This is a genomic window from Arthrobacter sp. D3-18 (assembly GCF_054408525.1).
Genome location: NZ_CP096440.1, coordinates 1591185 through 1648855 on the forward strand (window position 1 = coordinate 1591185; position 57671 = coordinate 1648855).

Below are 57671 nucleotides of genomic sequence, written 5' to 3' on the forward strand. Positions count from 1 at the left end.
GGTGCCCACGCGCAGGGTGCCGTCGGTGATGAGGCCCAGCTTGGACTTGTCGATCTTGTCCAGCGCCGTAACGTCAGCGGTGGTAAGCGTGTCCAACGACTTCTGGTCGCTACCGGCCAGGGCGTCGGTGGGGGAGCCGCTGGGCTCGGAGGTTCCTCCGCCGCACGCTGCCAGGGAAATCACCAGGGCTGCAGCCACGGGGGCAACAGACAGCCACTTAGGGGCTTTGAATTTCATGAAGAAATCACTTTCATCGGGTCACAGAGACGTTTCGCGGTGGGCGGGGAATGCGGCAGCAATACGAAGGTTGGCTGCTCTAGCAGACTTCAACCCGCCAAACTTAATTATGTCACCAGCCCGCCAGCGCACCGTGAATCGAAGAAATGGTTGCCAACACTCGATTAAGCCGAACAAAGTTCCCGTAAGCAGACCTCCTGCTCCGGACTATTCCGGCGGCCCAGCCTTGCGCGGAATCCGCGGGAGGCCAACCTTGAAAATGAGGTTCCCGAAATTGCTGTGACTTGCGTCGCAAAAGGAAACGGTCGCCTGCTCTCCGGGGTTAAAAGCCGCCCCGGCTAGCATCTTCAGGCGGAAGGACCGGCCACTCGCCCTCGATGACCGCAGTGGGCTTACTGCGCCGCAAGTACTGCTGGAAATCAGCGGCCTGGGATGCCGCCCAGTCTACTTGCAGCTGATGCAACGCCGGCGCCGGCATCTGCAACTTGGGGAATTTGCCGGCCATGGCATCCAATACACGGAGCGTAGCGAGAGCGTCTGCAGCGGAAGTATGCGCGTTTGTCAGGTCCACACCGTATTCCTCGCACAAAGCGGTAAGCGTGCGCTTTCCCTTGCGGTAACGGTCCACCTGCTTGTTCATCACATAAGGATCCAGCACGGGGAAGCGACTGAGTTGGGGGACGCCGTAGCGTGCGGACTCGGCCGCCAACACAGTGAAATCGTAGCTGGCGTTGAAAGCAATGACGGGAGTGCCGTCGTCGAATAGTCCTTGGAGTACCCCGGCCACCTCTCGCGTGACGTCGGCCGCCGGGCGGCCCTCTGCACGGGCTTTCTCTGTAGTGACGCCGTGCACCTCGCTGGCTTCGAGCGGGATTTCAACACCGGGATCTGCCAGCCACTCGTGCTCTGCGATGAGCTCCCCGTGGGCATCCACGACAGTGATGGAAGCGGTGACGATCCGCGCCGACCGTGAGTTCTTCCCGGTGGTCTCGAGGTCGAATGCGGCGCGGGAGAGGGTGTTCCAGGAGCTCATGTCTTCAAGCTACCGGCTGGGTCCGACACTCTTCGGGCACGACACTCCTGCCGTTACGCTGAACACATGCGGATGGAGTATGTGACGGCGGTTCTGGCCGTTGTGGACCTTGTTCCATCGGGTTCGGCGGTCTCCTACGGTGACGTCGCAGAGCTTTTGGGAGCCGGTGGACCGCGGCAGGTCGGCGCAGTGATGAGTCACTATGGCAGCTCCGTTGCCTGGTGGCGTGTCTTGCGCGCCAGCGGCGAAGCGCCCCCGGGTCACGAAGCCGACGCCCTGCGGCATTACTTGGAGGAAGCCACCCCGCTGCATGGCGCATACGAGGCCTTCCTGAGGACGGGTGAAGGCCGTTGGCGCGTCGATCTGACAGCGGCCCGATGGACGCCTACCGACTCTGATTTCGACCAACTGGATGTGATCTCGGACCAGTTGGAGCGTCAACTCCATAAATTGTCGGTGCCCGATGATGAAATGAATGTGTGACCGCGACTCCTGCCAAAACCCGCCAAGCACCGGCAGCCCTCCGCCTGCTCCCGCCGCGTGAAACCCACTACGCGGCTCCTGTCCTGTCTCCGGACCAAAGAGCAGTCGTTTCCCTCCCGCAAGGGAGCGGCCCTGTCCTCGTCCCCGGGGGTCCGGGAACGGGTAAATCAACAGTGCTGGTGGAATCCGCAGTCCGCCGCGTCCGTGAGGATGGCTTGGACCCGGAACAGGTTCTCGTTCTTGCTCCCGGGCGCCACGCCGCGGCAGCATTGCGCGACACCTTCACAGGACGGCTGGACCGCAGTCTGAGTACGACGCCGGCACGCACTTGGGCGTCCTACGCCTTCGACGTTATCCGGCGGGCAAAGGCGGAAGGCATACTGCCGCTGACGCGGCCACCTAAGCTTCTCTCGGGCCCCGAACAAGACCTCATCATCAAGGAATTGCTGGAAGGCCACTCCCGTCCGGGATTCCAGCTTCCTTGGCCGGAGGACCTCGCAGCAGCACTTCCCACCCGCGGCTTCCGTCACGAAATCCGACAGTTGTTCGACCGAATCATCGAATCGGGGCGAACCGCCGAGGACCTGGTCGGGCTGGCTTACGAATGCGGACGGCCTGATTGGATGGCGGCTGCCGAACTGTACAGCGAGTACCGGGATGTCCTGGACCTCCGCATGCCTGAGGCCTTTGACCCTGCTGGAATCATCACCACGGCGCGGCAGATTTTCCAGGACTCGCCGGCCTTCCTGGCTGCTGAGAGGGAACGACTCAAACTCATCCTCGTGGACGACGCCCAGGAATCGAATCCTGCTGTGTTCGAGCTCCTTGCCGACATCGGCGAAGGCAAAGACGTCGTGGTGACCTACTCACCGGATACGGTCGTGCAAGGCTTCCGCGGCGCACGCCCGGACCTGGTGTCAGAGCTGCCAACACTGCTGGGAGGCGCACAGCAAAACGTTCTCGAACGCCCACTGTCTGTTACCCACAGGCATGCGCCTGAAGTAGCGGAGGCGTGGACCCGGGTCGCGAGCCACATCTCGCAGCGCTCGGGTGGCCAGTTGGCCCGGCAAATGGAACAACCACAACATCCGGACGGCATGCATCCTGCATCTGCCCGGGATGGTCGGGTGGAGGGTCATGTGCTGCCGTCAGCTGTCCACGAGTTGAGATACGTTGCCCAGCGCATCCTCGAAGCTCAGCTGCGGGAATCGCGGGAGTTCAGCGACATCGCGGTGATCGTCCGGAACGGCGGGCAAATTTCCCAGTTGCAGCGTTACCTGAGCGGCCAGGGGATCCCGGTGCGTGTTCCAGTGGCAGACTCGGCCGTCCGAGACGAAGTCGCGGTGCGTCCCCTGTTGGAGGCCTTTGCCATTGTTCTGGACCCGGCAAAGCTGACGCCGGAAACGGCAGTTTCCCTCCTCACTTCCCGCATCGGCGGAGCCACGGCCATCGAACTGCGCAGGCTACGCCAGTCCCTGCGCCGCGAGGAGCTCCTGGGCGGTGGCGGTCGGTCCAGCGACGCTTTGCTGGTAGAGGCACTGCTTCAGCCCGGTGCCCTGGCGTCGCTGGGTATTGAAGGCAGTTCTGCCCGTCGGCTCGCCCGCATGATCGCAGCCGGGTCCGCCGCCGCCGCGGAACCCGGGGCCAACGCGGAATCTGTTCTGTGGGCTTTGTGGCACGCCACCGGCTTGTCTTCCCGCTGGGCAGAAATGGCACTTGAAGGAGGCAACGCAGGTGCACGTGCCGATAGGGATCTTGACGCCATGATGGCGTTGTTCCATACAGCCGAACGGTTCGTGGACCAACTGCCCGGTTCAGGTCCCGAACAGTTCCTGGACTACTTGCTGAACCAGGAACTTCCCATGGACACCCTTGCCGCGCGGGCACAGCTGGAGGCCTGCGTGGAGATCATGACCCCCGCAAGCGCCGCCGGTCGGGAATGGCCGGTGGTGATCGTAGCGGGCCTCCAGGAAGGCGTATGGCCCAACACCCGATTGCGTGGAGAGCTGCTGGGCAGCACTGTCTATGCCGACGCAGTGGAGCATGGAGTGGACTACGCCCTTCGGCGCGGGCCCCTGAGCAGGCTCCGGGATATTCGTTACGACGAACTCAGGAGTTTTTCGACCGCCGTATCCCGGGCCCGTGAAGTATTGATCTGCACCGCGGTGTCGTCTGAGGATGAGCAACCCTCGGCTTTCCTGGACTACGCGGCGCCTTTGGGTACGGGTGAGTACAAGCGCGACTACACCCCAGTTGACCGGCCCATGACGTTGAGGGCACTGGTTGCGGAACTACGGCAGCACGTTCAGGCGGAAGACGCCGCTGGCGGTGAAGCGCCTACCTCGCACGAGGCCGCCCGGATATTGGCCAGGCTCGCCAGCACGGAACCACCCGTTCCGGGTGCACACCCGGACACGTGGTGGGGTTTGGCGGCCCTGAGCTCCCAGGAAGCCGTGGTGCCGCCCGGCGGTACCGTTTCCGTCTCACCTTCCAAAGTGGAGGCCGTACATAAGTCGCCGTTGGACTGGTTCGTCCAAGCAGCCGGAGGGGAAGCTGCCACCGACTTCGCACGGAGCCTGGGCACCTTGGTCCACAGCATTGCCCAGGAGCTTCCCGATGCTTCAGGAGCCGAGTACGTGGCCGAGCTCGTACGCCGTTGGCCTGCTTTGGGCATGAAGGACAACTGGGAAGGAAAGCTGGATTTCCAGCGGGCGGAACTGATGGTTCGGAAGTTGGCCCAGTACGTGCTCATCATGCGCGGCGACGGAAGAAGCTTGCTGGCCGTGGAGCACGACTTTGAAGTTCAACTACCTGATGTCACCTTGGACGCCGGCGGTGTCAGTCGTCCTCATGCTCTTGAAGAGGAGGCCACGCGCCATGCGGTACTACGCGGTCAGGTGGACCGGCTGGAGATAGATCCGGAGGGCAGGCTCGTGATCGTGGACCTCAAGACCGGCAAACGGCAACCCGGCAAAGCGGAGGTTGCCAAGCACCCGCAACTTGGTGCCTACCAGGCCGCCGTCCTCAAAGGTGCTTTCCGGGACGCCGGAACCGGGGACGGAACGCCCGACGTCGATTCCCTTGCGGCGTCCGCGAACGGCTTTGCCCCCGGCGGCGCCGTGCTGGCCCAACTTGGGACCAAGACCAAGAGTCCCGCAGTACAGCAACAGGATGCGTTGGATCCCGCGGACAACTGGGCCGAGGGGCTGGTGAATGAGGCAGCCGCCCTGATGGCCGGTGCAACGTTCGAAGCACGGCACGACCCCGGCAAGGGTGGGCATGGCGGCCATGGATGCCGTCTACCTGACGTTTGCCCGTTGTGCGCCAGAGGAAAGCAGGTCACCGAATGACAACCGAACTCCTGGACGGCTTTGCCACCAGCAATCCGGGCGTGGAGGAAGTCCCCGAGCCAAGGTTCTCTCCTTCCGAACTGGCCAACATCCTGGGCGAAAAGAACCACCCTACGCCTGAGCAGGCGGCCATCATTGCCTCCCCTCTTTCACCGCGCCTGGTAATTGCCGGGGCAGGTTCTGGTAAGACAGCCACCATGGCGGACCGTGTTGTATGGCTGGTGGCAAACGGCTGGGTGCGCCCTGAAGAAGTCCTCGGCGTGACATTTACCCGCAAGGCTGCCGGAGAGCTGGCGAGCCGGATACGGTCCAAGCTGGCCACGCTCCAGCGGATAGCGGCGGCGGACGATGGCAGCATAGGGTTCCCGGAGGGACTTCTCGGCGCAGACGACCTCGAACCCAAAGTGTCCACGTACCACTCCTATGCAAGTGGCATCGTTTCGGACTACGGCCTGCGATTGGGCATCGAGCGGGATGTCGTCTTGCTGGGAGGCGCACAGTCCTGGCAATTGGCCAGCGAAGTTGTGGAAGCATATGACGGCGACTACGAGCACTTCACTGCCGCCAAATCCACGCTCGTCAATGCAGTCATCCAGCTGGCGGGGGAGTGCGCAGAGCACCTTCAGAATCCCGGGGAAGTACGGGACTGGGTCCTGGAGCGCGTTCAGACCTTTGAGCAGCTTCCCTACATAACCGGTGCCAAGAAGAATCCAACGCAGGCAGCAGGAGAACTTGCGGCCATGCTGAGGACTCGCGCCAGCGTTGCCGACATGGTGGTCCGTTACCAAGAAGCGAAGCGGCAGCGCGGTGTCCTGGATTTCGGTGACCTCGTAGCGCTCGCAGCCCGAATTGCGAGCGATATTCCGCTCGCTGCCACCACTGAACGTGCCCGCTACAAGGTAGTGCTCCTGGATGAGTTCCAGGACACCTCCCACGCCCAGCTTGTTCTCTTCTCCCGTCTTTTCGGTCAGGGCCACGCAGTTACCGCTGTGGGCGACCCCAACCAATCGATATACGGCTTCCGAGGCGCTTCCGCGGGCCAGCTCTTCCACTTTGTGCAGGAGTTTCCCGTCCGGCAGGAGGACCACCCCGGCGGCTCTGAATCCTATTCCGTTGCCCCCACTTCGTATCTGACCACCGCCTGGCGGAACGGCAGGAACATCCTCCGGGCCGCCAACACCATCGCAGCGCCCTTAAACAGGTCGGCGGCACTGGATGGTCCGGCTGGCGAGAGGGAAACATCGAGTAATGTCTCAGTGCCCGCGTTGGTTCCAAGCCCGGCTGCGGTTGATGGAAGTGTGGTGATCGGTCGCTTCGGCACGGATGAAGACGAAGCCGCAGTGATAGCCCGCGATGTCCATCGCTACCAACGGACTGTTTTCGAAGAAGAGGAGGACGGCACTCCGGTCAAACCCACCATGGCGGTCCTCTGTCGCCGACGGGCGCAGATGGAATGCCTCCGCCGCGAGTTCGAGCTCCAGGGGATTCCCTACGAGATCGTTGGACTTGGCGGTTTGCTGGACACACCGGAGATCGTGGATCTGGTGGCGACCTTGCGGGTCCTTGCCGATCCAGGACGTTCCGACGCCCTGATGAGGTTGTTGGCCGGGGCGCGGTGGAGGATTGGTCCTGCAGACTTGATGGCCTTCAGTGACTGGTCCCGCTTCCTGGCTCGGCGGCGATCGGCTCCGGAAGCCGAGCCTGAATCCTTTGATGACAACGAGGAACCGTCAGGGACCGTCATTGAAAGCGACATCACGGATGCCGCAAGCCTCGTGGAGGCCCTTGACTTCCTTCCTCGGCCAGGCTGGACGTCCGGTCACGGGAGGAGCCTGAGCGCTGCTGCCCTGGATCGGCTGACCCGTCTTGCTTCGGAACTGCGCTCCCTGAGAAGCTACATCGGCGACGACCTCACCACACTTCTTGGCGAAGTGGAACGTGCGATGCTCCTGGACATCGAAGTGGCGGCTAAGCCGGGAATCAGCATCCACCAGGCGCGCCGCAACCTGGATGCTTTCCAGGATGCTGCAGCCGGGTTCCTGCAGACGTCGCAGCGCATTGACCTGCTGGCGTTCTTGTCGTGGCTGGAGGCTGCAGCCTCCGAGGAAGGTGGCTTGGATGTAGCCCCCGTTGAGGCGAATCGGGAAGCAGTGCAATTGCTGACCGTCCACGCTTCGAAAGGCTTGGAATGGGACGTTGTTTTTGTCCCGGGCCTCAACGCTGGTTCATTCCCCAGCAACAGGGATTCGCGGTGGAGCACCGGCGCCGCGGCCTTGCCGTGGCCCTTGAGGGGCGATCGCGCCGACCTTCCCCAGTGGGATCTTGATCAGCCTGACCAAAAGGGATGGTTGGACGCAGAGAAGGACTTCAAGTCCGAGGTCCAGCATCACGGTGAGGCCGAAGAGAGGAGACTCGCCTACGTTGCTTACACCCGGGCGAAGTTCGTACTGTGGGCTTCCAGCGCTGCCTGGAATGGCTCTCGGTCGGGAATGGCTGGCATGTCTGCCTTCCTTTCCGAACTGGCGCCGCTTGCGGGAGTTGCTGGAGAGGCTAATGAAGCCGACAGGACGCAGTCGGTCGGCAGTACGCCGTCAGCCGGCAGTGCGGTGGTCCATGCCGAATCGGTGGCCGAAGAGGCCTTGCCTGAGGAGAGCCCCTTGACGGCAGCGCTCGAGGTTGCCCACTTCCCCTACGACCCCTTGGAAGGACCGTCAGACCCACGGACCGGAGCCCGGCTGAGGCTGACTCCGGGCAGGCGGCTGGCAATGGATCGAGCCGCCGCCATGGTCCGTGGATACATCGCGGAACCCCGCCCGGCCCCTACAGACGAATTGACTGGTGCCGCCCGGAAATGGTCCCAGGAGGCCGAGCTACTGCTGGATCGCCAACGGCAGCTCAAGACCGTTCAGGATGTCCACCTGCCCAGCCACATTTCTGCCTCACTTTTCGTTGACCTCGGTGCTGACCCTGCCGCCGTCCTATCCCAGCTGCGCAGGCCCGTTCCCCGCGAACCGGGCATATCGGCGCGCAAAGGTACCGCCTTCCATGCATGGGTCGAGGAGTACTTTGGCACAACCGGCATGCTGGACCTTGATGAAGCGCCGGGTTCGGACTCCCACATCGACGAGGCCTATGGCTTGGATGACATGGTGTCGGCGTTCAAGCAGTCCGAGTGGGCCCAGCGCGCTCCGGCTTTCGTCGAGGTACCTGTGGAAACGCGGATCGGCGACGTCGTAGTCCGTGGGCGCATCGATGCCGTGTTCCGTGATGCTGACGGCCGCTGGCAACTCATCGACTGGAAAACCGGGCGACGCCCCGCAGGTCAGCAACTCGCCACCCGGGCGGTGCAGCTGGCCGTCTACCGGCTCGCATGGGCACGACTCAGAGACGTACCCCTCGAGGAGGTCAGCGCGGCGTTCTACTATGTGGCTGACGACGCCGTTGTGCATCCGCACGATCTTGGCAGCGCCGAGGAACTGGAGCTGATCGTGGCGAAGGCTTTGAACAACAGCGCTGACCAGTAGGAAAGCCCTGGAACCCGGGAAAGCACTGGAACCCGGGAAAGCACTGGGTTCCGGGTTCTGGGTTGTTCCAGGTCCCGGGTTCTAGGAACGTTCCGCCGCGTGAAGCGGCGTTACGCTGACAACACTGATAGCGGCAGTGGAGGTCTCGTCGTGGTGTGACGCCGTGCCGGAGCCGCTTTCTTCGGAGCCTTTTGATTCATCAGCGTCGGGAATTGCCGCCACACTGACTGCAGGCTTGTCGGCCCGTGCATCCGCTGCTCTCGACTGCGCGGCCTCGTGCTCAGCAGCTTCATTCTCGGCGGCCTCGTCCTCAGCGGCCTGTGCAGCTTCTTCGTCGCGACGCACCTGCTCGTCGATGTCATTGGCGAGTGCCTGAAGCATGGACTCTGCTTCTGCCGTCATGCTCTGGTGCCCTGCCGCCATTGCCTTGACCAGATACTGGGCAAGGGCGAACTCGGCCAGCAGGGCGGCCCTGCGGAGAAGGTGCGCATCCGGGGTCTCACGGCGTGCTTGGGTGTAGTGGCTCAAAACAGCCTCAACAAACGAGGCCTCGTTGGATGCCACCAACCAGGCGAAGTCGTCTGCAGGATCCCCGATCCTGAGATCGGTCCACCCCGTCAGGGCTGTCACCGTGTCATCCTGGACCATCAGGTTGTCTTCATGAAGGTCGCCGTGAACCACCGAGGGATTGAAGCGCCAAAGGGCAACGTCTTCGAGGGCGTGCTCCCAGCGACGCAGCAAGGTAGCCGGTATCTTGCCGGTGGTTGCCGCTTGGTCAAGTTCGTTGAGTTTGCGTTGCCGGAACTCATTGGCCGAGTAACTGGGAAGGTCTGCATTGGTGACCAAGGTCAGTGGCAAGTCATGAATGGCTGCCAGTGCTGTGCCGACCTCCCGGGCCAAGGCGGGACTTCCGGCTGACAGTTCTTCTATGGAGAGCATGGAGCCCTGCAGGTGGGCGTAGACGAACGTCGTCAGTGCACCTTGCCTCACAGTGCCGGCGATGGTGGGCACATGAAAGGGTAGTTCAGCGCGAATGGCAGGTGCGAAGGCTCTCAGCACCATGAACTCGGTTTCCAGCCGCGTGCTGGCTTCCGGGTGGCGCGGTGAACGGACTCGCCAGCGTTTGCCTTCTCCGTCCAACAGCAGCGCCGAGTCGAAGTCGGCGTCGTCGTCGGGGGAATAGGCTGCGGCCGTTGGCGAAAGGCCAGGCACCGCCGCTGTTGCTATGGCGGCCAGTTCGAGCGGTGTTCTTCTCACGTTCTCCACGGTAGATTGAGTGCGGCCTGTGGCCATGATGCAGTGCGGCGAGTCTTCAGATCCGCAGCAAATGCGTAGGAAATGTGGGGCAAAACATTGCTCAAGTGCCCAAGCGGGCAACCGCGCGGGGTGGTGTCCACAACAGTGGACCTCGCCAAATGTTTTTTGTCGGTACGAGTCAGTACGGTAGATACATGAGTCAAACGGAGTCGCCGGCGCTTGCCAATCACCTGATGGAGACTGTTCTTCCCGTCCGTCCTGCGATGGTGGATCGCGGCTCGGGCGTGCGGATGAAGCCGGGCATGGTTGAGGATCTCATCACCTCCGGCACCGCCAAGGCCATGGTCATTTCGCAGCGAAAAGCGTTGGTGACTGCTGATGGCCTGTGGTTCGGAGACGCTGCGCCGCTCTGGAACGCTCTTAATAGGTTGGAAGGCGGCGCTGTTGCTGCCATCTACCTGGGCACCACCTTGACGTCGTCCTCCTTGCCGGAGGGGACGTCCGTTGTGCTGTTCACAGTTGCTGAACCGCCAGCGCCCGGCATCGCCACGGTGCCGTTGGATGCTGAGTGGGCCGGTTTTCGGGACGTCGCGGCACGTCTTGACGCCAAGGACACCGCTTTGTTCATCGAGGCCAGCGCCATCTCCAACTGGCATGCAACCCACACACATTGCCCGCAGTGCGGCACGCCCACGGACATCGAGGCCGGAGGCTGGGTCAGGCGTTGTCCCAAGGATAACTCGGAGCATTACCCGCGGACGGATCCCGCCATCATTGTCACGGTGGTTGGCCCGGACGGCCGGCTCCTGCTCGGCGGCGGAGGGCCCGTCGACGCCAAGAATTACTCCACGCTGGCAGGATTCGTTGAGCCCGGTGAATCGCTGGAGCAGGCTGTCGTCCGGGAAATCGGGGAAGAAGTGGGTGTCCGCGTGACGGCCTGCCAGTATCTCGGTTCGCAATCCTGGCCGTTCCCCGCTTCCCTCATGTTGGGATTCACCGCAAGGACAGACGACGCCGTTGCCATGCCCGACGGCGTAGAGGTTACCCGGGCACGGTGGTTCAGCCGGGAGGAGCTGCAGGAAGCCGTGTTGAGCGGTGAAATCACCATCTCAACGCGCCTGTCCATCGCGCGTTCATTGATTGAGCATTGGTATGGCGGCGTCATCGAAGACCTGCAGCCGTGACCGAAGGGATTTTCGACGGCGGTGGCTCGCTTGAGGAGCGCATCCTCGGTGGGCTGGACGAAGAACAGCGGGAAGTTGCCAGTACCTTGACGGGTCCCATGTGCGTCCTCGCAGGAGCAGGCACGGGAAAGACACGTGCCATCACTCATCGCATTGCTTACGGCGTTCACTCCGGGGTTTACAGTCCGCAGAGACTGCTGGCCGTGACCTTCACTGCCCGGGCCGCAGCTGAGATGCGTAGCAGACTCCGCGATCTTGGTGTCGCCAACGTTCAAGCCCGCACATTCCACGCGGCCGCATTGAGGCAGTTGCAGTTCTTTTGGCCGCAGGCAATTGGCGGCACTTTGCCCAATCTCCTGGATCACAAAGCCAACATGATCGCCGAGGCCTCCCGCCGGCTTCGCCTGAGCACTGACCGTGCATCCATCAGGGACCTGGCAGCCGAGATCGAGTGGGCCAAGGTTTCCATGCTGACTCCCGCTAATTACTTGGAGAATGCACAAGGCCGTGGAACTCCCGGAGGCTTCGACCTCACGGCGGTCTCCCGCGTATTCCAGGCCTATGAGGACATCAAAACCGATCGCAATGTCATCGACTTCGAAGACGTCCTTCTCATAACAGTGGGTATCCTCCAAGAAGACCCGAAGGTAGCGGCAACGGTCCGGGAGCAATACCGTCATTTCGTGGTGGACGAGTACCAGGACGTTTCACCCCTGCAACAGCGGCTTTTGGATTTGTGGCTCGGCGGACGGAACGAGTTGTGCGTGGTGGGCGATGCCAGCCAAACCATTTACTCCTTCACCGGCGCCTCACCCAAGCATCTTCTCGGGTTCAAAGGGCAGTTCCCCGGAGCGACCGTCGTCAAGCTCGTTCGCGACTATAGGTCCACGCCGCAAGTGGTGAAGTTAGCCAATGAGCTCTTGGGTTCCCGTCGAAGCGGTGGCCCGGTGGCAGATGCCGCGTGGGCTTCGCCCCTCAAGCTCGTTGCCCAGCGGCCCTCCGGCCCGGAACCGCGGTTCATGGAGTGCCCTGATGACGAGGCTGAGGCAGCTGTGGTGGCCGGCAGGATTCAGGAACTGCTCACCAGTGGTGTCAAAGCCAGTGAGATCGCCATCCTGTTCCGCACCAACGGCCAGTCCGAAGCGTACGAGCAAGCCCTGGCCTCTGCCGGGATTGGCTACCAGCTCCGGGGAGGGGAGCGGTTCTTCGCGCGCAAGGAAGTCCGCGATGCGATCCTCCAATTGCGCGCGGCAACCCGTGCCGTGGCGGAGGGGCCGCAGGAACCCCTGGGCCAGATCGTGCGGGACATCGTTGCCTCACTTGGTTATACGGAGGCCGCCCCCCACAACGGCGGAGCGCTGCGTGAGCGTTGGGAATCCTTGGCAGCTCTGGTCGCCTTGGCCGATGAGCTTGCTGTCAGCCGCGGGGAGTCCTTCACCTTGGCTGAGTTCGTCAACGAGCTTCAAGAGCGCTCGGTCGCGCAACACGCACCCACTGTTCAAGGTGTCACTCTTGCTTCCCTCCATGCCGCCAAGGGCTTGGAATGGGATGCCGTGTTCCTGGTGGGTCTCAGCGAGGGACTGATGCCCATTTCGTTCGCAGATACCCCCGAGGATGTGGACGAAGAACGAAGGCTGCTTTATGTCGGCATCACCCGGGCAAGGGAGCACCTGAATCTCTCATGGTCCACAGCCCGAACACCGGGTGGCCGGGCCAACCGCAAGCCGTCCCGGTTCCTCGACGGACTTCGCCCCAATTCCGTGGCTTCCGCCAACGCGCGCAGCAAGACAGGTCCCACGCGACGGAAAGCTGCCGCCCCGGCGTCGTGCAAGGTATGCGGAAGCATGCTCGCAAGTGGAGCCGAACGGAAGGTGGGACGTTGCAACCAGTGCCCGCCTAGCTACGAGGAGCAGACCTTCGATGCGTTAAGGCAGTGGCGCAGGGATGAGGCCCAGTCGGCCGATGTTCCGGCGTATGTTGTCTTCACGGACGCTACGCTGACGGCCATCGCGGAGGCGAAACCGGCATCGCTCGAGGAACTTGCCGGCCTCGCGGGGATCGGCCCCTCCAAGCTCGAACGCTACGGCGAAGCTGTCCTGGCAGTGCTCGCTGAGAGCAGTGAACTCTGATGACCCGCCGATCTTCCTCCGACACCGGCATTCCGCTCATCACCGACGACGGCGCTCCAGTTGTCGTGCGTCGATCAGCCAGACGGCGGCGAACCGTCGCTGCATTCTGGGAAGACGGCAAGGCTGTGGTCGCCATCCCTGCAAGCTTCACTCAGTCCCAGGAACGGGAGTGGGTCCGCCGAATGTTGGCCAAGCTGAAGAAACAGGGGGAGCGGCAAACGGGTGCGGGCGGGCGTCGTCCTGCCACGGATCAAGCCCTCGCCAAGCATGCCGAACACCTTTCAAAGACGTACCTCGGAGGGCGGGCGGTCCCGACGTCGGTCCGCTGGGTAGCCAACCAGAACTCCCGGTGGGGTTCGGCAACTCCTGCGGACGGCACCATCCGGCTTTCCAACAAGCTTCAGCCCATGCCGCAATGGGTTATTGACTACGTCCTGGTCCACGAGCTCGCGCATTTGCTGGTGGCGGGTCACAACGCCGAATTCTGGAGTTTGGTTGAGGCCTACCCTGACACACAGCGGGCAAAGGCCTTCCTGGAGGGCGTTGCCTTCGCTACGTCCCGGGGACTCCCCGTCGATTCAGGGTCCGAGGATCCGGACGATTCGGCTGTAGACCTGGCTGACTAAGACGTCAGAGGCTTGACCCCACAGCTTCTCCCAGCCGCACCTGCCCTTAACTGCACCGGTCCTTAACTGCACAACGGCCGCCATGAAATGGCAGCCGTTGTGCAGTGTTTTTCCGAGGTTTTGCCTACCTGCCTGGCGCCTCGGGGTCGGTGTCATCCGTTGCCGTTTCATCACCGGACGGGTTCTCCGCGGAATCTGCCTGGGAATCCGAGGCTTCAGCCTCATCGGCCTCGGCGGAGTCGTAACCGCCGCTCAGAAGCTTCTGCAAGGCGTCGTCAACCTCGCTATCACTGGCCTCGGCAAGGCGTCGACGTTCGGAGAAGCCCTTGGGATCGTCAAGGTCTTCTCCGGTGGGCAGGAGATCCGGGTGGTGCCAGATCGCGTCGCGGCCGGCGATGCCCCTTTCTTCCTTCAGGGTTGCCCACAGTGTTGCTGCTTCCCGGAGCCTGCGCGGGCGAAGTTCCAAGCCGACGAGGGACGAGAACGCGTGCTCGGCCGGACCGCCTGTGGCACGACGACGACGCACAGTTTCGCGCAGCGCGGTGGCTGATGGCAACACCTTGTCGGTTGCTTCGGCAGTGAGCTCGTCTACCCAGCCCTCCACCAAGGCAAGAGCCGTTTCGAGCTTCTCCAACGCGGCAGTCTGGACGGGCGTGCGTTCCGGTGTGAACACTCCCTGGGACAGTGCTTCCTGAATACCCTCGGGGTTGCTCGGGTCGAGGTCGCGGGCGAGGTCTTCAATGCGGGACATGTCAATGTGAATGCCGCGGGCGTATGCCTCGATGGCTCCAAGGAGGTGGCCACGCAACCATGGGACCTGGACAAACAGCCGCGCATGGGCGGCTTCACGGACCGCAAGGAAGAGCCGAACGTCGTTCTCGGGGAGGCTGAGGCCTTCCCCGAATTTGGTTACGTTTGCCGGCAACAGCGCCATTTCCAGGTCTGCCAGGGGGACACCGATGTCGGTGGAACTGACAACCTCGGCTGAGAGTGCGCCGATGGCCTGTCCCAGTTGCATGCCGAAAATCGCTCCGCCCATGTTCTGCAGCATGGAGGAGGCACCGCCCATCATGGACTTCATTTCCTCGGGCATTTGCTGGGTGAGAGCGTTGGACAAGGCATTGGCGATGCTGTTGGCCACGGGCTCGGTCAGGCGCTTCCACGTCCCCAGGGTCGCTTCAACCCATTCGGCCCTTGACCAGGCCCTACCAATCAGGCCGGTCGCCGAGAGATCAGTAACCGGGTCCAGCCAAAGTTCTGCAAGCCTGAGCGCTTCGTCGATCTCCCTGGCCTGTTGGGAGTTGACCGAGGGATCGCTGCCGGCAGCGGCGACGCGCCGTGCATTCTCGTGGGCGAGCTGCCAATTCACGGGACCTTCAGATGTAGAACTCATCATCGCCTGTACCTGGGCGAACATCTGCTGAAGGAGTTGGGGATCGTTGGGCAGACCCGCGGCCTTGGCCAACTCAGCGGGATCGATGTTGCCCATGCCCTGGCCGCCCATCAGGTTCTGTAGCATTTCTGCCAGCGGATCCTTGGGGGTTTCGTCGTCGTTGGACGGATTGTTGGGGTTGGAAGTCATGGTGCCGCCGATCGTCGAACTGGCTGGTGATCTCTTTCACCGTACCGCGCGGCCGGAAGGCTGTCTGCCCGGAGGAGCTGCCGTTCGCTGTAGGCAAAGCAGTCCTGCAACGTCAGACCGCGTACTGTTGATGTTTGGTATGTGCCGCCGCCGCCTTCGGCGGCAGGAGCCATGGATCCGGTCACGCAAATGCCGGCATAGAGAGGCCTCAATGCTTACTTCGCCCAGCCCCGAGGGCTCATTGGACCCGCGTCAAACGCCCGACGCCGATTCCGCCTCCACGCCGCCGGCACCGCCCCGTGACGGCCGCTATATGATCATGGTGATTTCCGGTCTCCTCGCACTCGGCCTGGGCATCGGGGCGGCAGCGTTGCCGGTTCCGTATGTCATAGAGTCAGCGGGTCCTACCTTCAATACCCTGGGCAAGGACGGCGACAAGCCTGTCATCAGCATTTCCGGCCGTGAGTCATTTCCAGCGAATGGCAACCTTGACCTGACCACAGTCGTCATGACCGGGGGTCCTAAGAGTCCGGCCACCATCTTCGATGTCTTCCGCGCCTGGTTGGATCCCTCCAAAGCCATATATCCCGAAGAGCTCATCTATCCCAAGGGCACCACCGCCGAGCAGACGGTGCAACAAGGTGAGATTGCCATGGAAACATCGCAGGAGAACGCGGTGGCCGCAGCCTTGCGTGAGCTAGAGATCCCCTTTGAGCAGAAGCTGAACGTCGCAGGTCTATCAGACCCTTCGCCATCCTCCGGGAAGATCCAGGAAGGTGACCGGCTGGTCTCCATCAACGGCAAGGCAATCACGTCCATGAGCGTGGTCCAGGCCGAACTGGCCGCGGGCGCTGGTGCCCCGGTCGTCGTCGGCGTTGACAGGAACGGCACTTCGGTTTCCGAAACGATAACCCCCACCAAGAACCAGGCGGACCGTTACGTTCTGGGTGTGCTGCTGGCCAGCGATTTCACGTTTCCGTTTGACGTCAGCATTTCCTTGGACAATGTTGGCGGACCCAGCGCAGGCATGATGTTTGCCTTGGGGATCGTGGACAACCTCAAACCGGGGGACCTCACTGGCGGCAAACATGTGGCGGGCACCGGCACGATCACCGCCGATGGCGCTGTGGGCCCCATCGGGGGCATCGCCCAAAAGATGATCGGCGCCCGTCATCAGGGAGCCACCATGTTCCTGGCGCCGGCATCCAACTGTGCCGACGTCGTGGGCCACGTTCCGGACGGGCTCCAGGTTGTCAAAGTGGAAACTCTGGCGGACGCCACCTCGGCCGTAGAGCGGCTGGGATCCGGTCAAGACACGGGGAGCCTCCCCACCTGCACAAACAACTAGACTGACGGTGGAACTTAGCTTTACCGCCACTCGTGGCATAGATGACGGCCCCTGCCACATCCCAGCGGCAGGGAAAGTCAACACGCGCACACCGACTGTTCACTGACACCAATGAGGTACAGAGTTTGTCCCGTCCCGCCAGCTCCAACCCGCCCGGAAGATCACCGCTGAGACGAGGTGCCCTGACGCCGACGCTCATTGTCGTGGCAGTGGCCGTCGTCGGGTTCATTTTCTTCGCCAATGTGTGGACTGACGTCCTGTGGTACCAGCAGCTTGGCTTCTTCGAAGTTTATATCCGCGAAAACCTCGCCAGGATCATTACGTTCCTCATCGGTTTCGCCATGATGTTCGCCGCTGTTTTCTTCGCCATCAGGATCGCCTACCGCTCCCGGCCCGTCTACGCTCCGGATGCTGAGGCCCGGGACAACCTTAACCGTTACCAGGCACAGCTTGAGCCTGTCCGCCGGGTTGTCATGATCGGCCTGCCCATCCTGTTCGGGCTCTTTGCTGGAAGTGCGGCAGCGAGCCAGTGGCAAAAGGCCCTGTTGTTTTTCAACCAGGAGCCGTTCGGTCAGACAGATCCGTTGTTCAACATGGATATCAGCTTCTATCTGATGACTCTGCCGTTCCTGGGTTTTGTCACCGGGTTCCTGATCAGCATCGCCGTTGTTGCCGGTATTGCAGGCATCCTGACGCACTACCTCTACGGCAGCATCCGCCTCATGGAACGCGGCATCTTCACGAGCAGGGCAGCGCAGATCCATATCGCCGTCACCGGCGCCCTTTTCCTGGTCCTGCTGGGCATCAATTTCTGGCTGGACAGGTACACAACGGTCCAGAGCAACTCCGGCCGCTGGGCAGGCGCCCTGTACACGGATGTTAATGCCGTTGTACCCACCAAGGCGATCCTTGCCGTAGCCGCGGGCCTTGTTGCCATCCTGTTCATTATTGCGGCGATCATTGGTCGCTGGCGTCTTCCGGTGATCGGCACGGCGATGTTGGTCATCACGGCCATTCTGGCCGGTGGGGTTTACCCGTGGGTTATTCAGCAGTTCCAGGTTCGTCCGTCGGAGAACACCTTGGAAAAGGAGTTCATTGATCGAAACATCAAGATGACGCGGGCTGCTTACGGTCTGGACAAGATCGACGTGTCTGCTTATAACGCCACCACCACGGCGACTACCGGTGCCTTGGCAGCGGACGCGCAGACTACTGCCAATATTCGCCTCCTTGACCCGAACCTGATTTCCTCGGCGTTTGCTCAGCTTGAGCAGTACCGCCCGTACTACCAGTTCCCACAAACTCTGAATGTTGACCGCTACATGGTTGACGGCAAAGTCCAGGACACCGTTATTGCGGTTCGCGAGCTGAACCCGGATGGCCTGAGCGCCAATCAGCAGACATGGGTTAACAGGCACATCGTCTATACCCATGGTTACGGCGTCGTCGCAGCCAAGGGCAACAAGTTCACGGCCGACGGCAAGCCCGAGTTCCTTCAGTCGGGCATTCCGTCCAACGGCGTCCTCGGAAATGACACTTCATACGAACCCCGTATCTACTTCGGCGAGAATTCTCCTGAATACTCCATCGTCGGCGCGCCCGATGGTGCCCCGAACCGCGAGCAGGACCGGCCAGCGGGCCGTGAAGGTGGCGGGGAGACGCAGTACACCTTCAGCGGCAACGGTGGACCAAACGTCGGCAACTGGCTTAATAGAATCCTCTATTCCATCAAGTTCCAGTCTTCGGACCTGTTGCTCTCGGATGGCGTCAATGCGGAATCCCAGATTCTCTACGAACGCAATCCGCGTGAACGCGTTGAGAAGCTGGCCCCGTACCTGACAGTCGACGGCAATGCGTACCCGGCAGTCGTTGACGGCCGGGTCAAGTGGATTGTTGACGGCTACACCACTAGCCAGTACTTCCCGTACTCCCAGCCGCAACAGTTGCAGAACGCCACTGTGGACTCGCAAACCAGTGCCGGGCGTACCGTCGCTCTGCCGAACAGCTCGGTGAACTACATCCGCAACTCCGTCAAGGCCACCGTGGATGCCTATGACGGCTCGGTCAATCTTTACGCATGGGACGACCAGGACCCCATTCTGAAGGCATGGCAAAAGGTCTTCCCGACGGTCATCAAGCCGTACTCGGAAATGTCCGGCGACCTCATGAGCCACGTCCGTTACCCCGAGGACCTGTTCAAGGTTCAGCGTGAACTGCTCGGCCGGTACCACGTGACGGACCCGGACAGCTTCTACCAGAACAACGATGCTTGGAGCGTGCCGAACGATCCCACCGTTTCGGAAGCAGTCAAACAGCCGCCGTTCTATATGTCACTGCAGATGCCTGACCAGGAGAAGCCAGCGTTCCAGCTGACTTCGTCCTTCATTCCACAAACGGTCAACGGCAGTGCCCGAAACATTCTGTACGGGTTCCTCGCGGCTGACTCGGACGCTGGTAACGTCAAGGGCGTCAAGGGGGAGAGTTACGGAAAGCTGCGGCTCCTGGAGCTCCCCACCGATACCCAGGTTCCTGGCCCCGGACAGGCGCAAAACAAGTTCAACTCTGATCCCACTGTGTCTCAGGCGCTAAACCTTCTGCGACAGGGCGCATCAGATGTGCTGAACGGTAACCTGTTGACGCTTCCCGTGGGTGGCGGCCTGCTCTACGTGCAGCCCGTCTACCTGAAGTCCACAGGTGAGACGTCCTACCCCACGCTGCAACGTGTGCTCGTGGCCTTCGGCGACAAGATCGGCTTCGCACCCACGCTGGACGAAGCACTTGACCAACTGTTCGGTGGCAACTCCGGCGCGACTGCCGGTGACGCGGATAACAACGGCCAGACGCCTACCTCACCTCCTGGCACCACTACACCGCCCGCTGGCCCCACTGATGCCAAGGCTGAACTCAAGGCAGCCCTGGACGAGGCCAACAAGGCGATCCAGGATGGCCAGGCGGCATTGGCCAAGGGCGACTTCGCCGGCTACGGTGCGCAGCAGACCAAGCTGTCAGAAGCCCTGAAGAAGGCCGTGGATGCGGAAGCACGTCTGGGTGCTACCACGGCTCCAACTGCGACGCCGGGGGCTACTCCGAGTGCGACGCCGTCGCCTTCACCAAGCAGCTAGCTCTGTAGGCGGTTGTAAGGCCGGTGCCTGCTCCCTTCCGGGGGTGGGCACCGGCCTTTTCCGTGGGCGAGACGCACATCACGTCGCCACGATTTGGTCTGCCATTCACCGGACGGTAATGTTGTTCTTGCGACGCGGGGTGGAGCAGTTCGGTAGCTCGCTGGGCTCATAACCCAGAGGTCACAGGTTCAAATCCTGTCCCCGCAACTGGAGAAAAGGTCCGGATCAGTAAACACTGATCCGGACCTTTTGTTTTGCCCTGATGCCTTCCACCGGCGCCTCCAAGCCCCACCTTCTCTCACTTGCCTCGGGCTTGAGCCCCACGCTGTCTCACTTGCCTCGGGCTTGAGCCCCACGCTGTCTCACTTGCCTCGGGTTTGAGCCCCACGCTGTCTCACTTGCCTCGGGTTTGAGCCCCACGCTGTCTCACATCCCTCGGGCTTGAGCCCCACGCTTGTAAGGCGTTGGCAGGCGGATGCAGAAGCTCCTTGTGGCTGCCGGCCAAGGTGACAGCGAAGTGTTTTGGCTTGGGGGAGTGATCTGCGGCACCTTGGGCGCCATATGGTCAGAAGCACCCCGGAGGGTGCGGTAGAGTTGTTCTTGCGACGCGGGGTGGAGCAGTTCGGTAGCTCGCTGGGCTCATAACCCAGAGGTCACAGGTTCAAATCCTGTCCCCGCAACTGGAGAAAAGATCCGGATCAGTGACAACTGATCCGGATCTTTTGTTTAAGTGGTTACGGGTGCACCGGTGTTAGCATCAAACCCGGATTTGCTGGGGTAAGGAACGGATGGGACGGCCCAATGGTCAACGACGACTACAAGTTAGGCCTCGAGCGTGAAGTCCTTCAGAGGGACGGTCCGGTTGCTGTGTATCAGCAGGTGGCAGACGTTCTGACCGATCAAGTCAGCCGCTTGGAGCCGGGGTCGCGGATCCCCACGGAAGAGTCCCTGATGGATGCCTACGGCATTAGCCGGACCACTGTCCGGAAGGCGATCGAAACACTTGTTGTGAAGGGCCTGTTGGTCCGTAGGCAGGGCAAAGGGACGTTCGTGATGGCTCAGCGCCCCGTCAAGATGCTGAATCGTCTGGCACCGTTCATGGAGACGTTCACGGCGGCCGGCATGAAGACCGTCAAGGGACTCATCGAATACAAGTGGATGGAGAAGGACAAATCGGTGCCAGCCAAGCTGGTTTCCGACGACAACCTCGTTTTGGTCATCCGCCGGTCCTACTCAAGTGGCGGATGGCCCTATGCCATTGCGGAGATCTTCATCCCGTCGCATATTGGTCGCCACATCAGCCTCGCGGATGCCGAACGGAACTCCATCTACCAAGTCATCCAGGACAGGACGCTGAAGCCCCTCCATCGGGCGGAAATCACCGTGACCATGCATGCACCGCCAGAGCACTTGGCAGATGCTCTCAACGTCCGCGGGTTCGCTATGGTGCCACGCTTGGAGCGGACCACCTTGGGCCCTCATGGAGAGGTCCTAGAGTGCACTGTGACCTACTTCCACCCCAAGGGATTCGAAATCCGCGCTGAAGTGGCAACCGACGCCAGCCCCACCCAGGATTCGGCGGTTCCTTCGGCAGGTTAGGTGAAAAACGCAAAATGAGCCGGATCCCTGAGAGGAGCCGGCCCATTTCTTGGTTCAGCGGTACGTTGTGGGCAGTCCGCCCGATCGGCGGTTGCGGCCCGGTTAGTTCCTAGAGCTTGTCGAAGTCAGCTTCGTCTACGGTTGCGCCTGTTGATGCAGGGGCTCCTGCGCCAATCGCAGGCTTGGAACCGCCCGACTTCAAGGCTGCAAGGCGGGCCTCGATCTCTGTCTGCTCTCCGAGGTCTTCGAGCTGGTTGAACTGCGCATCGAGGCTGGAGCTGGCGAGTTCCTGCTGGCCCAGGACCTTGGCCTCTTCGCGGCGGATCTTCTCTTCGAAGCGGCCCACCTCGCTGGTGGGATCCATGATGTCGATGCTCTTAAGGGCATCGTGCACCTGGGACTGCGCGGCAGCGGTCTTGGAGCGTGCCACCAACTCGTTGCGCTTGGCGGTGAGCTGGTTCAGCTTATTCTTCATCTGGTCAAGCCCGGTCTTGAGCTTGTCCACTACCTCGGTCTGGGAAGCGATGCTCGGTTCTGCTGCCTTTGCCTCAGACTCCGCAGTCATCTGGCGCTGGATGGCTACCTTCGCCAGGTTGTCGAACTTCTGGGCATCAGTCGCGTCACCGGCAGCGCGGTACTCGTCGGCTTTCCGGGATGCTGCCAGAGCCTTGTTGCCCCAGTCCTGAGCGTTCTTGACGTCTTCGTTGTAGTCCGCCTGCAGCATCCGGAGATTGCCGATGGTCTGGGCCACGGCTGATTCGGCCTCGGCAATGTTGTTCGTGTAGTCGCGGACCATCTGGTCCAGCATCTTCTGCGGATCCTCAGCCTGGTCCAGCAAGGCGTTAATGTTTGCCTTGGCGAGCTGCGAGATCCGACCGAAAATGGACTGCTTAACCATGGTGTTGCCTTTCGTCCTGCTCAGTGGTGACACTGAAATCAGTGATCAGTTGTTGTAACGCTCCTATGCGGGGCATGGACCCCGCCTAGTCTGTCTGGCTAGAAGCTGCCGGAGTCTCCGCCGCCAAAGTCGCCTCCGCCGCCGCCCCAATCGCCGCCGCCACCGGAATCGCCGCCGAAGAAGCCACCGCCACCTCCGCCGTCATTGCCGCCGCCCCAGCCGCCTCCTCCGCCGTTGAGGATGGAGTTGATGAGGATGCCGCCGAGGATGGCGCCGCCGAGGCCACCGCCTCCGCCACCTCCGCCGAACATTCCGCCACGTCCGTAGCCCTGCCCTTGGTCGGCGTAACCGAACTGGTCGACGTCGGACTGCGCGAGTTGGGCAGCCTGCGCTGCAAGCGAATGTGCCTGCTGTGCGTAGGTCAATGCGGTGACGGGATCATTGCGGGAGATGGAGAGGGCGTAGTCGAGGTTCCGCTGAGCCTCGGCCAACCTCGTCCGGGCCTCAGTGCCTACACCGCCGCGACGGGCTGTAATGTAGTCCGATGTTGCGCTGATCTGTGCCTGTGCGGCCATGATTGTCTGCTGCAGCGAGGCTTGGGCCCGCCGGGCCTGCTCCTGCTGATCACGGATACCGGACAATGACTGGTCGAGAGCCTGATGAGCTGACTCTACGCGACTCAGAGTCGCGATGGGATCGATCTTTCCGCCTTGGATCTCGATCTTCACCTGCGCCAACGCGGCTTCCACGCCAGCCACGGGACCGGCGAGTTCCGGGTGTTCGCCGGACTGGATCATCGCACGCGCTTGGGCAAGGTCCTGGCTGGTCTCCGCTACGGCGCCTTCCAGAGAGGCGCGGGCCTCATCCAAGCTGCCGGCAGTCTTGGAGATGGCATCGATCAGCACGTTGGTCTGGTGCAGGCTTTCCTCCGCCGCGCGGACTGCCACAGCTGCCAGGCTGTTCTCGCCCGTCGCCAACTTCTCTTGGGCGGCAGTGACGGCATTCTGAACAAACGCGAGTCGCTCCTTGGCCTGCAGAATGTTGTCTGAGACCTGAGCCAACGCGGATTCGGCGTACTTGGCGCGCAAGCCCTCAAGGGACCGCTCTGCGCTGGCAATCTTCGCATCCGCTTCTTTGGCTCCCGCAGTCACTGCTGCCAAAGCTTGAGGGGCGTTCTTCTCAAGCTCGCGCAAGGAGTCAAAGTCAGCTTTCTGGTCGCGCAGGGACGCCAAAGCGGCTTCTGAACGGCGAATAATCTCGCCAAGCCAGCTCCGCTGCTGCTCTTCGGTGTCAGGGATATGGTCGTCCAACTGCTGCTGCAGCTTGAAGGACTCCGTCATGTGGCCCTTCGCCTCTTCCAAGGCTTTGGTGAAGTTGCCAATCGCGGAATCTCCGTACTGCGCCTGCGCAAAACCGAGTTCCTGCTCGCTGGACTTGATAGCGTCGTCCGCCTCGATCAACAGCGAGCCGCTCTTCTGGCGCAGTTCCGGAATACTGAGGCCAGCCAGAGGGTCAAGTTCCTCACCCTGCGGTCCGTAGCTGGCGCTGACGGCCTTGGTGGTGCCCTTCTTGCGGCGGTTTCGGAGGTAGAGGTATGTACCGGCGCCGCCTGCTGCAACCACGCCAACCCCGACGAGGACGCCTACGCCGGCGTTGCCGCTGGGTACTGTTCCGCTGCCTCCACCTGCGGCGTCGCCAATGGCAGCAGCAGTATCAATGGCTGCCTGGGCGTAGTCTTTTTTGCCGCCGGCCAGATTGGCGACGACGGCGTTTTGCGCGATAGCAGATTGTTTGGAGTAGATGGAGCTGCCCGAGTTAAGGGTGAAGTTGTACTGGCCTGCCGTCGAGATGGCCAGAACGGCGTCTGCCTTGCCCATGCCCCTATTCTTGGCGACGGTCTCTACCCAGTCGGCGGGATTGGTCGGGTTCTCGAACTTGTCCACCGTGACCACGTACAGGTTGTACTTGTGGTCCTTGAGCGTCTTTTGGATGGCTTCCTGGACTTCGCCTTTTCGGCCACCTAGGACGTTGGCGTCGTCCACGATGTTTTGGCCGGACGGAATCGTCACCGGATCGGCAGCCCAGGCTGCGCCAGCTGGCAGGGCCAACATTCCAGCCAGGCCGATAACGGCGAGTACGCGTTTAACTATTGACCGCATGTGCAACCCTTCAGCACGTCTGCGACTGGAACAAGGCGTACCAATCGTCACAGAATGCTCAGCGCCCCCACGCATGGTGTAAAGCCGCAGGTCGCTGTGGCAATTCCTCTTGATTCTATGGTGCACCCCATAACCCGTCCACAGGGGTGAATATGCCACCAGCGAAATATAGGAGAAAGCTGGATTGTTGACCCGTTGAGGCTCTTTTTGAGGGGTGTGCCACGGCGGCGGGAACAGGGGCTAAGACCTTTCAGGAAGCTCCCAGCGAACGTCCGCTTTTGTTCCAGTTATTGGGTACATAGTTATTGGAGACGAGGACGAAAGGAAGACCCATGACGGAGAACCCAGCGCAGGGCACCGCACCAGAGAACCGCGAGCCATCGGAGCCGCGGAATACGACGGGGGAGCAGGGCGATGCCGCCGCCACCCAGCAGCAGCCTGCCTGGACTTCAGGACGCGGAGCCGGGACGGAAGGCACCGCTCAGCCCACCACTCCGCTGCCTGCCTTCCAGGCGCCAGCAACCCAGCAGCAGTCTCAGCAGCCGCAGCAGCCGCAGTACTACGGCGCTCCGCAGCAGCAGCATGATCCAGCCCACCGCCCTAGCTACCCCCAGCACCAGCCGTTCTACGGTGGTTCAAACCCCGGAACGAATGGAAATACCGGCAGCCAGTTCCACAACGCACAGGGATTCCAGCATGCCCAAGGCCAGCATGCGCAAGGCCAAAATGGCCCCGGAATGCAGCACACCAGCCACTCTTCGGCGGTAGCCAACAAGCGCAAGCCCGCATTTGGTGTCGGCACTCTTGTGGCAAGCATGCTTGCGGCGGGATTGATCGGTGGTGGTGTAGCGGCCGGAAGTAACGCGCTGTGGGATAACCCGGCCCCGGCTGCTTCAACAGGCGGGCAGTCCAGCACGGTCATCGTGAACAACAAAGACGACGTCAATGTGATTACCGCCGCGGCAGCCAAGGCATCACCCAGCGTGGTGACCATCAAGGCAACCAGCGGCAACGAGGGCGGCACGGGTTCCGGCATCATCCTTGACGACCAAGGCCATATCCTCACCAACACCCACGTCGTAACGTTGGACGGTGCTACCGCAAACGCCACCATCGAGGTCCGGACGAACGACGGAAAGGTCCTGAAGGCCACCGTGGTTGGCACGGACCCGTTGTCAGACCTCGCTGTGATCAAGGTGAGCGACGCATCGGGCTTGGTCCCGGCGACGCTGGGTGACTCGTCCAAGATCAACGTGGGGGACACCGCCGTCGCCATCGGTTCGCCGCTGGGCCTTACCGGCACGGTCACCGATGGCATTGTGTCCACGCTCAACCGCACCATCAGTGTGGCGTCCTCCGCTGTGCCGGAAGGTACACCGGATGAGAGCCAGGGCGACGACGAAGGCTTCCAGTTCGCACCGCCGAATGGTGGCCAGAGCCAGAGCACAGCCAATGAGGGTTCGATCGCCATCAACGTTATCCAGACCGATGCCGCCATCAACCCCGGTAACTCCGGCGGTGCGCTGGTGAACAGCAAGGGTGAAGTGATCGGGGTCAACGTGGCCATCGCTTCGGCGGGCAGCGGAACCTCCGAATCGTCCAGCGGAAACATCGGCGTCGGTTTCAGCGTTCCCATTAATCACGCCAAGCGCGTGGCGCAGGAGATCATCGAAACCGGTAAGGCCAGCCATGGTCAGTTCGGTGTGTCAGTTCGTTCGAAGTCGTCCACTGGCAGCGATTCAGGCTTCTCCGTGGGTGCCGAGGTTGCGTCCGTGACGTCGGGTTCGGCAGCTGCCAAGGCCGGGCTCAAGGTTGGCGACGTCGTAACCAAGTTCGGTGACTACGCCGTGAGCGATCCCAACCAGCTGACCGCAGCGGTTCGGGAGCAGCCGGCCGGTGCCAAGGTGAAGGTCACCATTCAGCGCGGTGGCCAGACGCAAGAGGTTGAGGTCACCCTCGACGCCGCCCAACAGTAGGCGCCCCAACAACAGGCGGCAAGAATAACTCACGACGGCGGACGGCACCTCCATGGTGTCGCCCGCCGTTTTGCTGTGGCCGCGCGGGCGAACTGAACACGAAAAGCATCGCGCGTAGCTGAAACAGGACTTAACGCTGGGAGTGGTTTTCTGCGGGCAATATGCTTAGCTAGGACGAGCCCACGCGCTGGGCAATTTACGGCCACGCTGCTGCGTTTGGCCGTCCACAAGCATGGAAGGCTGCTTCGAAGACAGTGGAAGAGACATTGAAGATTGTCGTTCTGGTCAAGCACGTCCCGGACGCCCAGTTCGACCGGCACATCACCGGACCTGGCAACACAACCGACCGTGAAGAGAGCATTTTGTCCGAACTGGACGAATACGCCCTCGAGGCAGCGCTCCAACTGGCGGAGGAACGTGGCGGCCCGAAGGCTGGAAACGAGGTCATTGCCTTGAGCATGGGCCCGTCCGGTGCGGTCAATGCTGTGAAGAAGTCACTCCAGATTGGTGCGTATTCCGGCGTCCACCTCAGCGATGACGCTTTGGCTGGTTCGGATGCTGCTGCCACATCGCTGGCGCTTGCGGCAGCCATCCGCCACATCTCAGCCGACGGCCGGCCGGTGGATCTGGTCCTGACGGGCATGGCCTCCACGGACGGCGAGACTTCGCTCATCCCGGCCCAGCTTGCAGAGCGTTTGTCCTTCCCGCAGGTCACATTCGCCTCCAGCCTTGAGGTTACGGGTGGCCAGGTCACGGCCCGCCGTGACGCTGGCGCCTTCTCCGAGACGGTTGAAGCCCAACTCCCTGCAGTGGTCTCGGTGACTGACCAGATCAACGAACCGCGCTATCCCAACTTCAAGGGCATCTTGGCTGCCAAGAAGAAGAAGATCGCCTCCTTGTCGCTGGCCGACATCGGTGTGGACGCCTCACAGGTAGGCTTGGCCGGCTCCTGGACAGTGGTGGAGTCTGCAGAGGCCCGACCACCGCGGACAGCAGGAACCATCATCACCGACGACGGCGACGCCGGCATCAAGCTGGTCGACTTCCTCGCCGCACAGAAGCTGCTCTAAAGGGGACTCCAACCATGGCAAATGCACTTGTTTTCATTGATAACCCGGGAGCGGCTCTCAAGAAGAGCAGCCTGGAGCTCCTGACCATCGCCCGCTCCCTGGGGGAGACCGCCGTCGCGTTCACCGGGGAGCTGCACGACGACGTCTCCGCCACCTTGGGTGCATACGGTGCCACCACGGTCTACCAGCCCTCGGTGGACGACCTCGACAACTACTTGGTGGGGCCCAAGGCGGCCTACCTCGCCGCTGCAGTGGCAGCGTCCGGAGTTACGACGGTACTCCTGGACAACTCGCCTGAGGGCAAGGAAATCGCGGGCAGGCTTGGCATCAAGCTCAACGCCGGCGTCATCACGGACGTCGTGGGCGTTGAGGCTGACGGCACCGCGCACAAGTCGGTGCTGGCGGGCTCCTATAACACCACCGCGAAGGCCACCACTCCGGTAACGGTTCTTTCGGTCAAAGCCAACAACGTGGAACCGGCGCCTGCTGGTGCGGCCACTGCGCCGGCTACTGCCACGATTGAGGTTCCATCTGACGGCTTAGCGAACTCCGCACGCATCGCGGCGCGGACCGAGAAGCCAGTCAGCGGCCGACCGGACCTCAGCGAAGCAAGGATCGTCGTTGCAGGTGGTCGTGGCGTGGACGGCGACTTCGGCCCGCTCGAAGAGCTTGCCGACGCCTTGGGCGCAGCAGTTGGAGCATCCCGCGCCGCTACCGATGCCGGATGGATCGGCCACGACGCACAGGTTGGCCAGACCGGCGTCACGGTGTCACCGCAGCTATACATTTCTGCCGGCATCTCAGGAGCCATTCAGCAAAAGGCCGGGATGCAGACTTCCAAGGTCATTGTGGCCATCAATAAGGACGCAGAATCGCCGGTTTTCGAGATTGCCGACTACGGCATCATCGGCGACCTCTTCAAGGTTCTCCCGCAGGCAACTGCGGAGATCAAGAAGCGGAAAGGCTGATCCCTTTGTCCACTGACGCCACGTCAGCAAAGAGCCCGTTCGATGCCTCTACGGAGCGCATTGAGCGGGTGCTTTGTTTTACTGCCCATCCTGACGACATCGACTTTGGCGCTGCCGGGACCATCGCTGCCTGGACGGCGGCCGGCGTCGAGGTCAGCTATTGCATCATGACTGACGGCGACGCCGGCGGCTTCGATCCGGTGGATAGGGAACGGATCACCGAACTCCGCGCAGAGGAGCAACAGCGGGCAGCCGCACTGGTGGGTGTCAAGGACATCCATTATCTGCACGAGCGTGATGGCTACCTTGAGCCGACACATGGCGTCATCAAGCAAATAGTGAAGCTGATTCGCGAAATCCGACCCGACATCGTGCTCACCATGCACCCGGAAAGGAACTGGGACCGCCTCCAGAAGAGCCATCCTGACCACCTCGCGGCAGGCGAAGCCGTTACCCGGGCGGTCTACCCGGCAGTGGAAAATCCCTTTGCCTACCCCGAGCTGGCTGCGGAGGGACTTACTGCCTACAAGCTGCCGTGGTTGTGGTTTATCTCAAGCCCGGACGCCAGGGAGAACCATTTTGTGGATGTCTCGGACCGGGTGGACGCAAAGCTTGACGCCATCCGCGTCCATGCAAGCCAGCACCCGGATATCGAAAGTATGGAGCGTGTGGTCCGGAGCATGATGTTGGCCAACGGGGAGCGTGCCGGCCTGGCCGCCGGGACCAGCGCGGAGGCCTTCCATGTAGTCTCCGTCAACGGGTCAAGTACCATCGCCGGCTTCTGACGTTGCTGTGGTGTAACCCGTGTCATATGCTTATTCTCGGTTAAATCATATTTATTCGAGGAAGGCAGACTTTGATGGCGAAGACTGCGCAGCAACCTGTACTGGTGATTATGGGAGTCTCCGGTTCAGGCAAATCGACTGTAGCCGGCGTATTGGCAGGGAAGCTTGGATGGGACCTTGCCGAAGGCGATGACCTCCATCCTGAAGCGAACGTGGCAAAGATGCACTCGGGGCAGGCCCTCAGTGATGAGGACCGCTGGCCTTGGCTTGGCATCATCTCGGAGTGGATCCGGGCACACGTGGAGGCTGGAACCCCGGCGATCATTACCTGCTCAGCACTGAAGAAGAAGTACCGCGACGTGCTCCGGGGTGAAGGTGTTGTCTTCGTCTTCCTGCAGGGGAGCAAGGACAAGATCTCGGATCGCCTTGCCTCCAGGCATGGTCACTTCATGCCGCCGTCGCTCCTGGAATCCCAGTTCGACGCTCTTGAAGAACCCACGGAAGACGAAAACCACATCTCCTTGTGCGTTTCCGCGTCGCCGGCCGAAGAAGCCGACGAAGTCATTGCACGGCTCGGTCTCCGGCCATTGGGCGCCGGTGCCGAAGTGACCGACTCGTGAGGGTTCTGGAAACAGCGACCCAGGTGCAGGAATGGACAGCGCACGACACCCAACTTCTTGTGGTGGCAGCGCTTGGCATTGCCCTCATTGTGGTGCTGATCGCAAAACTGAAACTGCATCCGTTCCTGGCGCTGGTCTTGGGGTCGGCCTTTGTTGGCTTGGCGTCAGGCGTGGAACTGGGCAAGGTCATCACCAACTTCGAGGACGGAGTTGGGGGTGTCCTCAAGGAAGTGGGCCTGCTCATTGCGCTTGGAGCCATGCTCGGGAAGTTGCTGGCTGATTCCGGCGGAGCCAACCGAGTGGTTGACACCCTGTTGGCCAAAGCCAGCGGCAACAAGCTCGTGTGGATGATCACGCTCGTGGCTGTGATCATCGGCTTGCCAATGTTTTTCGAAATCGGACTCGTTCTGTTGCTTCCGGTGATCGTCCTGGTGACTCAGCGGTCCAAGATGAAGCTGATGCGCATCGCGATCCCGGCGTTGGCTGGCCTGTCCGTGCTTCACGGACTGGTGCCGCCGCACCCGGGTCCGTTGATTGCGATCAGCGCAGTCAAAGCGGAGCTGGGAACAACACTCGGCTTAGGCATCCTCGTCGCGATCCCTACGGTCATTATTTGTGGCCCGCTCTTCTCGCGGTTGGCTGCCCGTTGGGTACCTGTTGACGCGCCGGCCGTAGCAGGGGGGATCGACACCCAGCATGCTGCCGATCTGAGTGAAGTGAAGCGCCAGCCGTCGTTCCTTGTGACACTGCTGACCATCATCTTCCCCGTGGTCCTCATGCTGCTGAAGGCCTTGGGAGGCATCATCTGGCCAAACCCTGAAACGGCACCGGCAATCAGGATCTTCTTTGACTTCGTGGGCCAGCCTCTGGTGGCCATGACGTTGGCGGTCCTTTTGGCAATCGTGACGTTCGGATACGCCGTAGGCTTCACGGGTAGCAGGATCACAGCCAAATTGGGTGAAAGCCTCGGGCCCATCGCTGCCATCCTCCTCATCGTGGGCGCCGGCGGTGGTTTCAAGCAGACCTTGATCGGTGCGGGTGTGGGCGATGCTGTCAAGAAGTGGGCCGAAGGCGCCAATATGTCGGTCCTGGTGCTCGGCTTCATCGTGGCGGTGGCTCTCCGCCTGGCTACGGGCTCGGCGACAGTGGCGACCGTGACTGCGGCGGGCATTGTGGCACCCCTCGCCAGTAGCCTAAGTCCGACGCACGCAGCCTTGCTGGCCTTGGCCATCGGCGCAGGTTCCCTGTTCCTGTCCCACGTCAACGACGCCGGATTCTGGCTGGTCAAGGAATTGTTCGGTCTTACCGTTGGGCAGACATTCAAAACCTGGTCCGTGATGGAGACGTTGATCTCCGTAGTGGGCTTCGGCTTCGTGATGCTTCTATCGCTCGTGTTGTAGCTTCGAAAACAGTGTTGTAGCTGCGAAGCAACCGACAAACGCACGACGGCGGCCGTCCCTTTGGTGGGACGGCCGCCGTCGTGCGTTACATCGCCAAGGGTCAGGCGCTGAGCCCGACCACCAGGACCGGGTCCGTGGTGGGGGCGCTGGATCCACCCGTGGGTTCTACTGTGATGGCTACCGACGAAGCTGAGGACAGCCCTTTTACAACAGCAGGTTTGGAGAGTGTCTCCGCATCCATCGTTCCCTGCGGAACAGGGGCGGAGCCGTCCTTGGGCAGGGTCCACAACTGGTAGACCTTGCCCTCCGGGGCCGGTGCGACGCCATCCATCAAAACCACGAAGGAATCTTTGGCCGATGATGCGGAGATGGTGGCCGTACCACCGCCGGGAACAGGCGCCGATTTCTTCTGGACATCCTGTGCCTGCAGCACCTGGTTGACCGGGTCATTCTGCGCAGAAACGTAGGCGCCTACTCCGATACCGCCGAGTGCAATCACGGCTGCTGCGGCAGCTCCCACGATCCATCTGCGTGCGCCACCGGCGCGTGTGCGTTCTTCGCGCTTGGCCCTGGCAGCTGCAAGGTCGTCGACGGCGGGATTTGCTACAGGCGGGACCGTCGGCTCAGCAGGGGGTCGGGTAGAGGCATCGGTGGTGATGCGTTCCATGATGTTGTCGAAGAGTCCGGCCGGGGGTGCCTCTTCCGGCGCGAAACTGACTGCCAATGCTTCGCGGGCTTCGCGGACCCGATCCAGGAACTCAGGACGTTCCGGGGCGTTTCTGATGTAGTCGTCGATCATGGCCCGCTCGTCGTCACTCACGGCGTCCAGGGCATAAATTTCCGCCAGTTCGAGAACGCGGCCCTCAGCGAGGTCGGTGGCGATGTCGTTGGCAAACATTCTGCGGATAAAGCCTCCACTGGTGTTTTCACTCATATCAACCCACCCCCAGGCAGGTCTTCAGGCGTAGTAGCCCATCGCGGATGCGGGATTTGATGGTCGGGACGGCGGCACCGAGATGCTCGGCAACTTCCCGGTAGGTCAGTCCGCCATAATATGCGAGCCGAACTGATTCGCGCTGCGTGTCCGTGAGCGTACCCAGGCAGCGGCTGACAGCTTCGGCCTCCAAATTGCTGTCGGCTTCCTCCGCCACCAGGTCGCGGTCCGGGTCCTGGCTGGCTGCGCCGTATCTCGCCTCGCGGTCAGTTGCTGCTTGCACTGCGCGGACACGGTCTATGGCCCTCCGATGGGCAATGGTCATAAGCCAAGCCAACGGGCTGCCTGCGGCGCGGTCGAATTTGGCAGCACCTTGCCAGACCTGGATATAGACCTCTTGGGTGGCGTCCTCGCTAAGGTCAGGGTCTATGAGGACGCGCCTGGCCATACCGAACACCCGCCGCGAGGTGAGGCTGTAGAACTCGGCGAAAGCCTGCTGGTCGCCTGCTGCCACGAGTTCGAGCAAGCCAGCCAGCTGCGAGTTCAGATCAGTCGCAGAGCCGGTAGCTTCGGAGACCGGGGGGCCGGGATTGTTGGGGATGTCCATCACCGTCCAGCATATGTCGTCCCGTTTGAAACCGGCAGCATGACGGGATTGCGTCGAAGGCGCGGCGGTGCAGCGGCTTGCCGTTATCACCCTGGTCTGCAGCGCGCTCACGTAGGCTCCCTCAACGAATGTCCAAGGCAGGAATTGTCCTGCATAAGGTATTCGGTGCTGTGATCCCGTTGGATGGGCTACACCTTGGCGCCGGCAAATCCGTTCTGCCGCCAAGCTTCAAACACGGCGATCGAAGCAGCATTGGCCAGGTTGAGCGAACGAAGCGAAGGCTTCATAGGAAGGCGGACACGCGCTGTAACGTGCGGATCCTGTTTGAGCCAATCCGGCAGACCCACGGATTCCGGACCGAACATCAGGACGTCGCCCTCGCGGTAACTGATGTCCGTATAGGACGTCTCACCGTCGGAGGTGTAGGCGAAAACCCGTTCCGGCTTGAGCGCAGCCCAGGCAGCCTCGATGTCCTTGTGGACAGTAACTACGGCGAGATCGTGGTAATCAAGGCCGGCACGACGCAGCTTTGCATCGGAAAAATCGAAGCCGAGGGGCTCCACCAAGTGAAGCTCGGCCCCTGTGATGGCGGCCAAACGGATGGCGTTGCCCGTATTGCCCGGGATTTCTGGAGTGTGGAAGAGGATGCGGAACACTGTCCTATCTTAGTCAGCCGCGTAGAAGCCGGCTGCGCCTAGTGCATTCCGCGAAGCAGCCGTGCCAGGACAGGTATCACCACGGTGTTCGGCGCTGGCCCTGAACTGAGAAATTGCTTGAGCCCTCTTACAAGCCCTGCCGCGTTGACTACTTCCACCGGGTTGTGGCTGGAAACGCCCTTGCCGTATTGGTCGATAACTGGTTCGTGGAGGTTGCCGTCAGGACTGTGCAGAACCACCCAGCCGGTGACATTGAGTTCGGGAAAAAGGTCCTGCATGTGGCGGACGATGTGCGCGAGCTGCGGAGGAGCTACCGAACGCCCGCCGTGCCGCAGCGAATGGCCATCCCAGGCGTAGGCGCCTTTGGGCAGCAGCATGGAACCGATCAACGCCAGCCGGTAGCCGGAAAGGACGGCGTGATCGATGTGATTGTTGTCCGACGGTGAACGCAGCCCGTTGATCAGGCGGGCAGCGGGTATGGCGGGCAAAACCTGCCGGCTGATGAGCTGAACCGTGCGCATCTCTCGTTGGATGCGGGCCTCGGCTCCAAATATGCCCCGTTTGCGGGGGAGTCCGTGGACCTGCTGGGCCGCTTCCGCCGCTGAAATGAGCGGAACCTCGTTGGGATCGTCAAACGCAGGGACATAGACCGGGGGGTCGCCCGCAGTATTGCGCTGGGCCTGGGGTCGCTTGACGTTTGTCGTGGCGGAAGGACCCGGCGCGGCAGTGCCGGTGTAGTCCCCGGGCCGGGGCTGACTGACGCTCGAGGCTCCACGGGCGTACCTTCGGTCGTATTCGGCCCGCCGTTTGGGATCAATCAGGGTTTCGTACGCGAGGGTCACACGCCGGAACATCTCGGCTTCTCCACCGTGGTCAGGGTGGGCCTTCCGGGCAGCCTTGCGGTAGGCCACTTTGATCTCCTTGTCCGTAGCTGTGACGGAGACGCGGAGAACCTGATAGTGCGAGCTGTTGCCCTCGGCCAAGCACGGGCCCTTCTCTGTGATGATGGTGCGCTTCGGAAGAGGCGCGGTACTGGCAAGTTTATCCAGCCACTATGTGAACGTCGGTAACGGGGCCCGTGGTTCCCGCTGGCATAATTCACGCTGTGAACCCCTCGGCAACCGATAACAGCCTGAGCATGCCGAAGAAAATCGCTGTCGCCATCAACCCTGCTGCCTCCTTCGGCCGAGGGCGCAATGCCGGGCACCAAGCCGTAGGCCTCCTCCGCGCCGGCGGCCTGGACGTCGTCGTACTTGAAGCGGACGACTACGACGCCCTGCGGAGGGCGGTGGACGTGACCTTGGCAGCTGGTGTGGAGGCGTTGGTAGTGGTGGGTGGCGACGGCATGGTCCATCTGGGTGTCAATGCGCTCGCCGGGCTGGACCTTCCCCTCGGCATTGTTCCCGCTGGAACAGGCAACGATGTGGCGAGGCTGTTGGCCTTGCCTCTGAACGACACTGGTGCCGCGTGCCGCGGGCTGCTGGCTGCGCTGGAGACGGGCGGGCGCAGGATCGACGTCGGACGGGTCGCCGCAGGTGGTGAGACGACATACTTCGCCGGTGTCCTGTCTGCCGGCTTTGATGCAGCCGTAAACGAACGGGCCAATGCCTGGCGGTGGCCCCGAGGGAAGATCCGGTACAACCTTGCCATGCTCAGGGAACTGGTGTCCTTCCGGCGCATTACCTACACCGTGACCGCCGATTGCGTGACCTGGCGTCAACCTGCCTTGCTCATCTCAGTGGCCAACGGACAGTCCATTGGCGGGGGCATGCAGATTACCCCTGACGCGGTTCCCGACGACGGGTGGCTGGACATGTTTGTGGTGAAGCCCTTGTCGCGGCTCAGCTTCCTTGCCGTTTTTCCCAAGGTTTTCGCGGGGAAGCACACCAACCATCCTGCCGTGGAGATCAAACGCGTCCGGAAAGTGCAGTTGGACGCCGAAGGGGTAGTTGCCTACGCCGACGGCGAGCGCATCGCCGAGTTGCCCGTCGTGGTTGACCTTGTTCCCGCAGGCCTATGGGTGCTTGCCTAGTGTTTGTGCGGTGCTGGCGGAGCCTGGTTGCCGCGGACGGCTAGACTCGATCGCGGCGACAAGCCGCGGTAGCCGGAAATCCGGCGGCATGGCTCGGACAGCAGCGCTCAGACAGCAGACAGGGAGAAATGGTGGGGAACAACGTTCGACGTCGACTGGCTGGCTTGGTTTCCGCCGGAGCCGCAGGCGTCCTGCTGGCTGGCTGTACGGTCAACGTTCCTGATCCGGCAGCTCCGAAGCCTTCGCCATCGGTATCCACGCTGGCGACTCCCACTATCACTCCCGGACACGACGCGGCCGCGGTGGCCGCGAAGGACTTGCCGCTGGCAGCAGGTGGAACCTTGGCGCCGGGGGAGCCAGTGACTGTGTCCACGCGGTTGGAGGAAGTGCCTGGCTGGTCGGTGGTTCACTCGGCCCTGCAGGGTGAAACCAGATACAAGAAGACGGACGGGTGCATGCTCGCGGTCCGGGTCAGTGTGAATCAGGGTCCGTTGGTGGTGGCTGGCGATGACGTCGCTTCAACCAAGGAATTGTTCCATTACTTAGATGCTGGTGTTGCGGTGGACAGCCTGAAAACGGGGTCGTTGCGCTGGGGGGAAGACTCCGACACACCGCAACACAGCGTTGAGTTCCTCAGTTTGGAATCCTCTTCAGCATCCGGGGCCCAGTCAGCTGTTGTCTTGGCAAGGTTGTTCAGCGCCCCTGCATCCTCGGTGTATGTCTCCCTGGCATGCCCGGATGACAAGAGCTTGGCCCCGGCGCGCGCTGAGATCATGGCCCAGCTCGTCGTGGTGCCGCCGTCCTGATCCATACGCTTGGCGCGGCTAGCCAATAAAGCAGCGATTCTTGTTTTTAGAGTTACCGTTGATGCATGGGCACTTTTGATCTCCCTTGGATCCGCAGAATCGCGGCCGTCGCTGCCTTGGGCGATCAGAACCGCCGCAAGCTGTATGAATACGTTTTGAATTCAGACGGCGCGGTGGGGCGGGAGGAGGCTGCCTTGACGCTGGACTTGCCCCGCAGTTCGGTGTCTTTCCATTTGGACCGTTTGGTTCGCGAAGGACTCCTGCAAGTCGAGTTCAGAAAGTCGCCCGACAGGACGGGTCCAGGTTCGGGGCGGCCGTCAAAGCTCTACAGGCCCATGGTCGATGAGATCGGCGTCTCCATCCCGGAGCGGCACTATGACCTCGCCGGCCACCTCATGGCAGCAGCCATCCAGCGCGCTGAGGCCGACGCCGCACCCGTTGAGGCAACCTTGCATGACGTCGCTGCAGCCAAGGGAAGGGAAGTGGGAAGGCCCGGCGATTTCCTGGGTGTGATCTCCGAGCTGGGATACGATCCCACCACCGATGCCGCCGGAGGATACCGCCTGCTCAACTGTCCGTTCCATCGCCTGTCGAGGGACCATAAGGACGTGGTGTGCGGCATGAACGGCGCTTTCCTCAGGGGCGCTGCGACGGCCTCCGGACTCAGTGCCGCCGTCGTCGTACCGGATCCGGACCATAGCCCGGGGCGCTGCTGTGCGCGCATCACCGCCCTTGAGGGGGATTTCTGAGTGGTCGGCTCCTGAGCGCTCGTCCTCGGTAGAATTGCAGGGTGCCTGTTTACCTTGACCATGCTGCAACCACGCCCCTGTCGGCCCAAGCGCTGGCTGTCATGACGCGCGAGCTCGCGCGGACGGGGAATCCTTCGTCGCTGCACGGCGCAGGGCGCCGCGCGAGGCGGGCGGTAGAGGATGCCCGGGAGACGCTTGCGGCGGCTGCCGGGGCGCATCCATCGGAGGTTATTTTCACCTCAGGCGGGACTGAAGCGGACAACCTGGCAGTCAAGGGGCTGTATTGGGCCAGGCGGGACGAGAACCCCCGCCGCACGCGCATCCTTTGCTCCGCCGTCGAGCATCATGCGGTCATGGATACCGTTGAGTGGCTTGAAAAGCACGAAGGCGCGCACATTGTATGGCTTCCCGTAGATGCTGAGGGGAAGGTCATGCTGGACGTCATTAAGCATGAAATCGAACGGGAGCCCGAATCGGTAGCCCTGATCACTGTGATGTGGGCCAACAATGAAGTAGGCACCATCCAGCCGGTTAAGGACGTCGTAGAGCTGGCCAAGCCGCATGGCATCCCGGTCCACTCCGACGCTGTTCAGGCTTTCGGTTCCGTTCCCGTGGATTTTCGTGCCTCCGGACTCTCCGCGATGTCCGTCTCCGGACACAAGCTTGGTGGTCCCGTGGGGGTCGGCGCCCTTTTCCTGGGGAGGGCTGTGAAGCTGACGCCGGTGCAGCACGGCGGAGGCCAAGAGCGCGATGTCCGTTCCGGGACATTGGACACTCCCGCAATTGCGGCCTTTGCCGCAGCCGCCGAGGCTGTGACCGCAAACCTGGACTGTGAACGTGAACGCCTCTGCTCGTTGCGCGACCGCCTCATTCGCGGGGTACTAGAGTCGGTTCCGGACGCGGTGCTGAGGGGTGCTCCGAGGGCCGGTCGGCTGCCGGGAAACGCCCACTTCACCTTCCCTGGTTGTGAAGGCGACTCACTGTTGTTTCTCTTGGATCTGGCAGGTGTTGAATCCTCGACGGGTTCGGCATGTACCGCTGGGGTGCCCCGGCCGTCGCACGTCCTCCTGGCCATGGGCTTGGATGAGGATACCGCCCGCGGAGCCCAGCGATTTACCTTGGGTCACAGTTCCACCGAGGCGGATGTGGACGCGCTGCTTAAGGCACTTCCCGAGGCGTGCCTCAGGGCCAGGCAGGCAGGAATGGCTGGTCATGAATCCAGCATTCAAACAGCGGCGACGGAAGCCCGACAAGCCTCAACGGAAACTTTGTAGCGGCTTCTGCTATCCGGGCACCAGCTCGTTCAGTGGTGCTCCGGGATCCTTTAGTTTCGCGACATCTACCGGGACACGGCTCGAAATCAAGGCCTTGATGGATTTCTGGACCCGGCTCTGGTTGACGCTCATTCCGGCTACTACGTTGCCGTCCCTCAACCAGAAAGCCATGAAGCTGCCCTCTTCCACCGATCCGCGGATCACCGGTGGGATTCCGGAGGTCAGTGAGGGAAAGCCCGAGTACTCCATGCTTAGGCTGAACTGGTCCGTATAGAAGTAGGGCACCACATCAAGGCGGGCCTCCAAGTCCATCATGGTCTTTGCCGACACCTTGCCGCCGTTGAGCGCGTTGGCCCAATGCTCGCTGCGATGGTGTTCGCCGGTAAAGGGGTGTAATGCGTTGGCGACGTCCCCCGCGGCCAGCACATCCGGAGCGCTGGACCTCATTCCGGCATCCACCAGTATTCCATTGCGTATTTCAAGTCCTGCAGCTTCGGCAAGTGCTGTGTCCGGTACGACGCCGACGGCAACGATGACGACGTCGGCAGGCAGCGTTTCGCCGGTATTGGTGCGAACCGCCGTCGCTTTGCCGTCCTGACCATCGATTCCGGCGGCGCTTGCCGGGAGGCGGAAACTGACGCCTTGGTCTTCATGGAGCCGTTGGAAGTATGCGCCGAGTTCAGGTCCTATGGCGGCGCTGAGGGGTATGTCTTCCAGTCCCAGCAGTGTGACGTCGTTGCCGTACGTGCGGGCTGCCGCGGCCAGCTCCATGCCGATCCATCCGGACCCGATCATCACCACCCTCCGCCCTCCGTCTTTCAGGAGGGACTGAAGCCGCAGGCTGTCATCCAGTGTCCGGAAGGTCATGACTCCCTCAAGGTCTGCACCAGGAAGCGGGATGGTACGAGGCCTGGCGCCTGTGGCCAGGAGCAGTTTGGAGTAGCTGAGGCGTTGGCCATTGGCCAAAGTAACCTCATGACCAGCCGGGTTGATCCGGCTGACGGCGCTGCCAAGGAGAAGCTCAACGTCATTCTCCCCATACCAGGCTTCGGGTAATACCAGGGCAGAATCTGCGTCAGCTTTACCCAAGAGGAATTCCTTGGACAGGGGCGGGCGTATATAGGGTGTCCGATGCTCGGCGGCCACCAGGGTGACGTCCCCTCTGTAGCCCTCGGCCCGGAGGGTTTTTGCCGCAGTAGCCCCGGCGAGCCCACCGCCCGCAATAACCATATGGTTGTTTGCCATGTCAGCTCGATTCTAAAACCAATAATTTTGACTTTAGAAGCATGGGTGGAGCCAGTCAAGAGGTTTTAGGGCGGGCGCGGCACTACGGGCTAGAATAGATGGGCACGCCGACTCTTCCCAGCCGGATCAAGTGCTTCACATCCCACAGATACAGAAAGCCAGCATGCGAGTACTTGCAGCAATGAGCGGCGGAGTAGATTCCGCTGTGGCCGCAGCCCGAGCCGTTGAGGCCGGACACGACGTCGTCGGAGTCCACCTTGCGTTGTCGCGTATGCCTGGCACCCTGCGCACAGGAAGTCGGGGCTGCTGCACCATCGAGGATTCGCGCGATGCTTGGCGTGCCTGCGACGTCCTGGGTATTCCCTACTACGTGTGGGACTTCTCGGAGCGCTTCAAGGAAGATGTCGTCCAGGACTTCATTGATGAGTACGCTGCGGGTAGGACGCCCAACCCTTGCATGCGGTGCAATGAACGGATCAAGTTCGCCGCTCTTCTGGAAAAGGCCATTGCGCTGGGCTTCGACGCCGTGTGCACCGGTCACTATGCCAAAGTCATCGAAGACGCCGACGGCAACCGGGAGCTCCACCGCGCCGCCGATTGGGCCAAGGACCAGAGCTACGTTCTAGGTGTCCTGACCCACGAGCAACTTAAGCACTCCATGTTCCCGTTGGCGGACACCCCTTCCAAGGCCGAGGTGCGTGCCGAGGCCGAGCGTCGCGGACTGTCCGTGGCCAACAAGCCGGACAGCCACGACATTTGCTTTATTTCCGACGGCGACACCCGCGGATGGTTGGCTGAAAAGATTGACATGACCACCGGTGACATCGTTGACGAAACCGGTGTCAAGGTTGGCGAACATGCCGGTGCCAACGCGTTCACGGTGGGGCAGCGGCGCGGCCTGAAGCTGGGAACCCCCGCGGCAGACGGTAAGCCCCGGTTTGTTCTGGAAATCCGCCCCAAGGAAAACAAGGTAGTTGTGGGACCGGAAGCACTGCTGGCGATCGATGAGATTCGCGGCATCAAGGTCTCGTGGGCCGGCTTGCCCATTTCCGAAGTTGCCACCGGCGCTGAGTTCGACTGCCACGCGCAGGTCCGGGCGCACGGCGATCCTGTTCCGGCAATCGCACGCGTGGAATCCGTTGCTGACGAAACCGGTGTGGAGCGTGCCCAGCTCGTTGTCACGCTGACGGATCCGCTGAGGGGCGTGGCGCCGGGCCAAACCGTCGTTCTCTATCAGGGCAGCCGCGTCCTGGGGCAGGCCACCATTGACGCCGCCCGCTCACTTCAGCGGGAAGTCCTCTAGGAGCCAGCACCTTTCCAGCAAAACCTACTGGAAAGTAAATTTTGTGTCTCGAATCACAAAATGAAGGGTTCGTGGCCTTCGAAGTCTGATTGAATCGTGGAATCAAGAGTGTGCGCCGTCACAAATATCCCACGGCGGCGCGCCGAATCCATCGAACAGAAGGTTCACCAGATGGCACTGAACAAGAAGGCCCTGCACGGCGTTATCGCGCTGGCGGGCATTTCCGCGCTCGCCCTGACGGCATGCACGGGTCCCTCCGGCGGCGGTTCATCATCCGCACCGGCTACCGCAGGCCCCATCGCCTACGGCACTACTGACAAAGTCACGTCGCTGGATCCCGCAGGGTCCTATGACAACGGTTCGTTTATGGTGATGAACCAGGTCTACTCATTTCTCTTGAATTCCAAGCCCGGCGGTGCGGAGCCCGTTCCCGACCTCGCCGAATCGTCGTCGTTCACGGCGCCGTCGGAATACACTGTCAAGCTCAAGTCGGGCCTCAAATGGGCCAACGGGCACACCTTGGACTCCAAGGACGTCAAACACTCCTTTGACCGGCAGGTGGCAATCAACGATCCCGCCGGGCCGGCCTCGCTGCTGACCAACATCGAAAGCGTTAGTACGCCCGATGCCACCACGGTGGTATTCAAGTTGAAGAATGCGAACGACCAAACGTTCAGCCAGATCCTCAGCAGCCCTGCCGCGCCGATCGTGGACGATGAAGTCTTCCCGGCCGACAAGATTCTTTCGGACGACGAGATCATCAAGGCGAACGCGTTCTACGGCCAGTACACGATTGACAGCTACAAGAAGAACGAACTGGTCAGCTTCAAGGCCTTCGCTGACTACCAAGGCGTTCTTGGCAAGCCCGCCAACGATGCTGCCACCATCAAGTATTACGCCAGCCCCACCAACCTGAAGCTCGAAATCCAGCAGGGCGCAATTGACGTTGCCTTCCGCAGCCTGAGCGCCACGGATATCGACGACCTCCGCAAGGACAACAAGGTCAAGGTCCTCACCGGACCGGGTGGCGAGATCCGCTACATCACCTTCAACTTCGACACCATGCCGTACGGAACAAAGGCAGCCGGCGCAGACCCTGCAAAGGCACTCGCAGTTCGCCAGGCCGTGGCCAACCTCGTTGACCGACAGGCCATCGCTGACCAGGTATACAAGGGCACCTACCTGCCCCTGTACTCCAACGTTCCGAGCGGATTCCTCGGCGCCAACGAGTCGTTCAAGGACGCCTATGGCGACGCCGGAAAGCCAAGCCTGGACAAGGCAAAGAAGGTCCTGACGGACGCCGGCATCACCGAACCGGTGGCACTGAACCTGCAGTACAACCCGGATCATTACGGCGGATCCTCCGGCGATGAATACGCCATGGTCAAGGAGCAACTGGAGAAGTCCGGTCTCTTCACCGTGAACCTGCAGTCCACCGAATGGGTCACTTACAGCAAGGCCAGCCGTGCCGACGAGTACCCGTTGTTCCAGTTTGGCTGGTTCCCGGACTTCAGCGACTCCGATAACTACCTGACGCGTTCTTCCCGGAAGGCGGCTTCCTGAAGAACCACTACAACAATCCCGAAGTCAATGAGCTGATCGCCAAGCAGCTGACGGATGCGGACAAGACCAGCCGCGAGGCTGCCATCAAGGATGTCCAGAACGCCCTGGCCAAGGACATCTCCACTCTGCCCCTGCTCCAAGGCGCCCAGGTGGCGGTAGCCGGAAGCGGAGTGAACGGCGTCGAGAAGACGCTGGACCCATCCTTCAAGTTCCGTCTCGGAGTAATTTCCAAGTAACCGCACCTTTGTGAAGAAAAGGGAGGCGGGACACTGATCCGGTGTCCCGCCTCCTTTGCTGACCACCTACGCGGCTGGCTCGCATGTGACAACCCCGCGCAATCCACGGGCAGGAAATGCAGGTAACAATGACAACACTTATTGAGGTTCCCGAGGCTGAGCCCGGCATCGTTGCTCCCAAGAGCAAGTCCAAGGCCGGGGGAGGGCTGGGCAGATACATCGTGGTCAGGTTTTTCCTGATCATCCCCACTGTCTTCATCTTGGTGACTCTCGTCTTCTTCCTGATGCGGGTCATCGGAGACCCCATCACGGCATCGCAAGGCGGACGACTGCCCCCGGACGTCCTGGCCCAACGAATACAAGAGGCCGGCTACGATCGGCCCGTCCTGGTCCAGTACTTCGAATACCTGGGCCAGCTCATCACCGGCAATTTTGGCAGCACCATCACCGACCGGCGGCCTGTGGTGGAAGTACTTACCACCTTCGGCGCAGCCACACTCGAGCTGTCGATCAACGCACTGATCGTCGCGCTCGCAGTCGGCATCCCGTTCGGGCTCATTGCCGCGCAGCACCGGGACAAGACTCCTGACGCGTTTCTGAGGTTCTTCGCCATCCTCTGCTACGCCACACCCGTATTCTTCTCCGGGCTCCTCCTCAAACTCACGTTTTCCGTGTGGCTTGGGTGGTTCCCCGTGGCCGGTCGCGCTTCTACGCGGACGGAACTGACCATGAGCGGCCTGGCTGCACCGTCAGGCATTTACTGGCTGGACGCATTACGCAGCGGCAATTTCGCAGCCCTGGGGGACATCGTCGCCCACGCGGTGCTCCCCGCAGTAGCCCTCGGATTGTTGACCGCCGGCGTCTTTCTGCGACTGGTGCGCACAAACGTCATCGGGACGCTGGGAAAGGACTACGTCGAGGCCGGGCGTTCCCGCGGTGTCAGTGAGTTCCGCCTGGTGACCAAGCACGCCTACAAGCCTGCACTGATTCCCATCATTACGGTCATGGGCCTGCAAATTGCCCTGATGCTGGGCGGTGCCATCCTCACTGAAACCACATTTGAGTGGAAGGGCCTGGGCTATCAGCTGGTGCAGTACCTGAACGCGCGCGACTTTGTCGCCGTCCAAGGAATCGTTGTGTTGCTGGCCATCATTGTGGCTGTCACCAACTTCGTGGTGGACATCATTGCCGCACTCATCGACCCTCGAGTGAGGTACTGACCATGAGCACTTCCCAATTGACCCGGCCCAAACAGCCCTTGTTCTTGAGGCTGCCCGTAATCAGCCATCTGAAGAAAAGCGTAGGACTTCAGCGCGGCATGCTCATTGTGGGTATCGTCCTTAGCGGACTCTTCATCCTTACGAGCATCTTTGCGCCTCTCCTTGCTCCCTATGGCTACTCGCAACTCAGCGATGCATCCGGTTCGTTTCCCACCCAGGAAGCTCCGAACTCCAAGCACCTGCTGGGTACAACCGTGGGCGGCTACGACGTCCTGTCACGGGTGATTTGGGGTTCCCAAACAGCGGTGACAGTCATCGTTGTTTCTGTGGCGATGTCCCTGTTCCTCGGTGTCGCCCTTGGTCTGCTCAGCGGTTATTTCGGAGGGTGGCTGGACAGAATTCTGGTGGTTGTAGCGGATGCCATCTATGCGTTTCCCACCCTGCTCCTGGCAATCGTCATTTCCATCGTGATCAGCCGGGGACAATCCAGTTTCTGGGGCGGCATCTTCTCGTGCGCTTTCTCCATCACGGTGGTCTTTGTCCCGCAGTACTTCCGGGTCATCCGGGCAGAGACCATTCGCCTCAAGGCCGAGCCCTTCGTCGAGTCGGCCAAAGTCCTCGGGGCTTCCAGCGTGCGCATTATCGGGAGGCACATCTTCAAGAACGCCACCAGGACCCTGCCGCTCATGTTCACCCTGAACGCTTCCGAGGCGATCCTGACGCTCGCTGGCCTGGGCTTCCTTGGCTTCGGTATCGAGCCCACATCAGCTGCTGAATGGGGGTTTGACCTCAACAAGGCACTGGCGGACACCTCGTCCGGTATTTGGTGGACGGGCGTCTTCCCCGGGATCGCGATCGTTCTCACCGTCCTGGGGCTGACCCTCGTGGGCGAGAGCATCAACGACCTCAATGACCCCCGGATCCGCGGACGCAAACGCGCGGGCAGGACGCCAGCACCAACAACAGCAGGAACGCCTTCAAACCCGGCAGAGGCAGGCAAGCCATGACCACTAACCTCGGAAATGTGTCAGACCACGTCAGCACCGAGCAGCAGCCTGTACTAACCATCGATCGGCTCCAAGTCACCTTCGCCACTGATGGCGGGGACGTTCATGCTGTAAAGGACGTCAGCCTGGAAGTTGGAGCCGGTGAAGTAGTGGCCATCGTGGGGGAATCGGGTTCCGGCAAAACCGTGACAGCCAAAACCATCCTGGGCCTGCTTCCGGAAACTGCTATCAGCTCCGGTGCCGTGGTGATCAACGGCAATAACGTCATCAGCGTCAGTAAATCCACGCTTCGGAAAATCCGTGGCCGGGATGTTGCCATGGTGTTCCAGGAGCCTTCCACAGCCCTGAACCCGGTCTTCACCGTGGGCTGGCAGATTGCCGAAGGTATCCGAGCACACGCCACCGACGGCCGTCGCATTTCCGCCAAGGAAGCCAAGCACCGGGCAACCGAGGCGCTCCGTAAGGTGGGCATCCCGGATCCTGAGACGCGGGTCAACTACTACCCGCACCAGTTCTCAGGCGGCCAGAAGCAACGCGTAGTGATTGCTGCGGCCTTGGCCCTCAACCCGGGACTGATCGTTGCGGATGAGCCCACCACCGCGCTGGATGTCACAGTCCAGGCTGAAATCCTGCAGCTCCTGCGCGACCTAAGGGACAACTACGGCACCTCAATCGTGCTCATCACGCACAACATGGGAGTGGTCGCAGATTTGGCCGACCGCGTAGTTGTCATGTACCAGGGCGACGTCGTGGAGGAGGCTCCTTCCCGGGTCCTGTTTGCTGAACCCCGGCAGGAATACACCAGGAAACTGCTGGCCGCAGTGCCGCACCTCGGACGAAACTCGGCATCCGAGGGTGCCCGTGGGCGGCTCCACCAGGGAGGCAAAATCCTGGTGGAAGCAAAGAACCTCACCATCGAATACCCCGGGCGTTTCGGCAGGCACGGGTTCAAGGCCGTGGACAATGTCAGTTTTACGGTGTCGGAGAATGAGGTTTTCGGACTGGTAGGTGAGTCCGGTTCCGGAAAATCCACGATCGGACGGGCCATCGCGGGCCTGACCCGAACCACCGGCGGCAGCCTGAAGGTTCTTGGGTACGAGATGCTGGACTTCAAAGAACGTACCTTCCGACCGCTCCGCAAAGAGATCGGCTTCGTTTTCCAGGATCCGGCGGCGTCCTTCAATCCGCACCTCACCATCGGCGAGTGCGTCGCAGAGCCGCTGCTCATCCACACCAAGCCGGGTGCCGCTGAGGCGAGGAAAAAGGTAGGTGAGCTGCTCGAATCAGTCCAACTGCCGGCGTCGTACGCGGAGCGCTACCCGCACGAGCTGTCCGGTGGGCAGCGGCAGCGCGCATCCTTGGCGAGGTCGCTGGCGCTCAACCCGCGCCTCCTGATCGCCGACGAACCCACGTCCGCCTTGGATGTCTCAGTGCAGGCCAAAGTATTGGACCTGTTCAAGGACATACAGGAACAGTACGGCTTCGCGGCTCTATTCATCAGCCACGACCTCGCAGTAGTGGACATGTTGTCCCACTGGGTTGGCGTCTTGTACAAGGGCCAGTTGGTGGAGCAGGGGATCGGGAACCATGTGATGGGCTCACCGCAGCACGATTACACCAAGAGGCTCATAGCCTCGCTGCCGGTGCCGGACCCCGACGAACAAGCACGACGGCGGGAAGCGCACCGCACTCTGCTTGGCGGCTAGATCGTCCACGGAAAATCGATGCAACATAGAGAAGGTACGCCCCTCACTGTGAAGGGCGTACCTTCTCCGCGTTAAGGGATGCGGCAATAGCTGAGGTCATGGTTGCTTTGCCGTGCCCGTCCCGGCCAGCAGGTAACACCCGCGGCGGCACCGCCCCACACCATAGACTGGGGAGCATGACCGAGCAGAACAACGCCCTTCCCGATGACGCCGATTCCTTCAACCCGGCAGCGAGCTCCCTGGCCGGCCAAGTGGACCGTGCCGTCATGGATGAGCTGCTGTCCATCCGGTCCAGCATCGACAACATTGACGCAACATTGGTCTTCCTGCTCGCGGAACGCTTCAAGGCCACCCAGAAGGTAGGAATCCTGAAGGCCACCCACAAGCTTCCCGCCGGAGATCCGGGCCGCGAATCGGCCCAGATCGCTCGTTTGCGGCGGCTCGCCGAGGACGCGCACCTCGATCCAGCCTTCGCAGAAAAATTCCTCAACTTCATCATCAGCGAAGTGATCCGCCACCACGAGGCAATCGCCGAGGATCACCAGATTTCCAGCCAGCAGGCCTGACCCGTGGCGGAAATGGGTAATCTGCGCGCCAGCGCCACAGCACTGGGACCATGGCCCGGAAGCGATCCAGCTGAGGCAAACCGGATCATTCGGGGCGAACTGGGAGACCCCCACCTTCCTTTCCTGCCCGAACTGCCTGGTCGCGGGGTGGGCTCGGATGCTGTCGGCAGGACCGGTTCACTGCTTGTTGATTTGGCAATCGATGTCCAACCGCACGGCTGGCGCCTGGTGGACAAGCCCGGGAAGGATGCCCAGCGCGCCCGCTCGGCACTCTCGACGGACATCAATGTTCTCGCCGACATCGCCGGTGCCGAGGATGTGTCCGCAACGGAGTTCAAAATCCAGTTGATCGGTCCCCTGAGTCTTGCCGCTAATCTTTACCTGCACAATGGCGAACGGGCACTCCTGGACTACGGAGCCCGCAGGGACATCGCGGAATCTTTGGCCGCCGGCGTCGCAGAGCACCTCAGCCGGATCGCCTCTGCGCTCCCGGGTGCCCGTTTGGTGGTTCAGATTGACGAGCCGGACATCGCATCCGTCATGGCCGGCACGATCCCGACGGCGAGTGGCTACCGAACGTTGCGGTCCATATCCGGGGAGGAAGTGACAGGCGCATGGCGGGTGGTGATCGAGGCTCTCAAGTCCGCGGGCGTCGTCGAGGCCGTGGTCTCCGTACCGGAAATTGAAGCGCCCATCGAGCGAATCCTCGCAGCGGGAGCCGACGGCGTCGCGGTGCCCCTGAAAGCCTTGACGACCCGCCAGTGGGAGCAGCTTGCTGCAGCCGTCGAGGACGGAAAACGCGTGTGGGCGGGCGCTCTACCTACCAGTGAGACACAGGCGCAACTGCCACGCACGGCCGAGGTTGTTGAAAGCATCTGGAAGCCGTGGCGGCAGCTCGGGCTTCCTGCCTCGGGCCTGGCGGGACTCCGCGTCACTCCCTCGACGGGGCTGGCGGACTTCAAGCCTTCAACGGCCAAGGACGTGCTGACGAAACTGACCCAAGTGGCTGACGGACTTGACCAGCTGGCTCAGGGCTGACTGCAGAAGAGTCAGATTCTCTGTTCCCAGCGGTCTGGTTCCGCATAACGGGGCAGCGAGGTGCCGGGGGCCGCTCCTGGCAGATACGGTGCCAGGCGGTAGTCGAAGCGTCCTGCATATACAAGGACCAAGCCGATCTGCGGCTGGATGACTTTGACTTGGATGCGGTGCTTGCGCTCCGCGCTATCCCACCACTGCTCCGCGTAGGCACGCGCATCAAGTGCCTCCGGCAACGGTATTCGCAGGGGCCCCAGAAAGAGTCTGCTTGCTTTGGACACGCCACGAAGGCGGCCCTCCTGAGTAACGCTGACATCCAGGTCCGTGACCAAGCGGCGATAACGCCCCACGTGGTCTACCAACCGGGCTTTCCGATGGTTGGGGCCAGACAGGATGGCACTCGTCGTATCGTGGAACAACCGTGTACCTGAGGGGAAATAGATCTCCCGGCGGGCAGTCAGAGCCGGGCGTCCGAAAGGATCCAGATGGGCATGGTTTTCGATCCGGAACGGAATGCCCTCACCGTATTCGGGGAAGAAAGCCTCCTCGCTCCGTGTGAGTGCGAGCAATGGTCGCAACCACTTCTGTCGGCACCCCACAACGTCGAAGATTCCTTCGCCGATTCCATACGATCCTGAGCCGGCAGCCAACGAAAAATACTCCCGGAGCTGCGGAGTCAACCGGCTGAACTCTTCACCGAGTGCCAGCTGGTAGATGGGCGTATTCATTGCGGTCCTTCCTTGTATCTGAAACTAAACCCTGGAACTAAAGCCTTCCGGCTGCTTTGAGCCTTATGTAAGCATCAGCGAGCAGGGGAGGAACTTCGTGGGGTTCGGCATCCACCACTTCGGCTCCAAGTTGCCGGAGTTGGGCGGTCACCGCGGAACGCTCCAACAGTGCGCGTTCGGCGGCGGCAGCTCGGAAAACCTGGCTGGCCGTGGTTCTTTCTTCTTTCATGGCAGAAAGCAGGGGATCCCGAACCGAGGCCACCACCACAACGTGTTGGCGCGACAATTGAGCCACAGTGGGGAGGAGCCCTTCTTCGGGTGCGCCGCCGTCGAGCGCCGTCAAGAGAACCACCATGGACCGGTGCGCAGAGACGGCCCGCACCTGTGCCGGAACCTGCTGCCAATCGAGTTCGATCAGTTCAGTTTCCAAGGGCGCCATGGCTTGGACGAGTTGACCCAGCAGATTGCCTTTTGAGGCCGATTCAACGCGTGCGCGGAGTCGCCGATCATAAGCGAGGAAGTCCACGCGGTCGCCTCCGCGCTCGGCCAGCACTGCGAGCAGCAGCGCCGCTTCAATTCCGGTATCGAGCCGCGGTTCATCCTCGATTCGGGCGGCTGCTGTGCGTGAAGTATCAAGCACGATGACCACGCGCCGGTCGCGCTCCGGGCGCCACGTCCGTACCACCACTGAAGTCCGCCGCGCTGTGGCGCGCCAATCGATGGACCGGACATCGTCACCGCGGACGTAGTCGCGGAGTGAGTCGAATTCGGTGCCGGCCCCACGGATCTGTACGGCGGCCCTGCCATCCAACTCCCTGAGCTTCCGGAGTTTGGAAGGGAGATGACGCTTTGAATGGAACGGGGGGAGGACCCGCAGTTGGCCAGGTAGAGCGCGGGTCCGCTGCCTTGCGGCCAAACCCATGGGGCCGAACGATCGGATGGTCACGTGGGGGCTTTTGAGGTCGCCGCGACGACGAGGAATCAGGGTCACGGTCATGCGGCGACGCTCTCCGGACGGTACTACCAAGGACTGTGAAGGGTTCACTGCGCCGGCGGAGGGCTGCCACGTGTCTTTTACCTCGGCGCGCAGCTTGCGCCGCGTGCCATTAGTGACAGTGACAACGGAGTCCATCTTGCCCTCAAGCGTCACGTTTCCAGGATGCCTGCGTTCCAAGGCAAGCTTCGCGGGCGAGGCCGCCAAGACAAGATCAATAACCAGCAAGAACAGCAGTCCCAAGGCCACGAACAGGACAGTGCTCCACGTGGGAAAAACCACCAACGGCACCAAACCCAGAAGGGCCAGCAACACGAAACGACCCGTAATGGCCACTCAAGCCCCCTCGGCCGACGCCGGCGGGGAGATCACCGCGGCACCGGGACGGACGCCAGGATACTGCCCAGGACGTCGTCCACTTGGATGCCGTCCATTTGAGCCTCCGGACGCAGACCTACCCTGTGCCTCAGGCACGGCAACGACAAAGCCTTGACATCGTCCGGAGTCACGAAAGACCTGCCGGACAACCATGCCCATGCTTTGGAAGTGTTGAGGAGTGCGGTGGCTCCACGGGGAGAAACGCCGAGTTGGAAGGAAGGAGCAGACCGCGTGGCGCGCACCACGTCAACTATGTACGCGAGTATTTCCGGGGCCACGGCCACTTGTGCCACAGCCGCTTGGGCATCGGAAAGCTCGACGGCGCCCGCTACGGGCCGTACGCCGGCTGCAGACAAGTTCCGGGGATCAAAGCCGCTGGCGTGGCGGCGGATGACCTCGATTTCCTCTGCCCGTCCAGGTAGCGGCATTGTCAGCTTGAGGAGAAACCGGTCCAGTTGTGCTTCCGGCAAGGGATAAGTGCCTTCGTACTCCACCGGGTTCTGGGTTGCCGCCACAATGAACGGGCTCGGAAGCGGACGGGACACACCATCCACCGAAACCTGGCGTTCCTCCATCGCTTCCAGAAGGGAGGCCTGGGTCTTGGGCGGGGTCCGGTTGATCTCATCGGCCAGCATGATGTTGGTGAAAACCGGGCCCTCGCGGAAAGTGAACTCAGACGTGTGCGAGTCATAAACCAGTGACCCCGTGACGTCGCCGGGCATGAGATCGGGAGTGAACTGGACGCGCTTTGTGTCCAGGCTCAGCGCGGTAGACAAAGCCCTGACCAAAAGGGTCTTGGCTACGCCGGGTACACCTTCAAGGAGAACATGTCCGCCGCAGAGCAGGGCGATCAGCATACCCGTTACGGTGGGGTCCTGACCGACCACGGCCTTGCCCACCTCTGCCCTGACATTCAGCAGTGACTGCCGGGCCGGATCCTCGCCTGGCCGGCGCTGTCCGTTGGCCGCTGCCATGGGATCCTGGGGCGTACCCTGCTGCCTGGCGTTTCGCTGGGTAGGGTCCTCCTGCGATGTATCTTGCTGCAGTCCATCCGGGCGAGGCGTCGTAGCGTCCGCGTAGTGGCTGTTGCTGTCCGTATAGCTGTTCGGCTGGCTGCTCATCGGGCGGTCGCCTCCTGTTCGATTCGTTCGATCTGTTGTGCCCACTGCACCAGTTGTCCTTCGTTTTCCGGCATGAAGTCGATCAGCACGAATCGGACTTCCTGGGCCGGTTGCGCCACATGCCGGGCTGTTGCGTCGAGTATTGCTTCGGGGGTGGTTTCAGCGCCGAGGTTAAAGTGCCGGGCCAACCGTGTGAGGGTTCCTGCCCTCAAGTTGTCGGCTGCCCGCCCCACAGCCCGCGAATCCTGGTAAAGGCGTGCCCGGCCTTCTGCTGTTTCCGCGGCCTTGACCACGACGGGCAGCGGCTCGAACACGAGAGGGCCCATGCGCCGGCCGCGCCAGGCGATGGCCAACAGGGCTACCAAGCCCAGCCATGGGCCCGCGAAGGCCAGCCATCGCGGCGCCAGCTCGCTCAGCGAGGGGTTTGAATTTGAGGCTGAGACGTCCCCAACACCGGGGAGGTACCACACGAGGTTCGCGTTGTTCCCTAAGGTACGCAGGGTGAGGGCCGCATTACCCTCCAAGGCGAGGTGCTGATTGTCCATGAGTTCCCTACTGCCCAAGACGATGACCCGCCCATCGGCTGATGCCGCATACAGGCCTGGTCCGTCCTCGCGGGTGGGATAGCAAACCACGGGTCCGGAAAGGACAGATCCTTGTGCGGAGATCCGGCCCGCCGCCTTGGCATCTTCCTGCTCACATCCCGGTTCGATTACCTGTGTTGCTTCTGGAACCACCCCGCCGGGCCGGATCCCCTGACCCAGGCCGTTGAGCGTCCTCAGCCGTGGAGTAACCACCACAACACGATCGGCTGCGGCAGTGATCTCTTCCACTTGGGACCGGTCAAGAAAGCCCTGCGCGTCAAAGAGGAAGAGCGTGGTTTCATCCTTGGCTGACAGCGCATCCAAAGTGTCCTCGAACGAGTCTGTCGGAGTGACGGATACGCCGTGGCGTGCGAGGATTTCGGCTGCAGCCATGGCCCCGTCCGGTGCTGGATTCCGTGCGGAGAGCCGACGGGAATCCGTTGCGCCGGAGACGCTGTTGATGGCCAGGAAAGTGACCAAACCGGCAAGCAGGACGCCAAGGGCAATCCATACCACGTGTTTCCGGAACCAGGCCTTGAAACGTTGACCCGCGGAAAGCCCTTCGGACGCGGCATTGTCGGCATCCAGGGTGCTACCTTCCAAGGTGGCGGTCATCGTGGTACCGCGAATCCGGCGTGGGCTTGTCCTGTGAAGTCGGGCTTCAACTCAAGAAGATCAGCATCCAGTTGGCGGACGGACTCATAGTCCGCCCGGGTTGCGGCCTGTTCGCCGTACCGCACGGCGTCGAAAACACCGGCAGCGGCGAGCAGCCTGACTTGTGCCGCACCAAAAACCTGGCCCAGTTGACCGGCTGCTTCGTCTGCCGTCCTGCCCGCCCGAGCATCAATGATGTCCCGTTCTTCGGCCGATCGGACAAGAGCGCGAAATTGATCGACGACGGCGGCTGGCCAGTTGCCGCCGTCGGCTGCAGTCGCCGCCCTCCTCCGGTAGCCCTCGGCATCGACGCTCAGGTCTTCTCCATAGAGATCTCCGGGTTCTTTCCGTCTTCGGGCGTTGAGTCTCGGCCGAACGACGACGATGGCAGCGATGATGAGTGCCAGCGCCAAAACCACAATCAACGGGACAGCAAGGTTCGGTCCGTTGCCAGGTCCATCACCTTCCAACGATGTCAGCCAATCCAGGAAATCTCGCCACAACTGGTCCAGCCAGCCGGGCCTTGCGTCCGGATAGCGGGGATTCGATAGCTCCTCGGCGGCCCAACGCCGTGCTTCATCACGGTCCGGTTCCACCGGCGGTTCCATGAAAGCCAGCAGTGCAATCTCTATCGCGGTGACCCTCATACGGGAGGCCGCTGCCCGGGGGGAGCAGAAGGATACTGCCCGCCATCAGGTGGCCAGGTGGTGTTACGGGTCAAGGTGGACGGCCCGCCGGGTATACCGTCCGGATCGGAGCCCGTTTCCATGAGCCGCATCAATTCAACGTCCAAGCCATCCCGACGCATCCGAAGGTCCATATAGATCAAGCTCGACACGGACGCTTGAAAGGCAAATGTCACGGACCCAACCAACGCTCCAATCGCAGTGGAGATCACAGTGGTCAGAACCAAGGTGGAGGTCATCGAGTCGGGATCAGGGTGGGGAGTGACTACTCCACCAATGGCAGCAGAGGCTAAGGACACGGGAATTTGCACAATCTGGGCGATGATACCCACCATGATGGCTACCACCAGGGTGATGCCGAAGATGCGCCACCAATTGTTCTTGGTCAAACGCCAGGATCGGAGCAATCCTTGGAAAACGCCGGTCTGCTCCACCACGATGGCTGCAGGAGCCAGCATCAACTTCAGGCCGATCCAAACGAAAGCCACAAAGGAACCCAGCCCCAGTGGCAGGACAATAAGCAGGGCGGCAGGTCCCATCGCAGTGAACAACAAGATCGCTACCCCGATTACTGCGGCAGCTACGAGCAAGCCGCCCAGCGTCAGCAGCGCGGCAACGCCGAGGAGCGGCAGTATCCTCGGGCCAGCAAGCATCCACATTTGCTTGAAGCCTGTCCGGCGGTTGAGAACCGAGCGGGAGACCGGGACAACCAGAACTCCTTGGAGGACAGATCCCAGGAAACCGATCAGCACGGAAACTCCCAAGGTGCCGGCCATGAAAGCGAGCAACGGGCCCATCGCGTCGGAGAACTCTGCTTCTGAACTGACAGATTCAAGGGAGGTCGACAACTGGAACATTCCAACGGTGACGATGCCAATGAAGACTGCTCCAATGGCTTGTACGATCAGCGCGGAGCCGAACATGGAGGCAGCATTGCGGCGGATCGTTTGGAAGGAGCCGTCAAGAATTTCCCCGAACTGCAACGGACGCAGGGGAATGACTCCGGGCTTTGGGGGAGCGACATAGAGGGGCTGTCCATAGGGAGGCCCCGGAGGCCATCCCGGAGCGGCTTGGCCCGGGTGATTTTGACCGCCGCTCTGCGGTGCCGCCCATCCCGGAGGGCCTCCCCACTGCGGTTGGTTTCCCCACTGCGGTTGGTTTCCCCACTGTGGCCGGTTTCCCCACTGTGGCCGGTTTCCCCACTGTGGCCGGTTTCCCCACTGTGGCTGGTTTCCCCATGCGGGCTGATCGCCCGCTGGCGGATTCTGGCCGTGCTCTGGTTGTGACACGATTCCCTCCCCATAAGATCCGGCCCGCCGACTCCCGACGTCCCCCATACGGACCTTCGCACCCAGCCTATAGTCCCGCCGTCGTCCCTCATAGCCTTGTAGACCTTGCTGCCACTGGGGACGCGGTGACGGCAGGGTGCAGTACGGTGGAAGTGCCTTAGGGACGCCATGCCGTGCGCCGCGCCCAACGGGACAAAGACTTGGTGATAAGGGAATATATAACTATGAAGGCACGCATTCTGGTAGTTGACGACGACGAAGCACTTGCAGAGATGATTGGAATCGTCCTGCGCAACGATGGCTTCGAGCCGGTGTTCTGCGCAGACGGCGGCCAAGCTTTGGAGGTCTTCCGCTCCTCAAAGCCGGACCTGGTGCTGTTGGACCTGATGTTGCCGGGCTCGGATGGCATTGAGGTTTGCCGGCAGATCCGTGGCGAGTCGGATGTCCCCATCGTCATGCTCACCGCCAAGTCCGATACTTCAGATGTTGTTCGCGGGCTTGAATCCGGCGCCGATGATTATGTGCCCAAGCCCTTCAAGCCCGCTGAACTTGTAGCACGCGTCCGGGCCCGGTTGCGGCCGGGCGATCAGAAGGCCCCCGAAACGCTGCGTATCGCAGACGTGACCATCGACGTCGCAGGTCATTTGGTGACCCGTGGCGGAGAGCGGATCTCCCTGACGCCCCTGGAATTTGATCTCCTGGTTGCCTTGGCACGCAAGCCGTGGCAAGTATTCACCCGCGAATTGCTCCTCGAACAGGTGTGGGGATACCGCCATGCCGCTGACACGCGACTGGTCAATGTCCACGTCCAGCGCCTGCGCTCAAAGATTGAACGCGATCCGGAAGCGCCCGAGGTCGTTTTGACGGTGCGTGGTGTCGGATATAAAGCAGGTTCCTGAGTTCCCGGTCGGCAAGACCGGCGGGGCAGGCGGGGACCCGGGGCCCAAAACTCCCGATCCGGCCGGTGTCCAACAGGTGACCCCGGCAGAGCTGGCGTCCCCGGAATCGTCCCCCGACCAAGCGGAAGCGAGCCCTGGTCAATCCGCAAAGGAGGTTAGGAACCTTTCGTGGGTTCTGACCCGGGCTCGGATCTGGACACGCCGCGGATTGATCTTGGTCCTTCGAGTTTCGCGGCTCGTCTCCATTGGCGTGCGGCAAATAAGACCAGGGCTGCGCTTCGTTTGGCGTTCCTTGTTGAGGCGCTGGCGGCGGTCGTTGGAGTTCCGCACAGTGCTGACCACATTGCTGCTCGCTGTGACGTCGTTCGCGATTGTGGGCGCATACTTGTCCAACCAAATCGCTAACAACCTCTTCCAGGAGAGGCTGGCTCAAGCGGAATCCGAGTCGCGCTTCAACGTCAAACAAGTCCAGGACACCTTCGACGGCGCGCAAGTCACCGACCAGTCAAGCGTCATCACCTTGGTCTATGACACCTTGACAGCAGTGGAAGGCCGGGGCTCGGTCATTCAGCGTCGATATGTCTTCGAAGCTGCTCCGGAACAAACCAAACCACGTAACCGCTGGGTTGAATCGCGCGCTTCGGACCAGCTGACGGTTCGCGTCATTCCCCCCGAGCTGCGTAAGGCTGTTCAAAGCGGTGGCAAGCAGCAATTCTGGGCCTCCACGCAGTTCCCGGTGGGGAACGAGGACAGGCCCGGTATCGCCGTGGGGAACATGGTCACCTTTAACGGGACGGCTTACGAGCTATACCTGATCTACGACCTCAACACCGCTCAGCAAACGCTGGACGAGATCCAGAACGTACTGTGGGCAGGCGGTGCGGCTCTCGTCCTCATGATTGGTGCCATTGCCTGGTACGTGACCCGTAACGTAGTCAGTCCTGTCAGCCATGCTGCCGTCGTATCGGAGAAGCTCGCTGCCGGCCAACTACAGGAACGAATGGTGGTCAAGGGAGAAGACGAAGTCGCGAGATTGGGTGCTTCCTTCAACCACATGGCCGCAAGCCTCCAGGAACAGATCACCCAGTTGGCCACGTTGTCGCAGATGCAACAACGCTTTGTTTCGGATGTGTCCCACGAACTGCGTACCCCGCTTACCACGGTACGCATGGCGGCCGAAGTCCTGTTCGATGCGCGGCACGATTTCGATCCCATGAACAAGAGATCGGCGGAGTTGCTGTACCACCAGGTTGAGCGCTTTCAGTCGCTGCTTTCGGACCTGCTGGAGATTTCACGATTTGACGCTGGCGCTGCTGTTCTGGACGCAGAACCACAAGACATTTTCCAAGTGATCTCGCACGTTATGGAAGGTGCCGCACCGGTGGCTGCGGAGTACGGCTCGGAAGTCCGGCTGAACGCCCGACAGAAGAGCATCATCGTGGAGATGGACTCTCGCAGGATCGACCGCATTCTCCGCAACTTGCTGCTCAATGCACTCGAACACGGTGAAGGCAAGCCAATCCATATCTCTGTCGCGGCCAATCATGAAGCTGTAGCGGTGTCAGTGAGGGACCACGGCATCGGAATGAACCAGGCTGAGGCTGCCAGAGTTTTCGACCGCTTCTGGCGGGCAGATCCTGCACGGGCCAGAACCACCGGAGGAAGCGGATTGGGCCTTTCCATCGCAGCCGAGGACACCAAGCTTCATAACGGTTGGCTTCAGGCCTGGGGCCGAAAGGGCTCCGGTTCCAACTTCCGTCTGACGCTTCCGCTGCGGCAAGGAGGCACCATTGTGAAGTCTCCGCTTCAACTGGAACCTGCGGACATAGGATTCCCCGGCGCGGCAAGCGAACGGCAAATGCTGGTACTGGGCCAGGATTCCGGGAGCACTTCACAGACGACTCCAGCCGTCGGCGGGAAGCCGGCGCTTGACGGTGGAGGAGCGGAGGAGATGTCGTGAGATCGCTGCGTCCCGGCCGTACGAGGGCAATCGTCGCGCTTGTGGTTCTACTGATGGTCATGCTGGCTTCCTGTGCGCAGATTCCCCGC

Annotated in this window: 45 protein-coding genes, 2 tRNA genes and 1 pseudogene (2 of these 48 cut by a window edge); 31 read left to right on the plus strand and 17 right to left on the minus strand. The window is 61.7% G+C overall.

Annotated features, from left to right (window positions below):
* A protein-coding gene (locus M1D89_RS09485) for an ABC transporter substrate-binding protein (protein WP_498650049.1) crosses the window boundary here: on the minus strand, positions 1-237 show its 5' portion. The gene continues 714 nt to the left of window position 1, outside the view; only the first 237 of its 951 coding nucleotides appear in the window; the start codon lies at positions 235-237; its stop codon lies beyond the left edge, outside the window.
* Positions 238-559: 322 nt separating this feature from the next.
* Positions 560-1270, minus strand: coding sequence for a 3'-5' exonuclease (locus M1D89_RS09490; protein WP_498650052.1), 711 nt, complete (start codon positions 1268-1270; stop codon positions 560-562).
* A 66-nt stretch (positions 1271-1336) separates the two neighbouring features.
* On the opposite strand from M1D89_RS09490, the gene M1D89_RS09495 reads away from it, so the two are divergent.
* From M1D89_RS09495 to M1D89_RS09505, 3 genes are read left to right on the plus strand one after another with little or no spacing between them, the layout of a single operon-like run.
* Positions 1337-1753, plus strand: a complete 417-nt coding sequence (locus M1D89_RS09495) for an MGMT family protein (protein ID WP_498650055.1) — start codon at positions 1337-1339, stop codon at positions 1751-1753.
* Positions 1750-5103 carry an ATP-dependent helicase gene (locus M1D89_RS09500; RefSeq protein ID WP_498650057.1) on the plus strand — a complete coding sequence of 1118 codons (3354 nt, stop codon included), beginning with the start codon at positions 1750-1752 and terminating at the stop codon, positions 5101-5103. Before M1D89_RS09495 ends, M1D89_RS09500 begins: the two co-directional genes overlap by 4 nt.
* Entirely contained in the window at positions 5100-8627 is a 3528-nt protein-coding gene (locus M1D89_RS09505) for an ATP-dependent helicase (RefSeq protein ID WP_498650059.1), read from the plus strand. Before M1D89_RS09500 ends, M1D89_RS09505 begins: the two co-directional genes overlap by 4 nt.
* A gap of 81 nt (positions 8628-8708) precedes the next feature.
* Here M1D89_RS09505 and M1D89_RS09510 read toward each other — a convergent pair whose 3' ends face one another.
* On the minus strand, positions 8709-9884 hold the full coding sequence (locus M1D89_RS09510) for a macrolide 2'-phosphotransferase (RefSeq protein ID WP_498650061.1): 1176 nt from the start codon (positions 9882-9884) through the stop codon (positions 8709-8711).
* 194 nt (positions 9885-10078) lie between these two features.
* On the opposite strand from M1D89_RS09510, the gene nudC reads away from it, so the two are divergent.
* From nudC to M1D89_RS09525, 3 genes are read left to right on the plus strand one after another with little or no spacing between them, the layout of a single operon-like run.
* On the plus strand, positions 10079-11068 hold the full coding sequence (gene nudC / locus M1D89_RS09515; RefSeq protein ID WP_498650063.1) for an NAD(+) diphosphatase: 990 nt from the start codon (positions 10079-10081) through the stop codon (positions 11066-11068).
* The gene (locus M1D89_RS09520) at positions 11065-13197 is read left to right on the plus strand and encodes an ATP-dependent DNA helicase UvrD2 (RefSeq protein WP_498650065.1); all 2133 of its coding nucleotides are present in this window, start codon (positions 11065-11067) and stop codon (positions 13195-13197) included. Before nudC ends, M1D89_RS09520 begins: the two co-directional genes overlap by 4 nt.
* On the plus strand, positions 13197-13823 hold the full coding sequence (locus M1D89_RS09525) for a M48 metallopeptidase family protein (protein WP_498650067.1): 627 nt from the start codon (positions 13197-13199) through the stop codon (positions 13821-13823). Before M1D89_RS09520 ends, M1D89_RS09525 begins: the two co-directional genes overlap by 1 nt.
* A gap of 124 nt (positions 13824-13947) precedes the next feature.
* Here M1D89_RS09525 and M1D89_RS09530 read toward each other — a convergent pair whose 3' ends face one another.
* Complete coding sequence (locus M1D89_RS09530; RefSeq protein WP_498650069.1) at positions 13948-15405, minus strand: zinc-dependent metalloprotease; 1458 nt, start codon at positions 15403-15405, stop codon at positions 13948-13950.
* Between the two features lie 211 nt (positions 15406-15616).
* Between M1D89_RS09530 and M1D89_RS09535 the strand changes: the two genes are divergently transcribed.
* The 5 genes from M1D89_RS09535 (at position 15617) to M1D89_RS09555 (ending at position 21474) form a co-directional block, all read left to right on the plus strand.
* Positions 15617-16753 carry a YlbL family protein gene (locus M1D89_RS09535; RefSeq protein WP_498650072.1) on the plus strand — a complete coding sequence of 379 codons (1137 nt, stop codon included), beginning with the start codon at positions 15617-15619 and terminating at the stop codon, positions 16751-16753.
* A gap of 41 nt (positions 16754-16794) precedes the next feature.
* Positions 16795-19875: a UPF0182 family membrane protein gene (locus M1D89_RS09540; protein WP_498650075.1), complete on the plus strand. Its 3081-nt coding sequence runs from the start codon at positions 16795-16797 to the stop codon at positions 19873-19875.
* A gap of 133 nt (positions 19876-20008) precedes the next feature.
* Positions 20009-20082: transfer RNA gene (locus M1D89_RS09545), tRNA-Met, on the plus strand.
* 399 nt (positions 20083-20481) lie between these two features.
* Positions 20482-20555, plus strand: a tRNA-Met gene (locus M1D89_RS09550).
* Positions 20556-20676: 121 nt separating this feature from the next.
* A complete protein-coding gene (locus M1D89_RS09555; RefSeq protein ID WP_498650077.1) occupies positions 20677-21474 on the plus strand; it encodes a GntR family transcriptional regulator in 798 nt (265 codons plus the stop codon).
* A 109-nt stretch (positions 21475-21583) separates the two neighbouring features.
* Here M1D89_RS09555 and M1D89_RS09560 read toward each other — a convergent pair whose 3' ends face one another.
* Positions 21584-22372: a PspA/IM30 family protein gene (locus M1D89_RS09560; RefSeq protein WP_309073066.1), complete on the minus strand. Its 789-nt coding sequence runs from the start codon at positions 22370-22372 to the stop codon at positions 21584-21586.
* 98 nt (positions 22373-22470) lie between these two features.
* Positions 22471-24531, minus strand: coding sequence for a TPM domain-containing protein (locus M1D89_RS09565; RefSeq protein WP_498650080.1), 2061 nt, complete (start codon positions 24529-24531; stop codon positions 22471-22473).
* Between the two features lie 332 nt (positions 24532-24863).
* Between M1D89_RS09565 and M1D89_RS09570 the strand changes: the two genes are divergently transcribed.
* The 6 genes from M1D89_RS09570 (at position 24864) to M1D89_RS09595 (ending at position 31350) form a co-directional block, all read left to right on the plus strand.
* Positions 24864-26507: a S1C family serine protease gene (locus M1D89_RS09570; RefSeq protein WP_498650081.1), complete on the plus strand. Its 1644-nt coding sequence runs from the start codon at positions 24864-24866 to the stop codon at positions 26505-26507.
* A 266-nt stretch (positions 26508-26773) separates the two neighbouring features.
* Positions 26774-27577, plus strand: a complete 804-nt coding sequence (locus M1D89_RS09575; RefSeq protein WP_498650084.1) for an electron transfer flavoprotein subunit beta/FixA family protein — start codon at positions 26774-26776, stop codon at positions 27575-27577.
* 14 nt (positions 27578-27591) lie between these two features.
* Positions 27592-28545 (plus strand): electron transfer flavoprotein subunit alpha/FixB family protein, encoded by a 954-nt coding sequence (locus M1D89_RS09580; RefSeq protein ID WP_498650086.1) that lies wholly within the window; start codon positions 27592-27594, stop codon positions 28543-28545.
* Positions 28546-28550: 5 nt separating this feature from the next.
* The gene (locus tag M1D89_RS09585; protein WP_498650089.1) at positions 28551-29330 is read left to right on the plus strand and encodes a PIG-L deacetylase family protein; all 780 of its coding nucleotides are present in this window, start codon (positions 28551-28553) and stop codon (positions 29328-29330) included.
* Between the two features lie 74 nt (positions 29331-29404).
* Positions 29405-29950, plus strand: coding sequence for a gluconokinase (locus M1D89_RS09590; RefSeq protein ID WP_498650091.1), 546 nt, complete (start codon positions 29405-29407; stop codon positions 29948-29950).
* Positions 29947-31350 (plus strand): GntT/GntP/DsdX family permease, encoded by a 1404-nt coding sequence (locus tag M1D89_RS09595; RefSeq protein WP_091468631.1) that lies wholly within the window; start codon positions 29947-29949, stop codon positions 31348-31350. The genes M1D89_RS09590 and M1D89_RS09595 overlap by 4 nt, the downstream gene beginning before the upstream one ends.
* Before the next feature lie 100 nt (positions 31351-31450).
* On the opposite strand, the gene M1D89_RS09600 is transcribed toward M1D89_RS09595, so the two are convergent.
* The 4 genes from M1D89_RS09600 to M1D89_RS09615 form a co-directional block, all read right to left on the minus strand.
* Entirely contained in the window at positions 31451-32284 is an 834-nt protein-coding gene (locus tag M1D89_RS09600) for an anti-sigma factor (protein WP_498650093.1), read from the minus strand.
* A gap of 1 nt (position 32285) precedes the next feature.
* On the minus strand, positions 32286-32891 hold the full coding sequence (gene sigK / locus M1D89_RS09605) for an ECF RNA polymerase sigma factor SigK (protein ID WP_498650927.1): 606 nt from the start codon (positions 32889-32891) through the stop codon (positions 32286-32288).
* Positions 32892-33079: 188 nt separating this feature from the next.
* Positions 33080-33547, minus strand: a complete 468-nt coding sequence (locus tag M1D89_RS09610) for a tRNA (cytidine(34)-2'-O)-methyltransferase (protein WP_011775373.1) — start codon at positions 33545-33547, stop codon at positions 33080-33082.
* 38 nt (positions 33548-33585) lie between these two features.
* Positions 33586-34530, minus strand: a complete 945-nt coding sequence (locus M1D89_RS09615) for a J domain-containing protein (RefSeq protein ID WP_498650096.1) — start codon at positions 34528-34530, stop codon at positions 33586-33588.
* Between the two features lie 155 nt (positions 34531-34685).
* Between M1D89_RS09615 and M1D89_RS09620 the strand changes: the two genes are divergently transcribed.
* The 4 genes from M1D89_RS09620 (at position 34686) to M1D89_RS09635 (ending at position 38408) form a co-directional block, all read left to right on the plus strand.
* Complete coding sequence (locus M1D89_RS09620; protein ID WP_498650928.1) at positions 34686-35579, plus strand: diacylglycerol/lipid kinase family protein; 894 nt, start codon at positions 34686-34688, stop codon at positions 35577-35579.
* Between the two features lie 128 nt (positions 35580-35707).
* Positions 35708-36385, plus strand: a complete 678-nt coding sequence (locus M1D89_RS09625; protein ID WP_498650097.1) for a hypothetical protein — start codon at positions 35708-35710, stop codon at positions 36383-36385.
* A gap of 65 nt (positions 36386-36450) precedes the next feature.
* Complete coding sequence (locus tag M1D89_RS09630) at positions 36451-37134, plus strand: helix-turn-helix transcriptional regulator (protein ID WP_498650098.1); 684 nt, start codon at positions 36451-36453, stop codon at positions 37132-37134.
* Between the two features lie 41 nt (positions 37135-37175).
* Complete coding sequence (locus tag M1D89_RS09635; protein WP_498650100.1) at positions 37176-38408, plus strand: cysteine desulfurase family protein; 1233 nt, start codon at positions 37176-37178, stop codon at positions 38406-38408.
* Positions 38409-38417: 9 nt separating this feature from the next.
* Here the strand turns inward: M1D89_RS09635 and M1D89_RS09640 are convergent, their stop codons facing one another.
* Positions 38418-39653 (minus strand): NAD(P)/FAD-dependent oxidoreductase, encoded by a 1236-nt coding sequence (locus M1D89_RS09640; protein ID WP_498650101.1) that lies wholly within the window; start codon positions 39651-39653, stop codon positions 38418-38420.
* Positions 39654-39834: 181 nt separating this feature from the next.
* On the opposite strand from M1D89_RS09640, the gene mnmA reads away from it, so the two are divergent.
* From mnmA to M1D89_RS09675, 7 genes and pseudogenes are all read left to right on the plus strand, one after another.
* Positions 39835-40956, plus strand: a complete 1122-nt coding sequence (gene mnmA / locus M1D89_RS09645; RefSeq protein WP_498650929.1) for a tRNA 2-thiouridine(34) synthase MnmA — start codon at positions 39835-39837, stop codon at positions 40954-40956.
* 171 nt (positions 40957-41127) lie between these two features.
* A pseudogene (locus M1D89_RS09650) lies at positions 41128-42755 on the plus strand (ABC transporter substrate-binding protein).
* 128 nt (positions 42756-42883) lie between these two features.
* The gene (locus tag M1D89_RS09655) at positions 42884-43975 is read left to right on the plus strand and encodes an ABC transporter permease (protein ID WP_091468608.1); all 1092 of its coding nucleotides are present in this window, start codon (positions 42884-42886) and stop codon (positions 43973-43975) included.
* 2 nt (positions 43976-43977) lie between these two features.
* A complete protein-coding gene (locus tag M1D89_RS09660; RefSeq protein WP_498650103.1) occupies positions 43978-44982 on the plus strand; it encodes an ABC transporter permease in 1005 nt (334 codons plus the stop codon).
* Positions 44979-46688 (plus strand): dipeptide ABC transporter ATP-binding protein, encoded by a 1710-nt coding sequence (locus tag M1D89_RS09665; protein ID WP_498650105.1) that lies wholly within the window; start codon positions 44979-44981, stop codon positions 46686-46688. Before M1D89_RS09660 ends, M1D89_RS09665 begins: the two co-directional genes overlap by 4 nt.
* A 176-nt stretch (positions 46689-46864) precedes the next feature.
* Complete coding sequence (locus M1D89_RS09670) at positions 46865-47254, plus strand: chorismate mutase (RefSeq protein ID WP_054808477.1); 390 nt, start codon at positions 46865-46867, stop codon at positions 47252-47254.
* A 12-nt stretch (positions 47255-47266) separates the two neighbouring features.
* Entirely contained in the window at positions 47267-48292 is a 1026-nt protein-coding gene (locus tag M1D89_RS09675; RefSeq protein ID WP_498650107.1) for a uroporphyrinogen decarboxylase/cobalamine-independent methonine synthase family protein, read from the plus strand.
* A gap of 11 nt (positions 48293-48303) precedes the next feature.
* On the opposite strand, the gene M1D89_RS09680 is transcribed toward M1D89_RS09675, so the two are convergent.
* Genes M1D89_RS09680 through M1D89_RS09705 form a run of 6 tightly spaced genes read right to left on the minus strand, consistent with a single transcriptional unit; the run spans position 48304 to position 54357 of the window.
* Positions 48304-49017, minus strand: a complete 714-nt coding sequence (locus M1D89_RS09680; RefSeq protein ID WP_498650108.1) for a DUF4166 domain-containing protein — start codon at positions 49015-49017, stop codon at positions 48304-48306.
* Positions 49018-49054: 37 nt separating this feature from the next.
* Positions 49055-50347, minus strand: a complete 1293-nt coding sequence (locus M1D89_RS09685) for a DUF58 domain-containing protein (protein ID WP_498650110.1) — start codon at positions 50345-50347, stop codon at positions 49055-49057.
* A 32-nt stretch (positions 50348-50379) separates the two neighbouring features.
* Positions 50380-51510, minus strand: a complete 1131-nt coding sequence (locus M1D89_RS09690) for an AAA family ATPase (protein WP_498650113.1) — start codon at positions 51508-51510, stop codon at positions 50380-50382.
* Positions 51507-52709 (minus strand): DUF4350 domain-containing protein, encoded by a 1203-nt coding sequence (locus M1D89_RS09695; RefSeq protein WP_498650114.1) that lies wholly within the window; start codon positions 52707-52709, stop codon positions 51507-51509. Before M1D89_RS09695 ends, M1D89_RS09690 begins: the two co-directional genes overlap by 4 nt.
* Positions 52706-53395: a DUF4129 domain-containing protein gene (locus tag M1D89_RS09700; RefSeq protein ID WP_498650116.1), complete on the minus strand. Its 690-nt coding sequence runs from the start codon at positions 53393-53395 to the stop codon at positions 52706-52708. Before M1D89_RS09700 ends, M1D89_RS09695 begins: the two co-directional genes overlap by 4 nt.
* Complete coding sequence (locus tag M1D89_RS09705) at positions 53392-54357, minus strand: DUF7847 domain-containing protein (protein WP_498650117.1); 966 nt, start codon at positions 54355-54357, stop codon at positions 53392-53394. Before M1D89_RS09705 ends, M1D89_RS09700 begins: the two co-directional genes overlap by 4 nt.
* A gap of 590 nt (positions 54358-54947) precedes the next feature.
* Here M1D89_RS09705 and mtrA point away from each other — a divergent pair.
* The 3 genes from mtrA to M1D89_RS09720 form a co-directional block, all read left to right on the plus strand.
* Positions 54948-55622, plus strand: a complete 675-nt coding sequence (mtrA, locus tag M1D89_RS09710) for an MtrAB system response regulator MtrA (protein WP_014922244.1) — start codon at positions 54948-54950, stop codon at positions 55620-55622.
* Between the two features lie 214 nt (positions 55623-55836).
* Positions 55837-57582 (plus strand): MtrAB system histidine kinase MtrB, encoded by a 1746-nt coding sequence (mtrB, locus tag M1D89_RS09715; RefSeq protein WP_498650118.1) that lies wholly within the window; start codon positions 55837-55839, stop codon positions 57580-57582.
* Positions 57583-57587: 5 nt separating this feature from the next.
* A protein-coding gene (locus tag M1D89_RS09720) for an LpqB family beta-propeller domain-containing protein (protein WP_498650930.1) crosses the window boundary here: on the plus strand, positions 57588-57671 show its start. 1626 nt of this gene lie beyond the right edge of the window; 84 of the gene's 1710 nt are visible here — the first part of the coding sequence; its start codon is at positions 57588-57590; its stop codon lies off the right edge, out of view.

What these genes read in the sequence shown, in the direction of transcription:
- M1D89_RS09490 (WP_498650052.1), bottom strand. Translation starts at nt 1,270, where the DNA reads ATGAGCTCCTGGAACACCCTCTCCCGCGCCGCATTCGACCTCGAGACC.
- M1D89_RS09495 (WP_498650055.1), top strand. Translation starts at nt 1,337, where the DNA reads ATGCGGATGGAGTATGTGACGGCGGTTCTGGCCGTTGTGGACCTTGTT.
- M1D89_RS09505 (WP_498650059.1), top strand. Translation starts at nt 5,100, where the DNA reads ATGACAACCGAACTCCTGGACGGCTTTGCCACCAGCAATCCGGGCGTG.
- nudC (WP_498650063.1), top strand. Translation starts at nt 10,079, where the DNA reads ATGAGTCAAACGGAGTCGCCGGCGCTTGCCAATCACCTGATGGAGACT.
- M1D89_RS09525 (WP_498650067.1), top strand. Translation starts at nt 13,197, where the DNA reads ATGACCCGCCGATCTTCCTCCGACACCGGCATTCCGCTCATCACCGAC.
- M1D89_RS09530 (WP_498650069.1), bottom strand. Translation starts at nt 15,405, where the DNA reads ATGACTTCCAACCCCAACAATCCGTCCAACGACGACGAAACCCCCAAG.
- M1D89_RS09535 (WP_498650072.1), top strand. Translation starts at nt 15,617, where the DNA reads ATGCTTACTTCGCCCAGCCCCGAGGGCTCATTGGACCCGCGTCAAACG.
- M1D89_RS09540 (WP_498650075.1), top strand. Translation starts at nt 16,795, where the DNA reads ATGACGGCCCCTGCCACATCCCAGCGGCAGGGAAAGTCAACACGCGCA.
- M1D89_RS09555 (WP_498650077.1), top strand. Translation starts at nt 20,677, where the DNA reads ATGGTCAACGACGACTACAAGTTAGGCCTCGAGCGTGAAGTCCTTCAG.
- M1D89_RS09560 (WP_309073066.1), bottom strand. Translation starts at nt 22,372, where the DNA reads ATGGTTAAGCAGTCCATTTTCGGTCGGATCTCGCAGCTCGCCAAGGCA.
- M1D89_RS09565 (WP_498650080.1), bottom strand. Translation starts at nt 24,531, where the DNA reads ATGCGGTCAATAGTTAAACGCGTACTCGCCGTTATCGGCCTGGCTGGA.
- M1D89_RS09570 (WP_498650081.1), top strand. Translation starts at nt 24,864, where the DNA reads ATGACGGAGAACCCAGCGCAGGGCACCGCACCAGAGAACCGCGAGCCA.
- M1D89_RS09580 (WP_498650086.1), top strand. Translation starts at nt 27,592, where the DNA reads ATGGCAAATGCACTTGTTTTCATTGATAACCCGGGAGCGGCTCTCAAG.
- M1D89_RS09590 (WP_498650091.1), top strand. Translation starts at nt 29,405, where the DNA reads ATGGCGAAGACTGCGCAGCAACCTGTACTGGTGATTATGGGAGTCTCC.
- M1D89_RS09600 (WP_498650093.1), bottom strand. Translation starts at nt 32,284, where the DNA reads ATGAGTGAAAACACCAGTGGAGGCTTTATCCGCAGAATGTTTGCCAAC.
- sigK (WP_498650927.1), bottom strand. Translation starts at nt 32,891, where the DNA reads ATGGACATCCCCAACAATCCCGGCCCCCCGGTCTCCGAAGCTACCGGC.
- M1D89_RS09620 (WP_498650928.1), top strand. Translation starts at nt 34,686, where the DNA reads ATGCCGAAGAAAATCGCTGTCGCCATCAACCCTGCTGCCTCCTTCGGC.
- M1D89_RS09625 (WP_498650097.1), top strand. Translation starts at nt 35,708, where the DNA reads ATGGTGGGGAACAACGTTCGACGTCGACTGGCTGGCTTGGTTTCCGCC.
- M1D89_RS09630 (WP_498650098.1), top strand. Translation starts at nt 36,451, where the DNA reads ATGGGCACTTTTGATCTCCCTTGGATCCGCAGAATCGCGGCCGTCGCT.
- M1D89_RS09640 (WP_498650101.1), bottom strand. Translation starts at nt 39,653, where the DNA reads ATGGCAAACAACCATATGGTTATTGCGGGCGGTGGGCTCGCCGGGGCT.
- mnmA (WP_498650929.1), top strand. Translation starts at nt 39,835, where the DNA reads ATGAGCGGCGGAGTAGATTCCGCTGTGGCCGCAGCCCGAGCCGTTGAG.
- M1D89_RS09655 (WP_091468608.1), top strand. Translation starts at nt 42,884, where the DNA reads ATGACAACACTTATTGAGGTTCCCGAGGCTGAGCCCGGCATCGTTGCT.
- M1D89_RS09660 (WP_498650103.1), top strand. Translation starts at nt 43,978, where the DNA reads ATGAGCACTTCCCAATTGACCCGGCCCAAACAGCCCTTGTTCTTGAGG.
- M1D89_RS09665 (WP_498650105.1), top strand. Translation starts at nt 44,979, where the DNA reads ATGACCACTAACCTCGGAAATGTGTCAGACCACGTCAGCACCGAGCAG.
- M1D89_RS09670 (WP_054808477.1), top strand. Translation starts at nt 46,865, where the DNA reads ATGACCGAGCAGAACAACGCCCTTCCCGATGACGCCGATTCCTTCAAC.
- M1D89_RS09675 (WP_498650107.1), top strand. Translation starts at nt 47,267, where the DNA reads ATGGGTAATCTGCGCGCCAGCGCCACAGCACTGGGACCATGGCCCGGA.
- M1D89_RS09680 (WP_498650108.1), bottom strand. Translation starts at nt 49,017, where the DNA reads ATGAATACGCCCATCTACCAGCTGGCACTCGGTGAAGAGTTCAGCCGG.
- M1D89_RS09690 (WP_498650113.1), bottom strand. Translation starts at nt 51,510, where the DNA reads ATGAGCAGCCAGCCGAACAGCTATACGGACAGCAACAGCCACTACGCG.
- M1D89_RS09695 (WP_498650114.1), bottom strand. Translation starts at nt 52,709, where the DNA reads ATGACCGCCACCTTGGAAGGTAGCACCCTGGATGCCGACAATGCCGCG.
- M1D89_RS09700 (WP_498650116.1), bottom strand. Translation starts at nt 53,395, where the DNA reads ATGAGGGTCACCGCGATAGAGATTGCACTGCTGGCTTTCATGGAACCG.
- M1D89_RS09705 (WP_498650117.1), bottom strand. Translation starts at nt 54,357, where the DNA reads ATGTTCGGCTCCGCGCTGATCGTACAAGCCATTGGAGCAGTCTTCATT.
- mtrA (WP_014922244.1), top strand. Translation starts at nt 54,948, where the DNA reads ATGAAGGCACGCATTCTGGTAGTTGACGACGACGAAGCACTTGCAGAG.